This window comes from Bacteroidales bacterium (assembly GCA_013141385.1).
Lineage (GTDB): Bacteria > Bacteroidota > Bacteroidia > Bacteroidales > Tenuifilaceae > UBA8529.
This window is the reverse complement of record JABFRB010000020.1, coordinates 1-57671: the sequence shown is the minus strand read 5'-3', so window position 1 is coordinate 57671 and position 57671 is coordinate 1. Positions and strand designations below refer to the sequence as shown.

The 57671-nt window shown below is 34.5% G+C and carries 46 protein-coding genes (1 of these 46 running past the window's edge); 21 read left to right on the top strand and 25 right to left on the bottom strand.

Translation table 11 applies throughout. From position 1 onward, the window contains the following. From HOO91_12690 to HOO91_12680, 3 genes are all read right to left on the bottom strand, one after another. Positions 1-473: the 5' portion of a hypothetical protein gene (locus tag HOO91_12690; GenBank protein ID NOU18406.1), read on the bottom strand. It extends 325 nt beyond the left edge of the window; the window shows 473 of its 798 coding nt (coding positions 1-473); it begins with the start codon at positions 471-473; its stop codon lies off the left edge, out of view. Continuing rightward, on the bottom strand, positions 443-1072 hold the full coding sequence (locus HOO91_12685; GenBank protein NOU18405.1) for a hypothetical protein: 630 nt from the start codon (positions 1070-1072) through the stop codon (positions 443-445). Before HOO91_12685 ends, HOO91_12690 begins: the two co-directional genes overlap by 31 nt. Before the next feature lie 78 nt (positions 1073-1150). Then, the gene (locus HOO91_12680; protein NOU18404.1) at positions 1151-1741 is read right to left on the bottom strand and encodes a hypothetical protein; all 591 of its coding nucleotides are present in this window, start codon (positions 1739-1741) and stop codon (positions 1151-1153) included. Positions 1742-2339: 598 nt separating this feature from the next. On the opposite strand from HOO91_12680, the gene HOO91_12675 reads away from it, so the two are divergent. After that, the gene (locus HOO91_12675; GenBank protein ID NOU18403.1) at positions 2340-2816 is read left to right on the top strand and encodes a hypothetical protein; all 477 of its coding nucleotides are present in this window, start codon (positions 2340-2342) and stop codon (positions 2814-2816) included. A 413-nt stretch (positions 2817-3229) separates the two neighbouring features. On the opposite strand, the gene HOO91_12670 is transcribed toward HOO91_12675, so the two are convergent. After that, positions 3230-3859, bottom strand: coding sequence for a hypothetical protein (locus HOO91_12670; protein NOU18402.1), 630 nt, complete (start codon positions 3857-3859; stop codon positions 3230-3232). A gap of 489 nt (positions 3860-4348) precedes the next feature. Between HOO91_12670 and HOO91_12665 the strand changes: the two genes are divergently transcribed. From HOO91_12665 to speA, 6 genes are all read left to right on the top strand, one after another. Continuing rightward, on the top strand, positions 4349-4591 hold the full coding sequence (locus HOO91_12665) for a hypothetical protein (GenBank protein NOU18401.1): 243 nt from the start codon (positions 4349-4351) through the stop codon (positions 4589-4591). Positions 4592-4770: 179 nt separating this feature from the next. Next, entirely contained in the window at positions 4771-5991 is a 1221-nt protein-coding gene (locus HOO91_12660) for a hypothetical protein (protein NOU18400.1), read from the top strand. A 266-nt stretch (positions 5992-6257) separates the two neighbouring features. After that, on the top strand, positions 6258-6701 hold the full coding sequence (locus tag HOO91_12655; protein ID NOU18399.1) for a YhcH/YjgK/YiaL family protein: 444 nt from the start codon (positions 6258-6260) through the stop codon (positions 6699-6701). 205 nt (positions 6702-6906) lie between these two features. Next, complete coding sequence (locus HOO91_12650) at positions 6907-7347, top strand: hypothetical protein (protein NOU18398.1); 441 nt, start codon at positions 6907-6909, stop codon at positions 7345-7347. A 34-nt stretch (positions 7348-7381) separates the two neighbouring features. Continuing rightward, the gene (locus HOO91_12645) at positions 7382-8176 is read left to right on the top strand and encodes a DNA/RNA non-specific endonuclease (protein ID NOU18397.1); all 795 of its coding nucleotides are present in this window, start codon (positions 7382-7384) and stop codon (positions 8174-8176) included. A gap of 239 nt (positions 8177-8415) precedes the next feature. Continuing rightward, a complete protein-coding gene (speA, locus tag HOO91_12640) occupies positions 8416-10308 on the top strand; it encodes a biosynthetic arginine decarboxylase (protein NOU18396.1) in 1893 nt (630 codons plus the stop codon). 25 nt (positions 10309-10333) lie between these two features. Here speA and bla read toward each other — a convergent pair whose 3' ends face one another. Further along, positions 10334-11248, bottom strand: a complete 915-nt coding sequence (gene bla, locus HOO91_12635; GenBank protein ID NOU18395.1) for a class A beta-lactamase, subclass A2 — start codon at positions 11246-11248, stop codon at positions 10334-10336. Positions 11249-11788: 540 nt separating this feature from the next. Here bla and HOO91_12630 point away from each other — a divergent pair. From HOO91_12630 to ppk2, 9 genes are all read left to right on the top strand, one after another. Continuing rightward, complete coding sequence (locus tag HOO91_12630; protein NOU18394.1) at positions 11789-12685, top strand: cysteine synthase; 897 nt, start codon at positions 11789-11791, stop codon at positions 12683-12685. A 443-nt stretch (positions 12686-13128) separates the two neighbouring features. Further along, a complete protein-coding gene (locus tag HOO91_12625) occupies positions 13129-13914 on the top strand; it encodes an ATP-binding cassette domain-containing protein (protein NOU18393.1) in 786 nt (261 codons plus the stop codon). Positions 13915-13925: 11 nt separating this feature from the next. After that, positions 13926-14627 carry an AAA family ATPase gene (locus HOO91_12620; protein NOU18392.1) on the top strand — a complete coding sequence of 234 codons (702 nt, stop codon included), beginning with the start codon at positions 13926-13928 and terminating at the stop codon, positions 14625-14627. A gap of 5 nt (positions 14628-14632) precedes the next feature. Then, positions 14633-15793: a cysteine desulfurase gene (locus HOO91_12615; GenBank protein ID NOU18391.1), complete on the top strand. Its 1161-nt coding sequence runs from the start codon at positions 14633-14635 to the stop codon at positions 15791-15793. A 38-nt stretch (positions 15794-15831) separates the two neighbouring features. Next, complete coding sequence (locus tag HOO91_12610; protein ID NOU18390.1) at positions 15832-16491, top strand: Fe-S cluster protein; 660 nt, start codon at positions 15832-15834, stop codon at positions 16489-16491. A gap of 95 nt (positions 16492-16586) precedes the next feature. Next, positions 16587-17258 (top strand): response regulator transcription factor, encoded by a 672-nt coding sequence (locus tag HOO91_12605; GenBank protein ID NOU18389.1) that lies wholly within the window; start codon positions 16587-16589, stop codon positions 17256-17258. A gap of 102 nt (positions 17259-17360) precedes the next feature. Next, entirely contained in the window at positions 17361-18299 is a 939-nt protein-coding gene (gene cysK, locus HOO91_12600) for a cysteine synthase A (GenBank protein NOU18388.1), read from the top strand. Between the two features lie 460 nt (positions 18300-18759). Next, positions 18760-19662: an EamA family transporter gene (locus HOO91_12595; GenBank protein NOU18387.1), complete on the top strand. Its 903-nt coding sequence runs from the start codon at positions 18760-18762 to the stop codon at positions 19660-19662. Between the two features lie 312 nt (positions 19663-19974). After that, the gene (gene ppk2, locus HOO91_12590) at positions 19975-20844 is read left to right on the top strand and encodes a polyphosphate kinase 2 (protein NOU18386.1); all 870 of its coding nucleotides are present in this window, start codon (positions 19975-19977) and stop codon (positions 20842-20844) included. A gap of 36 nt (positions 20845-20880) precedes the next feature. Here the strand turns inward: ppk2 and HOO91_12585 are convergent, their stop codons facing one another. From HOO91_12585 to HOO91_12565, 5 genes are all read right to left on the bottom strand, one after another. Further along, positions 20881-23208, bottom strand: a complete 2328-nt coding sequence (locus HOO91_12585; protein ID NOU18385.1) for a polysaccharide biosynthesis tyrosine autokinase — start codon at positions 23206-23208, stop codon at positions 20881-20883. A 9-nt stretch (positions 23209-23217) separates the two neighbouring features. Next, positions 23218-23982: a hypothetical protein gene (locus HOO91_12580; protein ID NOU18384.1), complete on the bottom strand. Its 765-nt coding sequence runs from the start codon at positions 23980-23982 to the stop codon at positions 23218-23220. A 15-nt stretch (positions 23983-23997) separates the two neighbouring features. Next, positions 23998-25779, bottom strand: coding sequence for an SPOR domain-containing protein (locus tag HOO91_12575; GenBank protein NOU18383.1), 1782 nt, complete (start codon positions 25777-25779; stop codon positions 23998-24000). Between the two features lie 156 nt (positions 25780-25935). Beyond that, positions 25936-26346 (bottom strand): acyl-CoA thioesterase, encoded by a 411-nt coding sequence (locus HOO91_12570; protein NOU18382.1) that lies wholly within the window; start codon positions 26344-26346, stop codon positions 25936-25938. A gap of 311 nt (positions 26347-26657) precedes the next feature. After that, on the bottom strand, positions 26658-28955 hold the full coding sequence (locus HOO91_12565; GenBank protein ID NOU18381.1) for a M20/M25/M40 family metallo-hydrolase: 2298 nt from the start codon (positions 28953-28955) through the stop codon (positions 26658-26660). Positions 28956-29495: 540 nt separating this feature from the next. On the opposite strand from HOO91_12565, the gene HOO91_12560 reads away from it, so the two are divergent. Beyond that, entirely contained in the window at positions 29496-30833 is a 1338-nt protein-coding gene (locus tag HOO91_12560; GenBank protein NOU18380.1) for an aspartate kinase, read from the top strand. After that, positions 30827-32026: a diaminopimelate decarboxylase gene (gene lysA, locus HOO91_12555; protein NOU18379.1), complete on the top strand. Its 1200-nt coding sequence runs from the start codon at positions 30827-30829 to the stop codon at positions 32024-32026. Before HOO91_12560 ends, lysA begins: the two co-directional genes overlap by 7 nt. 365 nt (positions 32027-32391) lie before the next feature. Here lysA and HOO91_12550 read toward each other — a convergent pair whose 3' ends face one another. The 5 genes from HOO91_12550 to nth form a co-directional block, all read right to left on the bottom strand. Then, the gene (locus HOO91_12550) at positions 32392-35193 is read right to left on the bottom strand and encodes a S9 family peptidase (GenBank protein ID NOU18378.1); all 2802 of its coding nucleotides are present in this window, start codon (positions 35191-35193) and stop codon (positions 32392-32394) included. Between the two features lie 556 nt (positions 35194-35749). Further along, entirely contained in the window at positions 35750-36214 is a 465-nt protein-coding gene (locus HOO91_12545; protein NOU18377.1) for a hypothetical protein, read from the bottom strand. A 162-nt stretch (positions 36215-36376) separates the two neighbouring features. Next, complete coding sequence (locus tag HOO91_12540; protein NOU18376.1) at positions 36377-36868, bottom strand: hypothetical protein; 492 nt, start codon at positions 36866-36868, stop codon at positions 36377-36379. 536 nt (positions 36869-37404) lie between these two features. Then, entirely contained in the window at positions 37405-38169 is a 765-nt protein-coding gene (locus HOO91_12535) for a DNA metabolism protein (GenBank protein NOU18375.1), read from the bottom strand. Positions 38170-38948: 779 nt separating this feature from the next. Then, positions 38949-39623, bottom strand: coding sequence for an endonuclease III (gene nth / locus HOO91_12530; GenBank protein ID NOU18374.1), 675 nt, complete (start codon positions 39621-39623; stop codon positions 38949-38951). Positions 39624-39999: 376 nt separating this feature from the next. Between nth and HOO91_12525 the strand changes: the two genes are divergently transcribed. Next, entirely contained in the window at positions 40000-41877 is a 1878-nt protein-coding gene (locus HOO91_12525) for an ABC-F family ATP-binding cassette domain-containing protein (GenBank protein ID NOU18373.1), read from the top strand. 204 nt (positions 41878-42081) lie between these two features. Here the strand turns inward: HOO91_12525 and tilS are convergent, their stop codons facing one another. The 8 genes from tilS to HOO91_12485 form a co-directional block, all read right to left on the bottom strand. Next, positions 42082-43404 carry a tRNA lysidine(34) synthetase TilS gene (tilS, locus tag HOO91_12520; GenBank protein ID NOU18372.1) on the bottom strand — a complete coding sequence of 441 codons (1323 nt, stop codon included), beginning with the start codon at positions 43402-43404 and terminating at the stop codon, positions 42082-42084. Next, entirely contained in the window at positions 43394-44719 is a 1326-nt protein-coding gene (pabB, locus tag HOO91_12515) for an aminodeoxychorismate synthase component I (GenBank protein ID NOU18371.1), read from the bottom strand. Before pabB ends, tilS begins: the two co-directional genes overlap by 11 nt. Positions 44720-44817: 98 nt before the next feature. Continuing rightward, the gene (locus tag HOO91_12510) at positions 44818-45450 is read right to left on the bottom strand and encodes a peroxiredoxin (protein NOU18370.1); all 633 of its coding nucleotides are present in this window, start codon (positions 45448-45450) and stop codon (positions 44818-44820) included. Positions 45451-45537: 87 nt separating this feature from the next. Further along, the gene (locus HOO91_12505; protein NOU18369.1) at positions 45538-47484 is read right to left on the bottom strand and encodes a hypothetical protein; all 1947 of its coding nucleotides are present in this window, start codon (positions 47482-47484) and stop codon (positions 45538-45540) included. Positions 47485-47516: 32 nt separating this feature from the next. Continuing rightward, positions 47517-48095, bottom strand: a complete 579-nt coding sequence (locus HOO91_12500) for a hypothetical protein (protein NOU18368.1) — start codon at positions 48093-48095, stop codon at positions 47517-47519. A 147-nt stretch (positions 48096-48242) separates the two neighbouring features. Beyond that, on the bottom strand, positions 48243-49877 hold the full coding sequence (locus HOO91_12495; protein NOU18367.1) for a Zn-dependent hydrolase: 1635 nt from the start codon (positions 49875-49877) through the stop codon (positions 48243-48245). 48 nt (positions 49878-49925) lie between these two features. Next, complete coding sequence (locus tag HOO91_12490; GenBank protein ID NOU18366.1) at positions 49926-50621, bottom strand: hypothetical protein; 696 nt, start codon at positions 50619-50621, stop codon at positions 49926-49928. 70 nt (positions 50622-50691) lie between these two features. Next, entirely contained in the window at positions 50692-52167 is a 1476-nt protein-coding gene (locus tag HOO91_12485; protein ID NOU18365.1) for a proline--tRNA ligase, read from the bottom strand. 97 nt (positions 52168-52264) lie between these two features. On the opposite strand from HOO91_12485, the gene HOO91_12480 reads away from it, so the two are divergent. Further along, positions 52265-53776: a hypothetical protein gene (locus HOO91_12480; GenBank protein ID NOU18364.1), complete on the top strand. Its 1512-nt coding sequence runs from the start codon at positions 52265-52267 to the stop codon at positions 53774-53776. Between the two features lie 119 nt (positions 53777-53895). Next, a complete protein-coding gene (locus HOO91_12475; GenBank protein ID NOU18363.1) occupies positions 53896-55428 on the top strand; it encodes a hypothetical protein in 1533 nt (510 codons plus the stop codon). Positions 55429-55444: 16 nt separating this feature from the next. Here HOO91_12475 and HOO91_12470 read toward each other — a convergent pair whose 3' ends face one another. Both HOO91_12470 and lepB read right to left on the bottom strand, forming a co-directional pair. Beyond that, positions 55445-56119 (bottom strand): hypothetical protein, encoded by a 675-nt coding sequence (locus HOO91_12470; GenBank protein NOU18362.1) that lies wholly within the window; start codon positions 56117-56119, stop codon positions 55445-55447. Between the two features lie 77 nt (positions 56120-56196). Then, positions 56197-57534 carry a signal peptidase I gene (gene lepB, locus HOO91_12465; GenBank protein ID NOU18361.1) on the bottom strand — a complete coding sequence of 446 codons (1338 nt, stop codon included), beginning with the start codon at positions 57532-57534 and terminating at the stop codon, positions 56197-56199. Between the last annotated feature and the right edge of the window lie 137 nt (positions 57535-57671).

Below are 57671 nucleotides of genomic sequence, written 5' to 3'. Positions count from 1 at the left end.
ACAAGCTCTGTGGTAAATTCTTCAGTTCGGTTAATGGTCTCAAGCTCCTGCTTTATTGAATCGGATAGGTATTGCTGCGAAAGGTGGATAGAATTTAAAGATTTTGATAGCTGACGTAAATCGTTGATAGCCTTTGAGACGAGCTCTTTTGTTCCCTCAATCTTATTTTGAGTTTTCGCATCGCACATCTCAACCTTAACCGTATTCAGGTTAAGCTTAACCAACGATAGTATCTGTCCTATATTATCGTGTATTTCCTGCGAAATCCTATTAAGGGTTTGCTCCTCGTTCTCGATTTGTACTTTAACAATTTCCTCCTGGTATTGAATGCTTAATTTACTAATCTCCTGAGAGTGCTTTCTCAATCGATTCTGATATCGCACAATAGCAACAATAATGATGATCACAAGGAAAACCATTAGGAACGTACTGGCAATAAAGGCTAAGAGTATTTCTTTATCCTGTGTGAACATACAAAAGCTATAGAGTATAATATATAAATTATGCAATTTAATACTATTTGATAAGGTTTGATTTTATCCAAAAGCTCTGGTTTTGTATCCAATAAAAAATTAAACACCCCTGTAAAAGTAAAAACTCCACATTGGTAAACTAAAATTGCCACACATATCCAAAATACAGGCAGTGATAGAATACTAACATCCTCCTTTACTTCGATAGTAAAAATAGCCATAGTTGCCCAGGTTACAAGGAGCAAACATTCAATAATTGTTTGAAAATTTGGGTATTTACTTATTATCACAACCTTTAACGAAAACATTAAGCTAAATATAATAAATAAAGGAATTGAGTAGAGCACTATCTTTTTAACCAGAATATTGCGGAGAGTAAGGTAAAAATAGTACGCCAAAAGCGAGTACTCAATGGGTAGGTAGATATGGTATAAAAAAAAGTAGTTTATCTTAAAGTGGTTTAATACCGATGCCCCAATATCCGACAGCAAAGCAGCCGAAAGCAGGAACGGGAAAAGGTATAAAGCCTTGTCCTTTTTGTAGCTAAAGATGCTTAGGACAAGGCTTATGAAAAGGATGGTTAAGTAGATGTTTCGCATTTTATTCGCATTTTAAATAGAAATTCAGAAGAATAGGGTTTGGGGCTATTCTTCTGAAAGGTAGAGATTTTATTGGGATTATTTTTTCTTATTAAAGAACTCCTGTATAATTTGTGCCAATTCTTCATAATATTCGCTAATTCTAATTTTATCTCTATTTAAAAAGAATCCTAATTTTATTGGAGGAACCATTTCAAAAATTTGCCCAGTTTCACTTTCACTTTCAGTCATGAAAGTAACTGGTTTATTTGGTCTAAGGCGTTTCACTATATATTCTTTTTCTGTAGTAGCGATGTCAAATTTTTTATTAACACCTATTGCAACCAAAGAGACACCGGCATCTATATTCCCAATATCAGAGGGTGGAATGTAATCATCTGATTTCTTTTTAGCATAGTAAAATCGAATTCCTTCACATTCACTTTGCGATAAAATAGATAGCAATGCTTTTCTACCAAATGTGAACGCTACTTCTTTTTCATTGTCTCTTCCTTCTTCTAAATCATCCCAGTAATTCTGAATCATTTTCTTTGCAACACTTTCAGTAATTGGGACTCCGAAGGAACAGACAATTGAATTATCAATTTCTTCTTCATAGTTTAATACGTCTTGCTTAATCCTGTTGTCTGCGGCAAGTCTAAAACCATGCTTTGTAGAATTCTTTTTCATAGTTGTGTCTTTTTATTACTAACTTGAGATTAACTGTAACCCAAATTTACTCCAATCAATCACAATGTCAATACAATAAAAAACGACTCCAAAACATTCGCTTACTTAATAGGCTGTATAAAAACTAATTACTTTAATTTTACATCATAATTTCAGGTGATTTTACTTTTTGTAGATGGGTGAAAACACGGTACAATTCGAGGGGTAAATACAGACATAAATTAGTGTTTTTCATCTGCCTATTTTTATTGTTTCAAAAGGTGCGGATGGAACATCCATAGGGCAGTCATTCATGTTTGTGCTAAGGCTATTATAGTGGATATTTCATTTTGATATGGGTTTTGTTTTCGAGAAAAATTGTGTTAAGTTTAATGCAAAATAATTTTTTAAAACTATAATCGAAATGGTCAAAATAATCTGAATACATGAATCAATACTTTTGAATTAATATCCATTAAACGCTGGCAGAACCTTTGAGCCCTGCTAGGTTAACCCCCGTTTGAACTGGAAGCGTTAATAACTAAATTGTCAAGTCTACAATATTGAATAATAACATACCAAATTGGTATTAATTATAAACTCAAAAACAAAAACATCTATGGAAAACAAAATTTCGATTACAATTAGTAAAGAAGCCATTGAAGCCATTAACGCTGCAATTGCCACAATTGAGCAGCAATTACCAAACCTAATTAACCTTACGGTTGAAGATCGTAAATCGCTCCCCAAGATGGGCGATAAAACTTTGGCGTTTGTGAGCAAAGCGCTGGAGTACTCAAAGCAAAACCCCAAGGTAGTTCCCCCGTTCCTTGATGTAGCCGAATTCGAGAAGGATGTTCAGGCCGTTACCAACATCAATAAGGTATTAATCCCCCTACAGCAGCTAGTGGAAAAATTAGACGATAGTACCGTGTTAGCCGGTAGTGAGGCGTATTCCTCTGCCCTTATCTTTTATAACGCCGTTAAGAGTGCAGCTAAGACTGGCGTACCCGGGATGAAAGGGGTTTATGACGATTTGCAATTACGGTTTGCTGTTAAGGCTAAGACAAATAACGTTGTGCCAGAGACTAAGTAGCCTATACTGCTCTTTGAGGGGCTTTTCATAGCTTTTTGGTCGGATAACTTTCCTCTAAGCTAAGAATTTGATACTCCAAGATAGGAAATCCTCACTTCAGGGTAGGATATCCTACCTCAAAACAAGGAATTCCTCACTCTGAACAAGGAATTCCTTGCTAAAAGGGAGGAAATCCTAATCGCAAACAGGAAATTCCTATAAAAAAGTGAGGAATTCCTTGTTTGAAGTGAAGAAATCCTCACTTTAAACAAGGATGGCTCTGTTTGAGGGGAGGAAGTCCAAGCCTTGAACATATAATACACTGATTTTTTTGAGCTTTGGCAAGGTGTATTTGGAGAATAACAATAGGCTGATGCAATTTCTCAGTGTATTATACAACTATGCAGAAATATGAAAAGTAACTTAGGATAAAGTTATTTATTTCTTAAACAGTCCTTCACGAATTCTTCATTATGTTTTATGAAATACTCCACCATCTCACCTACGATCTTTTCACCAAGTAATTCAATAAGATCTTTTACATTGTCCCTTATAGGCGGAACCATTTCCATAATAATACCATTTTGAACTGGCTCGACACCAATATCTTCAGGAAAACCATTAATATTTCCACTTCCATTTAAACCTGCGCCAAGGCGTCCTGTCAAGTTGGTCATTATATCGGATTCATCAATTTTGCTTCCTACAGCAACTAATGTTATTCCTGGTTTGATGCTCGCACTCAATTCCTGATCAAAATCCTCTACCCTCCTTCTAGCAAAATAAAAAGATACACCAGTACAGTCTTTCTGATGAAAAATGCTTAATAAATCCTTAATAGCAAAAATTACACCTATATTATCAGCATTGGGACTACTTGGTGTCTTCCGAAAATTATTTATCAAGACCTGAGCAACCGATTCTGTTATGGGTGAAGCATAACCCGAATGTACTATCTCAATATCATGATTATAATGAATTTCCTTTTGAAAAATTCTTTTGTCTGTACCATCAGACTTCAAGACATAACCCAATGGTTTTGTTTTCATAAGTTTTGTTTTCATACCATTCCATATTTAGATTAGTGAATTGGTTAACTGTAACCCAAATTTACTTCAATCCATCACAATGTCAATACATTAAAAAAGGTTACTAAAACACTCATTCACATAATAGGCTGTATAAAAACTAATTAATCAAGTTTCATCTCACATTTTCAGGTGATTTCCCTTTTACAGGTGGGTGAAATCACGGTACAATTCAAGGGGTAAATACAGATACAAATCCATGTTTTTCACGTTGATATGCGCTGGGTTTTGGGGGAACTTTGTAATGTTTAATTGAATCGATAATTATAAACCTTAAACTTTAATAAATGAAAACAGGAAGTAGATTACTAATATGGCTGTCACTATTAGTAGATAAGTAATTGAGTTTCTATTCTCAGATGCAACTGAGAGGCAAAACAATGCAACAATTATGTACAAAACCACTAATTCTGTGCTAGCAAGAAAAAAACTTAAGTATTAACGGATCATTAATATTAAAAAACCATGAAATCAAAATTCTTAAAACTTGATGCTAAGGATATAGTAAAAGCTATCATTCTAACATTCATCACAGCATTACTAACAGGTATTTACCAACTACTGCAAACAGATACACCACCAACATGGGATCTCCTTAAACCAGTTTTGATGACAAGTATCGCTGCTGTAATTGGGTATCTGCTAAAGAATGTTTTTACAAATTCTAATGATAAATTTCTGCAAAGGGAGCCAGGCACAACAACTTAAACACGTCCGTTAGCGACCGTTAATGATAATTAACCATTATCTCAGTACGAACGAAAAAAATTCTTGAAATGTTTTTCCTAGATTTTAGGGCAAAGGATTAGAGTAGACAGTGGTTAAAGATTCATCCAAATCTATTCAATTTTATTGATCATCAATAACCTAAATTACAAATCTCTATTATGAAAAAGAAAATTTATTTGCTGATAATATTTTTGAATACCATAGTAACCTATTATGGTTTATCACAAAATATTAACTTTGATGTTCAAAGTAATGATGTAACTTGTAAAGAAGCGAAGAATGGCTCAATAATTATTATACCTAAATTTAAAAGACTAGAATTTGCTCTAAACAATAATGCTTTTTCCACAAATACAAGTTATATCAACCTATCCGAGGGGGAATATAATTTATATTCAAAAGATTCCTTAGGAATTATAAATAAAACGACTATTACAATTAAAGTTAAGTCAAAACTTGATTTTACAACATCTTTTAAAGATATAACATGTAGTAGTTATCAAAATGGTGAAATTAATGTACAGGTTGTAAACGGAGATCCCCCACTTTTGTTTGGGTTAAAAGATCAAACAAATAATTTTATTGAAAATTTTTCCTCCTCTAATAATTTCAATAAATTAAAGGAAGGAGCATATACAGTTGTCGTTAAAGATGCGCTAAATTGCACATTGGAAAAAAATATAACGATTAAATCATCCCCAAAAATCAACCTTAATGCAATTTCAACACCAGTTACAATGCTTGGAGCAAATGATGGTAAAATTGTGATGAATGTGATTGGAGGTATATCTCCCTACGTATTTAGTATTAATCAGAAGGACTTTACAAATAATTCAACCTTTACAAATCTTTCTGATGGTAATTATATTTTAAGTGTTAAAGATGGCAATGGTTGTATTGAAAATATTAGCGTTTATATTAGTACAAATGGAGATTTCTCTAGAATCGTAATTAAAGATGATCGTGACAAATTCATTAGTTTAATAATGAAAGAAATTGAAAATAATAATAAGAGATTAAAAAATATTAAGCACTATTATAATGGGACTTGGATTGGAGGTTTGGTCTGTGGGGCTGGAGGTACTATTATTAGTTTAGTTGTACCAATATCAACAGCCGCAGTAATTACTCAAATAACTAGTACTTTATCAGGCACGACTTCAACAATAGTCGGTAATCTTAAGTTTAAAGAAGAAATAAAATGTAGAAAAAAACTAAAACAATATTTAAACCCAATACCTGATATATTTAATACAAATTGGTCAGACATTCAATTACCTCAGGAGGGAAAAACATGGACAGAGAAACAATATTTTAAATATAAAAATGAGAAGGATACTATTTTAATGAGAATTCAAAACTATGGGTGTGATAATTGATTTCGATCGCCCCCAGCTAAGCATCTATTCCCAATTAATCTTTGGTGAGCCGAAGTCAACCATATCCAAATTGAGTGTAACCTGTGACAATAATTGGACAAAGACATAGCCTAATGCATAAAAAGGGCAAGGTGCAAAGTATCGCCATTGGTTATATCTATAAATTTTAATTATAAATCAAAAGAGTGGTAGACCAAAGCTGGCTCTACCACTCTTTCCTATTTTAATCATTCCATTATTACAATTTTCTATCTTTGCCACAAAAAATGGTAACTGCATCTTTAAACGACTTTCACTTATATCTAGGACTTCATCCTCTTTTTGAAAAGGTTGAAAAGGCTTTAAAAACCAATGCCTTTGATAAACCGGGCGAAAGAATTTATATTGATGGCGAAAAGCTATTTGCCATTCCTGCGCTTGATAGCGCACGCACAAAGGAGAATGCACTCCTTGAGGCGCATAACCGCTATATCGATATTCAGGTTTGCCTAGAAGGCAATGAAACTATGGGATGGAACAACCGTGCCGATTGTAAAAGCCCTAAAGGGCTATTTGATACCGAGAAGGATATCATTTTTTACAATGATAATCCCCTCTCCTATTTCAATGTTCCAGCAGGACACTTTGCAATCTTTTTCCCTAACGATTGCCATGCACCGCTTATTGGGGAAGTAATGATTAGGAAGGTTGTATTTAAGATTGAGGTGTAGGGTTAGCCAACGAAAGATATTTCACACAAAGCCGCAAAGAAGATAAGTTGAATTAAGAACATCACCAAAATTAGCGGAAGTAGCATGGTTCGACTATACCTAGCTTAACCTAATATTTATTCGCAAAGAGAAAATTTTCTAGTTTTTCTCTCTTGGCGTACCTTGCGACTTTGCGTGAACCCAACAAGTACAAAGAGATAAATATATGAGCGAAAAAAATTACGATCCACGAATGCACACTGCCGAGCATATTTTGAATCAAACCATGGTGAGAATGTTTGCTTGTGGAAGATCTTTCAATAGCCATATTGAGCGTAAAAAATCAAAATGCGATTATCGGATTGGAAGGAGTTTAACGGATGCTGAAATCAAAGAGATTGAAACACAGGTAAACAGCATTATTAATAGTAAGTTAGATGTTACTGAGGGTTTTGTAACCAAATTGGAGGCAGCAAACTTTCTCGATTTATCGAAATTACCCGTCGATGCACCCGATAGTATTCGTGTAATACGAATTGGAGATTATGATGCTTGCGCATGTATTGGCCCTCACGTTAAAAACACTTCCGAGATTGGTGTTTTCTCTATTCTTTCATCTGATTATAATGAGGGAATTGTTAGGTTAAGGTTTAAATTAGCAGAGTAGTGGTTGATATAAATTTTTGAAACTGTTAAATAATATGGGCAAAAAAATATTGATATTCCTTCTAATTATTGCGGTTATTGGTGCTACCGTTTACTTTCTGACAAACCGTAAATCGAAACCGAAAATGGATAGCAATAAAATAATGGTTCAAGCAAATCTTAAACAAAGTGAAAAATATCAGGTAGTTAAGCATAAATATTACACACTTGCCTATAGCCAAGCAAACGATCAACCTGCATGGGTTTGCTATAGCCTTAAAAAGGAGAATGTTGGAGGCAAGGAGCCTCGTACAAACAAGTTTACCGCCGATCCTTTGATATCAACAAAAACCGATTTCAATATTGATTATAAAGGATCTCATTACGATAAAGGTCACATGGTTCCTGCAGCCGATATGAGTTGGTCGAGCGTAGCAATGAAGGAAACATTCTATTTTAGTAATGTCTGTCCACAGTTTCCATCGTTTAACCGCGGAACATGGAAGAAACTTGAGGAGAAAGTTCGTGGATGGGCTGTAGAATTCGATTCTGTTAAAATATACTCAGGCCCAGTTTTTAATGATAACATAGGTAAAATTGGCCCCGATAGCGTTACAATCCCAGGTCATTTCTATAAAGTTATAGTTGAATACCACAATTCTTCGTATGAGGGGATTGGCTTTATATTTCCGAATAAAAAGGTTGATGATCCATTATATCAATTTGCCGTACCGATTGATAGCGTTGAAAACTATACCAATCTCGATTTTTATCAATATCTCCCTGAAAGCATACAAAAAAAAGTTGAATCAAATGTTAATTTATCTATTTGGGGATTCAGTAAGAAATAGCCTCATACAAATTTGCCTAATCTCAAAACACATACATTTTTAAAATCACAATACAGTTGAATTTTGTGAGATTTGCTGGCATTTTTCTGAATCATCGAAACAAATAATCCTCCAAAACAAAAATAAATTAAAATCAGGGCATAATGAGCTGATGATTATAGCTTAATATTTCTCAACATTAAATATATTCGCATAATTTTTCAAAAAGAAAATCATTAACCCTTAACACAAGTGCAATCATGAGAAAATGGAAAATTGATGACTCCGCAGAACTTTATAATATTCATGGTTGGGGTGTTGATTACTTTTCTATTAATGACAAAGGAAACGTTACAGTAACTCCGCAAAAAAATGGATGTTCCGTTGATTTAAAGGAGCTCCTTGATGAGTTAATGCTTTCCGATGTTTCTGCACCAATGTTAATTCGATTTCCAGATATTCTCGATGATAGAATTATTTCCGTTTCGAGCTGTTTCAAATCAGCTGCTGAGGAGTACGACTATAAAGCGCAAAACTTTATCATATACCCAATTAAGGTAAACCAAATGCGCCCTGTGGTTGAAGAGATTGTGAGCCATGGGAAAAAATTCAATATTGGCCTTGAGGCAGGATCAAAACCAGAGTTGCATGCTGTAATTGCAATCAACACGGATCCTGAATCGTTAATTATTTGCAATGGTTATAAGGATGAGGACTATATTGAACTAGCACTACTCGCCCAGAAAATGGGTAAACGCATTTTCCTTGTTGTTGAAAAATTAAATGAGCTAAAGCTCATTAATACAATATCAAAACGGTTAAAAATTAAACCCAATATTGGAATTAGGGTAAAACTTGCCAGTTCTGGTAGCGGTAAATGGGAAGATTCCGGTGGTGATGTTAGTAAGTTCGGTTTAACATCAAGTGAGCTGCTGGAAGCTCTTGATTACATCGATAAAAATAAAATGCATGATTGTTTGCGTCTTATACATTTCCATATCGGTAGTCAAGTAACCAAAATTAGGCGTATTAAGATTGCACTTCGCGAAGCCTCACACTTTTACGTTCAACTTTGGAAAATGGGATTTAAGGTTGAATTCGTTGATATTGGTGGAGGTTTAGGTGTTGATTATGATGGAACAAAATCATCGAATAGCGAGAGTAGCATTAACTACTCCATTCAGGAGTATGTGAACGACTCAATTAGTACGTTTGTTGATGCCAGCAATAAAAATGGCATCCCACATCCAAATATTATTACTGAATCTGGTCGTTCATTAACAGCTCATCATTCAGTGCTCATTTTCGAAGTGCTTGAAACTTCTACTTTACCTGAGTGGGATAATGAAGAAACAGTTAACGATCAAGATCACGAATTGGTTAAGGAGTTATATATGCTTTGGGATACTCTGAACCAACCTCGATTGCTCGAAACATGGCACGATGCGCAGCAAATTCGTGAGGAAGCACTCGACAGATTTAGCCTAGGACTTATAGACCTAAAAACGAGGGCTCAAATCGAACGTCTATTTTGGTCGATTGCACGTGAGGTTTTTCAGATATCAAATCAAACAAAGCATGTGCCTGATGATTTACGCCAGCTATCAAAAATGCTTTCCGATAAATATTTCTGTAATTTTTCACTTTTCCAATCGTTACCCGATTCTTGGGCAATAGATCAAATATTCCCAATAATGCCTATTCATCGACTTGATGAACAGCCCACCCGTTCGGCAACAATTCAAGATATTACCTGCGATTCGGATGGGAAAATCGATAATTTTATTACAACTCGTAACTCTGCATACAACCTACCAGTTCATTCATTAAGGGGTAAAGAACCATACTATATGGGTGTTTTCCTTGTTGGTGCTTACCAGGAGATTTTAGGTGACTTGCATAATCTTTTCGGCGACACTAATGCTGTTCACGTCTCAGTTGATGAGAATGGTTATAAGATCGATCAAATTATCGATGGCGAAACGGTTGCTGAAGTATTGGATTATGTACAGTATAATTCCAAGAAAATGGTTCGTACCGTTGAAACTTGGGTAACCAGCTCTGTTAAAGCAGGAATAATAACCTTAGAAGAGGGCAAAGAATTCCTTTCGAACTATAGATCTGGGTTGTATGGGTATACTTACCTAGAGTAATGATTGTGTAAGAAATCTATGTTTTTTATTTCTTGGTATTTTTGGAGTAATAATCATACGTTGCTTTAGAAATCCTTGCAATAACATTCTCGCTAACCTCATCATCGACTTTTGCATTTGTAATAAAAACTGCAATTGCAATACTCTGTCCATTTGGAAGTTTTATAATACCAACATCGTTCACAGCGGCTGAAATACCGCTTTTGCTTTTCCCAGAACTACCCGTTTTATGGGCAACGATGGTTTCAGATGGAAGCAGCCCTTTTATTCTTTTAGGCCCTGTGGTAGTTTCTACCATCAACTTCCATAAATAATTTGTATTTGACTTCGAAAGAATCTTCTTTTTATAGAAAAGTTCAAGAATCTCAACTAATGCAGAGGGTTTCGCCCAGTTTTTAAACTGAACCGTTGAATCTTTATGCATCTCCTCTTCCGTGCCAACAATTGCAATACTAGTAACCCCCAGGCTATGGATGTATTTCTCAACGGCTTTTGGACTACCCTGTAAACGGAATAGTATATCACAGCCATTATTATCACTTTGCGAAACAGTATAGCTAATCAATTCGCTTAAGGGGATATCAACATTTCCATTTGGATATTTATCCCTTAAAGGGCTCCAAGTATTTGGAAGTAAGTCATTCTTTGAAATCCGAATAACTTGATTCAACAATAACTCCTCTTTAGCCATCCAATCTAGAATAGATATTGCAAGAGGAAACTTGTATACGCTCTGCATAGGATAATGTAAATTGTTATTGAAACTTAGCGTATCCTTTGTATCCAAATTCTTAATTGCAACTCCAACAGTGCCATTTGCAGAATTAATTATCCCCTGAATCTCTGTTCTAAGCAATTCATTTTGAGCATGAATATTAATGCTGATAAAGACTAATACTCCAAATAGAAGTATTGTCCTGATTGAAAAGTTGGTTTTCATTATAGATGGAATTTGTACAAAAATAAACTATTTAAGTTGATACTAATTATTAGGTTCACTTACAATTTAAGGGTAGGAAGGTAAAAATTGATATTCATACAACTTGCTGTTGTGGTTAAAGTTAGGTTTAAATGAACAATGGTTCGGTAATTTTTTTGGTGGATTCTTGCAACTTAGTGATTTAGTGGCCTTTAATATTTTTTTAGCCACCAAAACTCAAAAGCACCAAATTATACCAAATCAATAACTTAAAAATATCGGTTAAAAATTTACCGAACTATTGAATGAAATATCTACCAGCTAAATAAATATCTAAATATGGATGCTGAATTAATTATTTATATAGATAAAATAGACTTTCCCACTCAATTATAAGTATAGTTATTATGAAGAAAATCAATATTCATCAATGGTTTTATTCTATAAAGAGTATTGCATTATTCAAAATTGTATACACATTATTGAAAATTAAATGTTGTTTAATATGATTATTCAACTTTAAAAACAATATTTGGAGATTCATTTAAAAATAGCATTATGATTTACGATAATATTCTACAAACAATCGGCAATACACCCCTTGTAAGAATAAACAAGTTAAATTCGAATAAAAATATTACTATTTGCGCTAAAATTGAGGGATCCAATCCTTCAGGAAGTATAAAAGATAGAATTGCTTTAAAAATGATTGAACAAGCTGAGGCAGAAGGTTCTTTGGTTAAAGGAAAAACAATTATTGAACCAACCTCTGGAAATACTGGTATCGGATTGGCTATGATTGGGATAATGAAAGGCTATAAGGTTGAGATTGTTATGAGTAAAGCCGTATCTGCTGAAAGAGTAAAAATGATTAAAGCTTTTGGAGCAAAAGTCACATTAACTGATGCGAAATTAGGAACCGACGGAGCAATATTTAAAGCACGTGAATTAGTAAAGGCTAACCCTACTAAATATTTTATGCCCGATCAGTTTTCAAACATGTACAATAGAACTGCCCATTACAAAACCACTGGCGAAGAAATTTGGAAACAAACAAATGGTAAAATTACCCATTTTGTATCTGCGTTGGGAACATCTGGCACAATTATGGGAGTTGGATTAGCTCTTAAAGAACATAATCCCAAGATTAAAATTGTTTGTGCGCATCCAGTTAAAGGTCACTATATACAAGGGTTGAAAAATATGGAAGAGGCTATAGTTCCATCAATATATGACCCTTCAAAAATCGACGAAACAATTATGGTTGAAACAGAAAAGGCTTATGCAATGGCACGGCAAATAGTTAAAAAGGAGGGAATATTTGTTGGCATGAGTAGTGGAGCAGCAATGTATGCAGCATTGGAGGTAGTAAAAAACATTAAATCAGGAACAATCGTGATGATTTTCCCAGATAGTGGAGTAAAATATTTAAGCACAAAATTATTTGGTGAGAAATAGCAGGAAAATGAAATGGTATACTTCCAAAATTGACTTTTGAGATATTTTTCAATAGAAATAGATTCACATCTAATGCAATTGATACGCCTCCTGTAATTGCAACTTCATTGATAACTACAATTTTATTAACATAATTTTTGTTGATCAATTGCATTTACAGGTCATGATATCAAAATTTTCTTTAGTAATATTGATCCTATTATATAGTAACCCAAAACCATTATGGTTTTCAAAAAATAATCATATCCACTCGCTTTTTATATTAATGATTTAAGTTAAAAAGGTGAATGTAAAAAGCCATAATCCTTTAATTTTTAATACTGTTTCCTACAAAAATAAATACCTGATTGTAAATTCTTTAATACTCAAGCCTTAAATCTTAGTGCTTAATGTACACTAATATGGTGAACATAGTGGATATATTTGTCAAAAATATTTAAACTATGGAAATCAAAAAGATAACAATCATTGGTGGTTATGGGAAAGATGGTTCAAAAGAAAAAGTCGATCAGTTTGACTTGATGTCTGGAGATATTATTAGTATTGTTGGCCCGACTGGATGTGGCAAAACAACTTTAATTAATGATATTGAACTATTTGCCAACAACAACACCCCATCGGGTAGAAGAATTTTAATAAATGGTGAATCCATACCTGAAGATTTCACCTTCGATCCATCAAAGCATCCAATTGCACTAATCTCTCAACACACAAACTTCCTAAGCGATTTACCGGTAGGAGAGTTTCTTACAATTCATGCAAAAATAAGGGGAGCAAAAGATGTAGATCATGTTGTTGAAGACACCATTGAATTTGCTAATCAGCTAACAGGCGAAGCAATTATTAAGAATACTGCTATGACCGAACTTTCCGGGGGACAAACCCGTTCGCTTTTAATTGCTGATGCTGTAGTAATCGGGAATTCACCAATCATTTTGCTGGATGAGATTGAAAACGCTGGTATCAATAAAACTAAAGCACTTGAACTCCTTAAGAAATACGATAAACTTTTTGTTTTCGTTACCCACGATCCCACAATTGCTCTTCTCTCCGACTGCCGTATAATAATGAAAAACGGTGCAATGCAGAAAATAGTTGCATCAAACCCTGAAGAGCGCAATGCGGCTGAAGTATTAAAAAAAATGGACGATGTTTTCCTTCATTTCCGTGGTTTAATTCGCGCAGGAGAGGAAATTAGAAATGAGCACCTTGATTATATAACCAACTAACTATTAAAAAGATGAAATTAATAATATTTGCAGGTCCACCGACCTGTGGGAAGACTACTGTAATAAAACAGGTAATAAAGAGGATGATAGCAAAAAAACTAAAATCCTCTTTTATTAAGATTGATGTTTTATACGCTGACGAGGATGAAACTATTAATAAAGAATTTGGGATACCCACACGTAAAATCTATTCAGGAGAACTTTGTCCCGATCATTGTAATGTTGTGGTTTTGGATGAAGCTGTAGAATGGGCTGAGAAAACTGGCTCCGACTATCTATTTGTTGAAACAGCTGGATTATGTCTGCGATGTTCTCCCTATGTTGAGAAGTCTCTCGGCATTGTTGTCCTTGAAGCTACAAGCGGGATGAATCTTCCGCGGAAAATAGGACCAATGTTAACATTAGCAGATATAAGCGTTATTACTAAAATAGATCTTGTTTCACAGGCAGAGCGAGAAGTTTTCCGCTATAGAGTACTTGAATCAGCAAAAGGCGTCACTGTTGTTGAAAGCAATGCACTTTACGGAATTGGAATAGATCCTATTGTTAGACAAATAATTAAAGCCAGCGATGTTGAGTTTCCAATGTTTCTTAGAGGAAATCCGCCTGTTGGAACCTGTACAATTTGCGTAGGCAAAAAGGAGATTGGTGCAAAAAACCATTTCGGGGTGCTACGAACTATGGATCATGAACTTTTCTACGTTGGAGAGTAGTAAGTATGGAACGAATATATTTCGATAATGCCGCAACCACTCCTTTAGATCCTATTGTCCTAAATGAGATGAAACCATACCTTACTAATAGTTTTGGTAATGCATCTAGTTTACATCGTTTTGGAACTGAATCAAAAGTTGTTCTTGAAAAATGTAGAAAGCAAATAGCAAACTATTTAAATGCCAGTGACGATGAGTTCGTATTCACTTCCAGTGGAACAGAATCGAATAATATGGCCATAAAGGGTATTGCGTTCGCCAATAGGGGAAAAGGGAATCATATTATCACATCAGCAATAGAGCACGATTGTGTGCTAAACGCCTGCAAATGGCTGGAGACACAGGGGTTTTACATTACCTACCTCTCAGTGGATAGTAATGGTGTGATTGATATCGAGCAGCTGAGAAAATTTATTAACCCTAAAACCATTTTGGTTTCGGTAATGCATGGGAATAACGAGATCGGAACCTTGCAAAACCTTGAGCAGATAGGAATGATATGCAGGGAAAAAGGAGTATACTTTCATTCGGATGCTTGTCAGAGTTTTGGGAAGGTACCTATTGATGTACAGCGGATGAATCTCGATTTGCTTACAATTAACTCCCATAAGATATATGGCCCCAAAGGGGTTGGCGGGCTATTCATCAGAAAAGGAGTTAAGATAACCCCGTGGTTGCATGGTGGTGGACAGGAATTTGGCATTCGTTCATCAACTGAGAATATCGCAGGAATAGTTGGGTTTACAAAAGCAGTTGAGTTATGTATGACCAACTTTAGTAAGGAAATAGAGGCACTTACTCGACAACGTGATAAACTTATGGATGCGATCTTATCGAATGTTGAGAATGCTTACCTAAATGGTCATCCAACCCAACGTATCCCCAATAATATAAACATCTGCATTAGAGGACTCGAAGGGGAGGCAATCCGCCTGCTTCTAACTCTTGACGAATTGGGTATTGCCGTTTCTGCCGGATCTGCTTGCTCATCAAATGACAAATCGAATAATGCTTCGCATGTATTACGTGCAATTGGACTTAACCCTTTTGAAGCAAGAGGATCAATTAGGATTAGCCTTGGACGATTTAATACCGATGAAGAAATAGACTACTTTATTAATGCTTTTGAACAGTCAATATTGAAACTAAACCCAATTTTTTCTTAAAAAACAAAATGGAAACGATAACAAAACTTGATCAAATAATGGAATTGCTCCCAAAACTTGACTGCGGAGCTTGTGGTTATAAAACCTGCGAGGATTTTGCAAAAATTGTAGAATCCGATGAAAGCGAGTTAAAAAGATGTATTCACGCATCGAAAAAGAGTAACGATGAAAAAAAAGCCCATGCATCATGCCTTGGCTGTGCAAATGAAGGGATGGGTGAGAAAATGGGATGGAAGGATACGCTTAAGCGTGATTATGATTTTATCCTTGATCTGTTCGAAGGTGAACCTGGACCAAGGGAGACAATCCTTCCATATAACCCCTCACTTGTAAAGGAGTTAGGTGTTAAAAAAGGCGATGTAATGATTGGTCGTCCAATGGGAATGTCTTGTGGTTGCCCAATCACTCATTGCGGTATTGTAAGTGACACTGATGCAAGGAATGGTGTAATAAATTGGTTTGTAACAGGCCCTTTAAGACCAAGAAGTGAAGGTTTTATAGATATTGGCTACTATGTAGCACAAGCCTACGAGGGCATAATACGCGAATCAAAGGAAGAAATTAAGTTAGGCACTCGTTACTGGTTCCTTCCCCGTCGTTGTATGTTACAATGGAGGCATAGCGGTTTGGTAAATGCAGTTACAAAACTTAAAGACGGTAGCTATAAAGTTAGAATTGAGGGATTATTTATTGGTTGATATTAAGTATTTAATAGTATTTTCAAAATCCGATAGCAAAACAATTAGCATCGGGTTTTGTTTTTATCTACTAAACCGATTTTATTACTATAGGCATGGCTCAGAGTATAAAAAATAGTGTTGTAATTGCCGATTCGCAGTTCCTTGTAACAGAGTCACTCAGAATATTACTTCAAAATAGCGAACGTTTTACCTTCATCGGTTTAGTCTACAACTTGAATGACTTAAGCGAGTTGATTAGTAAAGAAATTATCAACTTACTCATCACGGATTTTAATTTATTTGATTTTGGGGGATTTGAAACAATTGGTAGCCTAATGAAAGAAAACCCCAATATAACTGTACTTATCCTTACAAATCATGTTAATAGGAATGATTTACAGGAGTTAACCAAAATAGGTATAAAAGATATAATCCTAAAAACATCGAGCAAAGAGGAACTATTTATGGCAATTGATGCCACGATGAATAGAAAAAAATACTATTCTGATGAAATTCTTAACATCCTACTAAAAGATAGCATTGTTAAATCCCAATCTAAAGTGGAATTCCAGCAACATTTAACCCCTTCCGAGATAGAGATTATCAGAATGATAGCAGATGGTTTAACCACCAAGGAAATTGCAAATAAAAAAATGATTAGCTTTCATACTGTAACTTCCCATAGAAAAAATATTTTCCGCAAAGTAGAAATCAATAATACCTCAGAGCTGATAATGTATGCTATCAAAGCTGGGTTGATTGATAACATTGATTATTACATATAGTATCCCGCATTTATGGTATAAAAAATACCATATCTATGGGATGTTTTATTCTATCGCATTCGCTCATCTTTGTGTTACTAATAAATTAACTATTCGAAAATTATGACACGTATAGCAAAACATTTAACCGATCTTATTGGTAATACCCCTTTACTGGAGCTGACCAACTACAATAAGATAAATAGTACTCTAGCAACCATTTATGCTAAACTGGAATACTTTAACCCAGCCAGTAGCGTTAAGGATCGTATTGGCTTTGCAATGATTGATAAAGCAGAGAAAGATGGATTAATTAATAAGGATACAACAATTATTGAACCTACAAGCGGCAATACTGGAATTGCTCTTGCTTTTGTTGCTGCATCAAAAGGTTATAAACTAATACTAACAATGCCAGAAACTTTCAGTATTGAACGAAGAAATCTTCTTAAGGCATTAGGTGCTGAACTGGTTCTTACCCCTGGCCCTGATGGAATGGGTGGAGCGATAAAAAAAGCTGAGGAACTTAAATCAATCACTCCAAATTCGTTTCTTCCTCAACAGTTTAAAAATCCTGCAAACCCCGAAATACATCGCAGAACTACTGCTGAGGAAATTTGGCGTGATACCGAGGGACATGTTGATATATTTATTAGCGGGATTGGCACTGGAGGCACAATTACAGGGGTTGGAGAAGTTCTAAAAAAACGTAATCCAAGCATCAAGGTAATTGCTGTAGAACCTTTTGACTCTCCAGTACTATCAGGTGGACAGAAAGGACCTCATAAGATACAGGGTATTGGGGCAGGATTTGTTCCTGAAATTCTGAACCGTTCAATAATTGATGAAATTATTTTGGTGAAGAATGAAGAGGCCTTTGATACTAGTCGCACTCTTGCCAGAAGTGAAGGTCTGTTGGTTGGGATATCATCTGGTGCTGCCACACAAGCTGCACTTCAGGTGGCCAAGCGTCCCGAAAACAAAGGGAAAAATATTGTAGTTATTCTACCCGATTCAGGCGAAAGGTATCTCTCAACAACTCTATACCAAGCAGAGAGTTAACAATTTGATATTACACAACTTGCTTGAAACGAGAAAATGAAGTTGAGTTACAACTTCATTTTCTCGTTTCATAATTATTACAACAGTTAAAAGACCTCTTAAATCCGAATCATACATTGAAGACCAGATGGAATGGATTCAGTAACTTGCAATCCATTTTTCTCTTTTCATACTTAAACTCAATTTGGGCATACTTTTCTGAAAACAAAGTTCAATCGTAAAAATTATATATCATCATATAGTCAGTACATACTGGAATTTTACAAGTACTACTTGATGAATTCTCAATACATATCCACCATAACCATAAACTGATTGTAATTGATAATAATCTACAACTAATTTCCTCAGACCGTTTTTGGATAACACTATAATTCAGTATAATATAATTCCTAGTAACCAGTGAACATCAAATCTCAAATCTATTTTCTTACATTTGCAGCCTTATCAATTAAGGAATATGTTTAGTTTATCGAAAAAACGTTGGCAATGGGTAGCAATGCTACTTTTAGCATTTATTTGGGGATGTTCATTTATACTTATGAAGAAGGGGTTGGTTGCTTTTACTCATGTTCAAGTTGCTGCTATTCGAATATTTTTTAGTTTTTTAGTATTATTCCCTTTTGCAATAAAAAGTTTTAAAAAATTAACTAAACAAAATGCTATTTTTTTAGCAATATGTGGGCTAATTGGAAATCTTATCCCTGCTTTTCTATTCACATTTGCCCAAACAAACATATCGAGTTCGCTTGCAGGGATACTAAATAGCCTATCACCATTTTTCACATTGATTGTTGGGGTTTTAATTTTTAAAAATCGCCCTGGATTTCTTCAGTATTTAGGAATATTTATGGGCTTGATAGGTGCTGTAATGCTTGTTTCGAATGGTAACCTCAGCTCATTTAGTGGCATTAATATCTACGCATTACTAATTGTGTTGGCAACCTTTTTGTACGGTATGAATAGTAATATAATAAAATTCAAGTTGGTTGGACTAAGTGGAGTGGAGATAACCTCACTAGCCTTTATGTTTATTGGCCCATTTGCAGGCATTATTCTATTCTCAACTAATCTTGGTGCTTCTTATTACTCTCCACATTTTTTGAGCAGTCTATTTGCCATTTTAGCTTTAGCAATATTTGGTTCGGTTCTATCCCTATTTGTTTACAATACTTTAATACACCATACCACAGCCATTTTTGCCACATCAGTAACTTATATTATTCCAGTTTTTGCTTTGATGTGGGGGATTCTCGATGGTGAATCGTTAAACTTTTTGCAGGTAATTAGTATGCTTGTTATACTTACAGGAGTTTATCTGGTTAACACCAAATTGGGTAAAGTGAAAATCATTAAAGAATAGAAATTTGGTGTTTGATATTATCTGTTATTCTACCAATACCTGTAGCACCCAAGGCATTATATATAGAAGAACAATCTGAGCATTTTCTTGTTTCAAGGTATAAGAATGTTCTACTTTTTGTCATTCACAATAAAAATATAGTTATTCCAAAATATATCTGTATCAAAACCTTATTTGGAAATAAAAACTTGTAAAGAGAGTTTTTATTCGAATGATTTTTAATATATTTATTCGAGTTATTTAAATGTTTTTCAAATAAATATCATTAATTAAATCCTATAATCATCAATTACTAACCTAAATTGAGTAGCCATGTCGAAACATAAAAAGCATCATCATAAAGATAATGATGAGGAAGGTAACCAAAAGGAACAAGGACATTATGAAGTAGTTGAATCGAAAAAGGAGAAACTGGATAAGAATTTCTATGAAAATGAACTCGAAATATTTGATATTGAACTGGTGAAACTTCAGGAATGGATTAAATTCAAGAAGTTAAAGGTTGTCCTAATCTTCGAAGGACGTGATGCAGCTGGAAAGGGAGGTGTAATTAAGACCATTACAGAAAGTTTAAATCCACGCTTCTGTCGAGTTGTAGCACTAGGCGTTCCTACCGAGAAAGAAAAATCACAATGGTACTTTCAACGTTACGTGCCACATCTACCTGCTGCTGGTGAAATGGTACTATTCGACCGTAGCTGGTATAACCGTGCAGGTGTGGAAAAAGTTATGGGTTACTGTACCGAGGAAGAGTATTTGGAGTTTTTACGCTCCTGCCCCGAGTTTGAAAGGATGCTTGTTAGATCAAATATCATACTTATTAAGTACTGGTTCTCGGTAAGCGACCATGAACAGGAGAAACGTTTCCATGATAGAATAGAAGACCCAACTAAACGTTGGAAACTTAGCCCAATGGACGTAGAATCTCGCAATAAATGGGTGGATTATTCAAAAGCCAAGGATGAAATGTTCGCACATTGCGATATAAAGCAAGCCCCGTGGTATGTTGTACATGCAGATGATAAAAAACGAGCAAGGTTAAATTGTATTAGTCATCTTCTTAGCCTTATCCCTTACGAAGATTTAACCCCAGAACCAATTAAATTACCACCACGGAAGGAAGATCATTCGTATGTAAGACCCCCAATAACCGATCAAAACTTTGTGCCAGAAGTATACTAGTATAAAATTAAACGCCCTATAAAAGGGCGTTTAATTTCAACTATCTAATTTCTTTTTCTTTTTAGAAGATCCGTAATGGTATCCATAGTCATACTTATACCCATAATAGCCATAACCAAAGTACTTTGAACTTATATCATTAGCCACAATAGCAACCTTTTTAAACTGCTTCTGTGCAATGGAAGATAATATCTTCTCAACCCCATTTATTCTACTATGATTCAACCTTACAACAAAAAGTAATAGATCCGATTGCTGAGCAAGTATAAAACTATCAGCAACAATTCCTATTGGAGGGGAGTCAATTACAACTATTTCATACTTCTCTTTTAACAAACCTAAAAGTTTTTGCATTCTTTGAGAATCTAAAAGTTCTGTAGCATTAGGAGGAACTAATCCAGAGGATATAAACCATAAATTTTCAACATCGGAATTTTGGATTAATATTTCGAAATCGCTATTATTACTTAAATATGCGCTCAAACCAACTACCGACTCGGTATTAAAGAAAAATTCCTTCTCGGGCTTCCGTAAATCGCAATTAACTAAAATTGTTTTATGTCCCGCAAGGGCAAAACTTGCTGCAATATTTCGTGAAACGAAACTTTTTCCTTCTCCTGAGAAGGTTGATGTAACTAAAACAATCTTTGATTCACCGCCACCAATTAAAAATTTAATATTTGTTCTTAATAAACGATATGAGTCAGCAAATACTGATATATGCTCCTGATTGACAATAAAAGGAGTATTTAAATCTGAATGAATTAGTTCGCCAATTACAGGATATCCTAGTTTATCAAGTTGGCTTGATTCTTCAAACCTATCAATCAACTGTGAACGGAGATAAATAAAAAGAAAAGGTAAAACTATACTCATGAAAATTGCCATCATATAGTTTAACCTTCTATTCGGGGAAACAATGCTTGCTCTATTCACAGATGCAGCATCTAGCACTTCATTCTCAGGGAAATTTGATGCAGAGGCAATCTGCAACTCTGATCTCTTGGTTAATAGGAAAGTATAAATTTCATCGTTTAACTTAAATTTTCTTTGGAATGACAATAACTCCTTCTCTTTCTCCGGAATTTTAGATACCTCGGACTGATATTTAATAATCCTCTCATCAAGGTTTTTAATAGATATTTTTGTGGAATAAATTAATCCGTTTATCGTTTCAAGAATTGCCTTTTTACGTTCTTCAATCCGGTAATCAATAGCCCCAAGCATAGGGTTATCTTTTTTCGAATTTACAGTAATCTCTGCCTTTTCGGAATAGAATTGCATCAGGTCTAATACCAATTTATTCAACACCTCGTCAGCAATCCCCATCGATGAGGGAACAACTAGTTTATTTAGCTCTAAATTTTGTGTTATTGAACTCTTTAAATAATCGTAATAGTTTAAGAATATCGAGAATTGTGCTTTATCTTTCTCGAGTCCATCAAGAAGTTCATAAGCTTTTTGAGTTTGAAAATCTAGATTTGTTGCCCCTTTAACTCTTCTAAATTCCTCCAACCTTTCCTCCGAATATCTTAACGAATCAGTTACATTTTGAAGTTGACTCTCAATAAATCTTATAGTATTTAAAGCAATATGATTTTTACGTTTAACCCCACGATTTAGAAACGATTGGGAAAGGGCATCTAAAAAATCAGCCGCTCTTTTAGGGGATTGATCTCTAAATTTAACCGTAATAGTAGATGAATATTTTTCCTCAACAAGATCAAGAGTATTAAAACCACCTATAAGGTTTTCCTTTCGGTTAAGTTTGAATTGATATTGCCTATCTAGTATTTGATTTGTATTTGGAACTATTTTAAAACGAAAAAATGGTGACTCAAAAAAATTACCAAGTTCAACAGTATCTACTACTTTTTCATCATTTTCTAAATTTATATAACTTAGAATAACATGTGATATATCCTTTGAAACAATAAAAATAGTCGCACTATTATTTTGATAGTGTGTTGAGTCAATAATAAGACGATATGGTGGAGGGTATACCAATTTGGTTTTGAATCCATCTTTATACCACCAACTAGCCTCTAAAGGAAGTTTTTGCAAGGCCTCAGCAGTTAATGAATAACACCCTAATACTTGCATCTCCTTCCTAACCTTGTAAGTATTAGGAGAAAATGCTTGGCTAACCATCATTTGAGGATCCATAAAAGTTGAACCCTCATCGTTAATCAAGATTTTTGCTTCAACTTGGTAAATTGGGGTAGAATAATTATTAAATATTAAGGCTGCAACAACAAAAATTATAATTGATGAAACAAACCAATACCAATTCTTAAATAGTACTCCTAAAACCTGTTTAAAATCAATCGAACTTTCCTCAATATCAACTTCCCCACGATTCATAATACTATTTTATTTCATAAAAATATTCCAAGCCAGTAAAACCAATGAAAGGGTTGAAATCAAAAGGTAAGGTGATGAGCCAATGTTTGTTTTTGCTTTTACAGGTTCAATGTAAACAATATCATTAGGCATCAAATAGTAATACTCCGATTCAAGAATTTTTTGATTGGTCAAATCTAGCACCTGCACCTGAGATCCTGTATCAGTCTGTCTAACAAGAGTTACCCTCATAAGATTACTAAACTCTTTTGGACCACCCGCTAATCCTAATGCTTGAAAAAGGTTAACCTGCTCCTTCTCAATTGTATATGAACCGGGGCTATTAACCTCACCTAAAACTGATACCTGAAAATTAACAAGTTTTACGGCAACTGTACACTCTTTAAAGTACTCATTAAGTGCTTTCTGTATCAGGTTTTTTGATTCTTCAATAGTTAACCCCTCAACAAGTAGTTTGTTGATAAAGGAAACATGAATATAACCATTCTCGTCAATAGTATAACTATTTAAGAATAAATATGTTGGATTCATGAGATTAGGAAAATCGCTTTGAAAAAACTTTGAGGTTTTTTCATCAACACTATAAACTTTGATATAAAGATTATCGCCTTTATGCAATTTATATGAAGATTTTCCTGGGTTATTAAATGATGCTGTATTCTCCGAAATACCCTGGAGCATCAATATCTTTTTACGGGATGCACATCCCGATATCAGTGCTGGCAATAGAATAATTATCGCCAATTTCAGAAAAAGTGTGTTTAAGTTTTTCATTGTATAATTGTTTTTCTATGGATTTACACGTAAGCCATTCTTATAGGTTGCAATAAAAGCATCCTTAACGCCTATCTTTTCAGCAACCTGTTTTGCATATGCAAAATCGGTAAAAGCTGAAATGAAATATTTGTACCAACCATCCTCAAATTTCATAGTCAAAGGATATTCAACCTTAATTACACTTTTAATAATATTTAAAGGTAACGGTTTGCGGGAAGCAGCAATCTGAATAACATATAATGCTCTTTCCTTTTGGTTAAGTTTCATTAATTCTAAAGTTTCCTTGCCAGGCCATTGAATTCTTTTTCCATTTTGGTATGGCATAACAAAAGCATTCTTTATTTTACTTGAATCACGCGCCAATTTTGCTTCATCATAGTAAAAAAAGTCACCGATTGAATACCTAAACCATCCATCCTCTTGAGAAACATTCACTGGATTAATACCGCTATAAATTTTAGAAACTATTTCTGTTGATAATGGTTCTTTTGACGCAGCAACTTGTACACGGTATACTATTGAGTATGTTGAGCTACTTCCAGTTGCAGTAATTGGTTGTTTTATACTAAAAATAGCAACTCTACCCTTGGAATTGTAACCTGAAACAAATCCTCTTACCATACAAGGCTTTAATAGATACTTATTTGCAGAATCAATTGATGCAAAATGCCCAACAAGATATTTATACCAACCGCTTTCATTTTTTTCTTCTATATCAAAACGTCCACAATTAAAATCATTTTTAAGCCTCTCTACAACTAACTGATTTCTGCTAGCGGCAATTTGAATGGTAAAATATTCAACCCCTAGGGCTTTTATCTTCGATTGAGTTGTTAGGTTTTTTATTTCGTATTGAGTATTAGGGCTAATTCCAAGTTTTTTTCCTTCTCCCTTAATAGTAAAAGTTTTATTCGATTGCTGATTATTAAGATTTTTTCCAGCAAATCTTGAATCTTTACTATCCGTGAAACTATTATTACCAGAAATTGATTGATCTTTAGAGGAATTCAATATATCTTTTTGATTTCCAAGTATATTATTTGCTAATGTACCTTGAGTTTCAAGAGTCAATTTAGGAGAATCAGTGCTAGTAGTATCCTTTTTAGCACCAAATCGATAATCTTTCCAAGAATTAGCATAAGATCTTTTCGAAAAAGTTTTCCGTTCAGAAGGTTTGTATACCCATTGATCATATGTCACTGGGTAATTTGATTCGTTCCAAACTTTCCGAAATCTTTCAATCATATCGATATTGATAACTATATCACTGGAGAAATCCGTCGGTTGGTTTAATCGTCCTGAACTCTCCCTCACACATCCAAATAGCACTTGAATTCCAAATTTCTGTAAAAGAATTACTTGATGAGATTTTTCAACGATTATTAGCGCTCTTATTATCGATTTAAATTCTGGATTTATTAAGTTTATTGTATCGGTTAACTCTTTAAAAGCACGGGATGCTTCCTCAAAATATTTTTTAGAATTATCGCGTGATATGCTATCGGATTGCTGCCATACCTCCTGTAATTTATTTTTAACAGAAACTTCAATTCTAAATATACTAACCAATTTCTCTATTTTAACCTGATTTGACAAACTATTATTGGTAGCATCATTATATAATACAACACCCTCTTTATAGGCTTGATCAATCGTATTTATTACATTTTTATTTTTTTCAGGAGTGCAATTACTTAATTCAGAAAGATGTAATTCACTTACCTGAGAAGAAGCAGAAAATGCACAAATAATATAAAAAATAGAAATATAAAATCTTTTCGTTTGTCCCACCATTAAAAAAATTTTAGCATAATAACTATAATTTACAAATATAAACTAATTCTCAAAGATGATATTAATCATCCCTGTTTTTTTTAACTGAATTTGACTTATTTTTAAGCATTAAAATATTTTCTGTCAATTCCTTTTAAACAATTTTCTTTAATTAATTTATTTGCCAAGTTCATTAAATCCTGGAATATCAATAGTTTTTATTGGTCTTCCACTTTTAAGACCAACACCTATAACCCTTGCATGAACTACAAGTTTATTTTCTGGCAATTTATAAATATCCTGTTCAAAAATCATCCTTAGGTTTCCTTCCCTGCAAGTATTTAATTTAACTACAAATTTATCATCACTTGAGAGAGAGAATTTATAGTCAATTTCTATTCTTGAAACAACTAAATCAATCCCTTTAGTATGTAAATCGGCAAAATCTATCTTTTTGGCAAGTAAAAACTGGTGGCGTGCATGCTCAAGATAGTTTAAATAAACAGCATTATTTACAATCCCCTGCAAATCACACTCATAATCTCGAACTGTAAACTCAAGTTCATATTCACAAGTAACATTACTCATTATCAATATTTTATTTTCATAAACTAGTTTCTACCTTTCAAAGGAAAATTTTAAATTTTAACAAAAGTGTAAACCATTTCTAAATTTAGGAATAATTTGAATTAAACTTTCGTACATATTCCATTTAGGGTGATTAAACACCTAAAGGATATGGCTCATAACAATTTCCTCACTAATATTTATTGACGCAAATGTAATTATTCATGTTTAAAAAACGAATATCTCCAAAAACGCTTAAAAACTCCTATAAAATTGCTATAATTTTTTGAAATAAAAGAAAATAGTAGAAGCATTATTAAACAATTGTAGATCTATATTCTCCATGTTCGTTTGATTAGAATGACATTACTAATAAAACCTTTATCGGGGATAATAGAATTGGGCATTGGTTTATAGCCTTCGAACAGGGGTAATCCTAACTTACTTTCAATTATATTAATTTCAATTTTATTGGAAAGGTTACAATTCAAGGTCAATTCCAATTCCTTCTCACTTAACCCAAAATAGTAAAAAGAATAGGAATTGGTTGAAGTATCAGCATAGAACTTTTTTGCAGTAATGATTTTACCATTAATGTTAAGTAGTGATAGTTTAACTACCTTACTAATATTTATATGGCAAATCTGAGCCTTTCTTGCTGAATTTATTATTAGATTAACTTTTCTATTGCCATCTTTTATAGAATCATAAATTACAGATAATTCTGGTAATGGTTGTGAATATACTTTAGCCTCACATTGAAGATATTTGCTACTTGAAAGTGGGAAAATATCTGGTAAAGTCTTAAATTCATTTTTGAAAAAAAATTGTGACTTCCATTCGTCAATAAATGACTCTAAAGAAAACCAGTAAGCCTCGTTTTTATCGCTATTTAAGAAATATGAAACATTGCTTTGCAATGGCTGCCACTTCGAATATGCAGAATTTAAATGCCCTAAAATAAAGTTTCCAATAAGAAAAAGAGTGATAAAAACGGGTAATATCCATCTTTTAATTTCTGACGAAATTTTTATTGGTATAACCAAATAACTAATCAAAATAGAAAGTAACGCAACACCTCCATATATTGTATCCAAACCAAATGTTATATAAATCATTTTAGTTAATGGAACTATCAAAGTAATAACTGGTATAAGGGTTATAAAATGAATTAAAAGAAATCTATGCTTTTTACTCTGCAATGAAAAATTAAATATATAGCAAATCAATAAACCACTTAGAATCAGAATCATTGGAACAATTGCTAAATATGCTCCTGTTGGAACAAAGCTAATTAAAGCAAACATCAACAAATAGTTCACTACCAACGAACCAACAAGCAAGTTTTCCTCATTTAGTTTTCTAAATAGTAGAATATATGCTGCCGCAAAAATTGCTATCGCTAAACAAGAAAAAGCAATAAAGTAATAACTTACATTATAAAAATTTGATGAGTAAAAATTTGAGTAGTGTGGGTATAGATTCTTAATTAGATTTAAAAACAACCAAGAAAATATTATAACAATAGCAAATGCAATTATAAATGATAATACGCTTAACAATATCTTAGCTATTGATATTCTGTTCTTTCGAATTCCAATTGATACTAAACAAATTAATAAAAGTGATATTATAATTACAAAAAAGAGATTATACCCTATTGGATAAATTATAAGTGAATGTCCAATCCAATTGAAATAGATTACATCCTCGGATTTTGTGCTTGATAAATTTAGGTTTCCAAAATGTTTTGCAATCCCCATTATATAACTTCCCTGATGCTGAAGACTTTTAAGGCTAAGATTTTCAGGGCTATCCGTCATACTATGATAGTTTACAAAATCATCAACATAACCAATATTAAATCCCGAAACGCCTGCATCTTTAAATGGTGTAAAATCAGAACCATTAGGTAGTAAATTGTAAATCTCATAAGCTATTGAATGGGCAATTGGGTAAGGTACCGATTTTGCATACTCCCTCATTATCCATCCATTATGTGGACTTACCTCATAAGTAATACTAGGGCCTTTTGAGCCTCTGGCTTCAATATTCAAGAGTATCCCTATGCTATCCTTAAGTAGATTTTCATTAATAAAAGCCCTCGCACCGAAAAGATCAGCCTCTTCTCCATCTGTAAATAGGAATACAATATCATTCTTAAATGTTCCTACCTGTTTTAACGCCCTTGCTGATTCAAGCATTGAAGCAACAGCTGAACCATCGTCTGCAGCACCAAGTGTATGGGGTTGCGAATCGTAATGACCAACTATAAGAACACACTTATTTCCCTCCGTCCCCTTGTGAACTCCTATAATATTATGGATATACCCTGCACTTAAACCCCTTTTGTAGTAAACAGATGTTGTTGTTTGAACAGCCACTCGCAGTCCGCGATTTTTCAATTCGTTTATTATATAGCCTTTTACCCTTTCATGTTCCTCTGTTCCAATTGAGTGGGGTTTTTGGGCAATATTTTTTACATGTTCAAATGCTCTAAGTGCTGAAAACTCCTTGTTGGACGTACTAGTGGGCAAAGGATCTGGTGACTTAAGAAGTAATAATGGAATAAATACGACAATTAAAATTCCAACTATAAATAGAGCATTTTGAGTATTAGTATTTTTCATTCTTTTAATTCTTAGAATTGGTCGAGAAATATAAGTAAAAAACAAAAAAATATATCAATCCTAAAATAAAAAGAATAAACTAAATCTATCCTTCTTTGTTAATATGCTGATATGATCAGATTACAAATCAAAAATTAATAGTAGATGGAAAAACTCATTTTTGACATCTACAAGTTTATGGTAAACGATTGCCCTTAGAGTTGATTTGAAAACTTTTTATATCCCTGATTCGAAAGGGTATACTGATTATACTTTTTTTAAATAATTTTTATTTTACGATGCTCTAATCAAAAATATTCTTAATATTGCACCGATTAAACAATCGTTTATGAACAATCGTTTGGCTATTTGCACAATAAAACAGGACTTTATGCTTAAGCAAAGCATGATGATAAAAACCATGTCTATTTGCAAAAAGTATGCGTATACTGTGCAGGCCAAAAAAAAGGATTGATGTGAAGAATTTTTAACATTAATATAAAAGTTAAGGCCTGCAGAATTCTGCAGGCCTTTTTTGTTTAACTCTTAACCTTTAATAAAATGAAAGTTTTAAAGTTTGGTGGTACTTCTGTTGGAAATGCGAGGCGAATCAGAAATCTTGCTCAGATTATCCCAACGAACGAACCAATTGTTGTTGTTCTATCGGCTATGTCAGGGACAACCAATTCCTTAATCGAAATTGTTGATGAAGCAACTAAAGGAAAAACTGAAAAGGCAATTGAACTACTAAAAAATCTTGAAGAGAAGTATTATATAACAAGTAGTGAACTTTTTCATACAGGAATGTACATAAAACGTGGGGAAGAGTTTATCAGAGATATGTTTTACAATGCATCAAAAAAAATAGCAAAAGAGTTTAGCGTTAAAAATTACAACGAGGTTGTTGCTTTGGGGGAGCTCCTTTCAACTGGGCTTTTTCAAATGTATCTCACCGAAATGGGAAAAAATTCTGCATTCATCCCTGCTTTAAGTTTTATGAGGGTTGATGTAAAACATGAGCCCGATTTCTTTTACATCAATGAGAACTTACAACGCCTTCTTGGGGCTTATATTGAAACAAAGATTTTTATCACCCAAGGGTTCATTTGCATTAATGCTTTAGGTGAAGTTGATAACCTTGGTCGTGGGGGTAGCGATTATACCGCAGCCATCATTGGCAATGTTCTCAACGCTAAGGAAGTTCAAATTTGGACAGATATTGATGGAATTCACAATAACGATCCACGATTTGTTGATGAAACAACCCCACTCCGCGAATTATCATTTGAAGAGGCGGCAGAGTTGGCCTACTTTGGAGCAAAGATTTTACACCCAGCTACTATTTATCCATGTAGCAACAAAGGTATTCCTGTGATTTTAAAGAATACCCTTGAGCCTAACGATGCAGGTACGGTTATAAGTAAGGCATACAATCCATCTGGAGTAAAGGCTGTTGCTGCAAAAGATGATATTACTGCTATAAAAATTCGTTCATCACGAATGCTGATGGCTCATGGGTTTCTTAAAAAGGTGTTTGAAGTTTTTGATGAATTCAGTACCTCTGTTGATATGATTACAACATCTGAGGTTGCCGTTTCTCTTACTATTGACAGTAAAAAGAATCTAGCCCAGATTTTGAATAAACTAAAGGAGTTTTCAACTGTTGAAGTAGATGAAAACCAGACTATCATTTGCATTGTTGGTGACTTTGTAGCGGAAAAGACAGGTTCTGCAGCAGCCGTTTTCAGTACTTTGAAAGATATTCCTGTTAGAATGATTTCGTACGGTGGCAGTAGCCATAATATCTCTATCCTAGTAAGTAGCAATCACAAAATAAACGCATTAAGGGCGATAAATAGGGTTGTAAATCAAAAATTATTAACTACAACAGAATGTTAAACCACAAGAAAATTGAGGCACTGGAACAATTTCCAACCCCTTTTTATTTCTATGATATTAATTTACTAAGAGATACTCTTAAGGAATTAAAAGAACAATCGAATAGTTTAGGTTTTACGGTTCACTATGCCATTAAGGCTAATGCAAATCATAGAATATTAAGTGAGATTGCCTCGCTTGGTTTTGGAGCGGATTGTGTAAGCGGGAATGAGGTTAAACTGGCTATTGAGTGTGGCTTTAATCCTCAAAAAATTGTTTTTGCTGGAGTTGGTAAAACAAACACGGAGATAGAGTTTTCGTTGGATAAAAATATCTTTTGCTTTCATTGCGAATCGGTTCAAGAGCTTGAGGTTATAAACCAGCTTGCAAAACAACGTTCCGTCATTGCAAAAGTTGCGTTAAGGCTTAACCCTGATGTTAAAGCGAATACACATGCCCACATCACTACAGGATTAACTGAAAATAAGTTTGGCCTTTCGACTGAGGAGGTATATGAAGTCAAAAGAATTTTGCCTGATCTTGAGAATATTTCGCTGATTGGACTTCATTTTCACATTGGCTCACAGATTACTAATCTCGAAGTCTTTAAAGAACTATCGTTAAAGGCTAATCAGCTAGAGGCAGAACTTTTCCCTGATAGTAAGTTTTCATACATTAATCTTGGAGGTGGGCTAGGAATCGATTATACAAATCCCCAAAGCAATACCATTCCTGATTTTAAGGGCTATTTATCAACCTTTAAAGATAATCTCAATAATATTCCAGAGAGGAATGTCCATTTTGAACTAGGAAGATCCGTTGTTGGGCAATGCGGTAGCCTTGTTACAAAAGTCACCTTTATTAAAGGTACATCAACACATCAATTTGCTATAGTTGATGCTGGTATGAATGATTTAATTAGACCTGCTCTTTACGATGCGAGTCATAAGATAATCAACCTCACATCAAAAGGTGAAATATCTAAATATGATGTTGTAGGCCCTGTGTGCGAATCGGCTGATTGCTTTGCAAAGAGTATCGAGTTACCTCAGGTTCAACGGGGAGATTTGCTTGCAATTCTATCGAGCGGTGCGTATGGTGAGGTGATGAGTTCAAGGTATAATATGAGGGAGATTACAGGTGTGGTTTATTCGGATGAAATAAATACAGAGAAACAAACCATAAAACGAAGTTCTAATACTCATTTTATCTAACATAAGTATAACATGCCGATCCTAAGCATAGTGTTAGATTATTGCTTTGTCATGCTGAACGAAGTGAAATCCGAAGGATTCGCTGAAAGCAACCATCTGTTTTAACGACCATTAGATCCTTCGCTTCGCTCAGGATGACAAAGGTTTCATATTACAACTCATCATCATTAAGGAAAAGGATTGAAATTTCCAGAACATACTGTTTCTTGTCATGCTGAACGGAGTGAAGTATCTATTTTATAAACTTATAGATCCTTCGCTTCGCTCAGGGTGACACCTTACATGGAACTGACATTATTTAGTAAAAACTAAGAAAGTTCTAATCTGGCAATTAGATCTATCTCCGTTTTATGTATTTTATCAGATTAATACCCCAATGTCTTTCCCTTCTTTATTGCTGGAATACCCTGTTTCAACCATTCGGGCTGAGGTGCATCTTTTAGATAATAATCGAAAAACTGTTTCATTCTAATTGTCCAATCAATTCTATTGGCGCGACGCACAAGGTTATGAGGTTCATCATTATAATTGACCATCCATACTGGTTTTCCAAGTCTACGCAATGCAAGGAAGTATTCAATTCCCTGATACCAAGGAACTGCACCATCGGCATCATCATGGCGGATAAGTAGGGGTGTATTTACCCTTGGAGCGTAGAAAAGGGGTGAGTTCTCAATGTAGTTTAAGGGCTTCTCCCAAAGCGTCCCTCCTATCCTACTTTGCTCATGCTCATACTGGAACATACGAGCCATTCCAGATTCCCATCGAATGCCACCATAAGCACTTGTCATATTTGATACTGGCGCACCAGCCGAAGCCGCCTTAAACAAATCGGTCTGAGTTACTAGGTAAGCAATTTGGTATCCTCCCCAGCTCTGACCTTGAACGCCAATCCTATCCTTATCCACAAAGCCTCTATTAACCATTGCCATGGTGCCGCTTATAATTGCATCATAAGCACTACGTCCCGGAGATCCTATCCTATATTTTATATCTGGCATAAATACTAAGTACCCATCGCTAGCATAAAGCGTTGGGCAAATAACCGAACGACCCGGTTTTGGTTCGTAGTGAACGTTTAAATTTTCCGATTCCGTCTCGTAGAAATAAACCATCATTGGGTATTTCTTACTAGGATCAAAATTATCGGGCTTATAAAGTAACCCTTCCACGCTATCGCGATTAAAATCAACCCATTTTACTAGTTCAATTGATCCCCATTGGTACTTGCTCATCTGAGGATTTGCTATTGAGAGCTGTTTTGAATCGGAGAAGGCTACATCGCTTGTCCACAAGTCCCTATACTCCTTATATGATTCTTTTTGCCAAATTAGCCTATCCGAGTTACGAGATTTTTTTAGGTTAGAGTATCTATAATCACCGCTAATCAATCTATTAATACTACCTGTGCCACCGAAGTTTATACTGTAATAACCGCTCTGCTTGTTGATCTGATTGAACATAGATATCAGCTCATCAGCATTTGCTTTAATATATAAAGATTCGGAATCAGTTTTTTTATAACGTAAAACCATCTTTGATGCACGACCTTTCCAACCTGTAAGGTTAATTGGCTTGTTCTTCCCCGTTGGATCTAATCCCCAAAGATCGAACTCATCGTAAACTACAAAAAACTTATCGCCTTCTACCCACCCAGCAAATCCGTAAGGTTTAGGTATACTTGGGGTATCATTATCTTCCTCAAAAAAGTTTACATTCGTACCTGCCGTTAGGCAAATTGAACGATTCTCCTTAACGATGTACATATACCATGCATTATCCGATGGTTGATAGTATGCCAAATAGTTTCCCGATGGTGAAAGCGATACCCTAAAAGGATTTCCCTTTAGCGCGAGTTTCTTCGCTCCTGTTTTTAAATCAATTAGATAATAATCGGAATTGATTGGTGATTCATAGGTCATCGCATACCTGTAAGGCAAATCTGTTGAACCAATTGCAAGTGGAGCATCAATTTTTGTTTCGAGTCGTACTTCGGGAATCTGCTTATCGGCAAGTTGATAGAGTTTTTTATCCTTTAAGTTGAAATAGGCAAGATATGAACGCTTCAACTCATCTTTAAGATTAAATTTTTGCTGGGTTTGAAGTAGCGTATCGGTCCAACTCCATAAATCCATAACAACCTTCTCGTCATCGGTTATTGTATCTTTGGGCTCAACTAGCTGCTTAGGTAAAGTTGATAGTATCAAGCGATTTCCTGATCGAGAAAAGTAAGGTGCTATATGCTGACTAACTACCCAACCAAGAGGCATACCAGGGGTTTGAGTCGAAATAAGCATCTCTGCTTTTCTATCCTTCGAAGGCCAATAGAATAGATCGTAATTCTTAACCTTTCCTGTATCAGCAGAAAATTGGAAAGCAAGTTGTGTGCCTGCTTCGTCAATAGCAAGGTTTTTGATATCCCCTTTTTGCTCAAATATCTTAAATGATTCATTTTTGATTTCATCAAATATCTGAACGCTAACTATGCTCAACGTATCATCCGTTTTAGTATTAAATGCAATCAAAGAACCATTTCTTGATATTGAATAATCAAGGACTCCGCTAAATTCTTTACTAATATCTTTTAAAGGGTTGAGGAGTGTTAATAATCCTGGCCTTTCCTCTTCGCTAATTTTGCGGTTTTTTTTCTTAGTTTCCGATCTCTCTATTTCAGAAGAATCAGCAGGTTGCTTATCATTCTTTTTCATCTCGGTTAATATACCAATCCAATTCCCACCTATTTCTCCAATCTTATAAGATTTTAGTTTAGGAAAAGAATATGTCTTTTTACTCTCGAACACATATACTTTAAGGGAATCTTTGGGCATATTTTCCTTTTTCTTTTTAGCCAGCTTTGCTTTTCGAACAACAGCCTTCTCAGGTTTAACCCGATAAGCAATAAAATCATTCAATGGAGAAAGAGTGGCTTTATTCCCTCTTGAAAAACTAATCCTAAAATCGCTTTGAGAATCCACTAGCCATAGATTACCGTTACCATCCTGTGGGTTGATTTCATAAGAAACCCATCTCCCATTTGCAGAAATTAAGGGATTCATCAAATCGTTCCAGTTATCATAAACATCATGTGACAATGGAATCTTATTGGTTTGGGCGTAGCTTGTAATCCAGGTAATTGCTACAAGAAAAGTGATAAGAATGTTCTTCATTTAGCTAAGGTTTACTCAATGTGTAAAAGATCAATTGAAAAACTTTAGACTTTCCTTATTAGATAGGGTTTAAAGTTAGTGTTTTGGTTTTAAACTGACTCACCCCTACCCCTCTCTTCCGGTTTAGGCCGGTAAAGAGGGGTGTGGAAGAAAGGAACGGCATGGGAATGGGGATGCTATGTTTTATGGATGATTGAGAGGACATTCCTCAGTTTAACGGGAAAAGGGCTGAAGCCCTAACTTTGCTTGCTGCTTTTGATCCCCGTCCTGAAGGACGGGGCAATGAATAAACAATGTTTGCTTTTTATATATCCGATTTGACTGAGGTTAGAACTCTTTATTTTTAATCCCAAAGGGATTGAAGGTGAATAGCCCCGTATGCAATGCGGGGTGTGGTATGAGAGAAAAAACAACCACGAAGTGGTTGAATATTATTGGTATAATGAATTCTGCAAAGGTGGTTTTTTTGTTGTTTTGAATTGGTGCGGTCAGGAGACCGCTGTTTTGTTAGGACGAAGATACGCTTCGCTAATCTTCGCCCAGCTGGGGAGACAACTTAACCCAATAAGGTTCCTATGGTTATACCAGCTCCTAAAATGCCTCCAAGCAACCACCAATATTGTTTAAACAACTCTATACGCTTTAGTTTTATCTCAAGATTGCGAATGGTTGATTCTTGTTCTCTTATTGTTTTAGTGTAATTTAATTTGTCCTTTTCTAAATCCAAAACATCTGCTTCTAGTTGACTTTTTTGTTTATTAAAGTCCTCTTCTTCAAGTATGTGTTTGTAATATGCTGAATATGTCTTGTGCTTGTCTAAAATTGAAAGTTTTTCCTCTCGCAGATACGATACATTATCCTCGTTGCGAATCCAACCGTCAGATTCAAGAATACCTATTATCCTCTTTTTCTCTTTATATTCTAAATCTGTCTTAATATGATTCAAGAAACAATAATTTGGATATGAGTTATGCAGTTCTTTAATGCTGTCGTCAGCGAATTTTAATTGATTGTCTGTCATGGTTGTACTATCTTTTTAACCTTATTTTTAGCGTTTTGCGTATTTTTTGTGTTTGGGAGATTGAAACGTTTCTTTACCCCTCGTTAATGCGAAAACTAAAGTACGAAAAACTTTGGTATCCATATCCCTGCCCAAATGGAATTTAGCGTGTGTTATGTGCAGTTATTTTTTTAATAATTTCAGAGAATCCTCTTCTTTATGCTCTTTTTCAAATTGTTTAATCTCTTCATATATTGCCTGTAATGTAGTATTATTCTCTTGTAAAATCCTCATTTCAGTAGTTTGTTTACTTTCTCCATCGACTTTTCCAGATTTAGTAATATTTAAACTTTGATATCCAATATAGATTGTAATAAAAGCAAGAATTATAGTCAAAAAAGATAAAATGCTATTAATCCGTCCAGAAATTTTGTTATCTCTTTTTAATAAAGTTATTTCCTCTTTTAGGTTTCCAATTTCAATCAAAAGATTTTTTTGTGTTCTATTACTTACTTCATTTTGTCCCAATTCCGCCATTTCTTTCCAATATTGTGGATTAGCAGCATAACTACTTGATCGACCAACTACAGTAGCCTGTATTGTACATTCTCTAATTAATTTTAATAATTCCTCATCAGATAGTTCTGTGGGATATTCTTTTGGTATTTCAGGCATAATATTTCTAAGTTTTAGTTAATCAATTATATATGCATTACTAAATTAATTTATTAAATGAGTTCAAAATACACTAAATATTTTGACGGTCGCATAATTTATATGTCCAGTCTTTCCAGATCTATACATTCAAATTTGGGTGTATAGGTCTGGTTTTTGTCATCCTTATACAAATATAGTTTTATTTAAAAATTATCATTGGGTTATATCGCTATAGAATTATAGAACATTCCTATGCCATATTCTGTAATTCATGCTGATATAATTTTAAAAATTCTGCGCTAGTGGATACGTATTTATGCAGCGGGTGTTGTTATAGCTTATTTATTTCTTCTATTGTTAAACCAGTATTTTTTGATATAATTTCTATTGGAATACCATCTTTTTTAAATCTTTTTGCAATCTCAATCGCCTTTTCCCACAGCATCACAGCAAAACAGCCCCACTGCTAAACAACCCCCATAACCCAACAACCTAACCTCTCTCAACTGTCAACTCTTAGGGACTTCTGTCTTCTGTCTTCTAGTTCACTCCCATTACAACTTCTTTTCAGTAAGATATTTCCAAAACCGTTTGGGCATAAAGTTCTGCTGGCATTTTAGGTTAGTTCGTTCCCTTATGGCAATCTGCTTGAAGTAGGTTTTCCACATTTCTTGCCATTTATCCTCATTGGGATGGGTGGCCTCTTTATTTAGCTGACCTGATACAATACTAAATGCTGGATTATCAATTGTAATTTGCTCTAGTTTAATAGTGTCGAAGAAAAAACCATAATCTCTTCTAGTGTCATAAATTAGCCAGGGTTGATCGGCAAATCTTAATCGGAAATGACCTGTAATTAAAGGAAGTACATCGTATTTAGGTGATATTGGTGCAAACCATGTACCATCGGCAGCTTGCTCAAATCGGATAAACATCACCGTATGTTGTGCCTCACGAAGAACCTTTTTCTCCAACTGGCTAACCCTTAAGACACAATCGAGGGCAAAATTGGTAGCAATATTCGCTTTTGCGGTAAAGAGTTCCCGAGTGTAGTTGGCAATTGTTATTTCAACCAAATCATCCATTGATAGAAAAGCATGGAAGAGCTGCTCGCAGGTTAACGTACCTCCTACCCTCTTGATGCCCTCCCAAACCCTTGTGGCGTTAACCTCGTTGGTTTCGACAGAGATTGTTTCTCCAAATAGGATACCCGATTGACCCGGTCGAATAATTGCATCAGGCCAAATCTTTTGGTTATATGCTTGAAAAATTATGCTAAGCAAACCGGGGAAAGTACCATCGTAAGAGAACTGAGACATTTAATTTGAAGATTTGAAGATTTGAAAATGAGATAATTTGAAAATGAGATAATAAGACAATGAGGCAATGAGACAATGGGGCAATGGGATAATACCCTTCGCTTGTCACTTTCAACTTTCCACTTTTCTCTTTCCACTACCTCTTAAACTTAATCGCAAATTGCGATAATTCGTTATTGGGTTATTTGGTTAATAGGTTATTGGGCTTGCCACTTGTCACTTACCTCTTTTCTCTTTTCTCTTTCCACTACCTCTTAAACTTAATCGCAAATTGCGATAATTCGTTATTGGGTTATTTGGCTAATAGGTTATTGGGCTTTTCACTTGCCGCTTCCCTCTTTTCACTTTCCTCTTGCCACTTGCCACTTACCACTTGCCGCTTTCCACTTTTCGCTTTCCACTTGCCACCTGTCACTTTCCACTTGTCACTTTCAACTTTCCACTTTCCACTTTTCTCTTTCCACCACCTCTTAAACTTAATCGCAAATTGCGATAATTCGTTATTGGGTTATTTGGTTATTAGTTTATTGGGCTTGCCACTTGCCACTTGCCACTTTTCTCTTTCCACTACCTCTTAAACTTAATCGCAAATTGCGATAATTCGTTATTGGATTATTTGGTTATTAGTTTATTGGGCTTGCCACTTGCCACTTGCCACTTGCCACTTTTCTCTTTCCACTACCTCTTAAACTTAATCGCAAATTGCGATAATTCGTTATTGGATTATTTGGTTAATAGGTTATTGGGCTTTCCTCTTTCCTCTTTCCTCTTTCCACTTGTCACTTGCCACTTCCCTCTTTTCTCTTTTCTCTTTTCTCTTTCATCTTACTATACTCCTTACAAAACTCCTTCACGCCGCACTCAGGGCATTTCGGTTTTCGTGCAATACATACATAACGACCATGCAGAATCAGCCAATGGTGGGCAATGGGGATTAGCTCTTCAGGAATATGTGCGACCAGCTGCAACTCCGTTTCAAGGGGTGTCTTTGCATTGTGGCTTAAACCTAACCTTTTAGCAACCCGGAATACATGCGTATCAACAGCAAGTGCTGGTTTATTAAATGCTACTGATGCCACTACGTTGGCGGTTTTTCGACCAACACCAGGGAGTTTCTGCAAGTCGTTAATATCTGAGGGAATAACACCATTAAATTCATCGACTAACATTTTAGCCATTCCCGAAAGGTGATTCGCTTTATTATTAGGGTATGAACACGATCTGATAAGCTGAAATATATCCTCAACCTTAGCCTCAGCTAAGTGCTTTGGCGATGGGTATTTTTCAAAAAAGGGAGGGGTAATAATATTCACCCTTTTATCGGTACATTGGGCTGAAAGGATTGTTGCAACAATCAGCTCATAGGGGGAGGCATGATCTAACTCCGTTTCGGCAACTGGCATTGCAACTTTAAAGTAGTCAATTATTAGTTTAAATCGCTCTTTGCGGGTCATGTTATTAATTGTTTTGATTCTTTAAAGATACATCAAAAGGGTAAACAAGTTTAGGCAATCAATGTTTTTAGCGACATCATATCTGGATCTAATAAAAATCAAACAAATAACATAAGTTACTAGTTATAATTAAAGTATAAAATTTAAGAACAAGGATTAACGAATATCGATTTCAGAAATTGTGCGAGGTTGAGTATCATAATCCTAAATATCAATATCTTGTGAATTTATATTTCATAAATCTAAAATCGTTAATCTATATTCGTTAATCAATTCCTTAAAAAATTACTATAAAGAGTAACTTGAGTTAGATAATAATAGCCTGATAAATGTATCAGCACCTCCGAATTTAACTATTTTTGCCAAAATTTTTACAATGATACCCTACCTGCAAGTTGAAGATTTAACAAAATCATTTGGTGACCTAGTCCTATTCGAAGGTATTAAATTTACTATTGGACAGGATCAAAGAGTAGGGATTATTGCCCGAAACGGTGCAGGTAAAACTACACTTCTTAGGATTTGTGCTGGTCAGGATACGGCAGATTCGGGTAATATCATTTTCAGGAACGATTTACATATCGGATACCTTGAGCAAGAACCTACACTGATTGAAACTGCATCGGTATTAGAGAATATCTTTTCATCAAATGATAGGGTTGCAAATGCAATAAGGACATACGAAAAAGCTTTGCTAGGTAACGATAAGGTAGTTTTACAGCACTCTATGGAGGAGATGGATAGGTTAAATGCTTGGGATCATGAGGTAAAGGCACGCCAAATACTATCCAAACTTAAACTTGAAGATATTAACAAACCCGTTTCGCAGCTTTCTGGAGGTCAACGCAAACGTGTTGCTCTGGCATCAACATTAATAAATAAACCTGATATTCTAATTCTTGATGAGCCTACAAACCACCTAGATCTTGACATGGTAGAATGGCTGGAGGATTATCTTCTTAAGAACCGATTTACGATATTAATGGTTACCCACGATCGTTTTTTCCTCGATAGGGTTTGTACCGATATAATTGAGTTTGATCAAAAGCAGCTATACTGGTACAAGGGGAACTATAAATATTTCCTTGAAAAAAGGCAGGAGCGGATATCTTACCAGAATGCTGAGGTTGAAAAAGCAACCAACCTTCTTAGAAAAGAATCTGAATGGATGGGTCGTATGCCTCAAGCACGAGGCACGAAAGCAAAATATAGAATTGATGCATTCTACCAACTACAGGATAAGGCCAGCCAACGACGGAACGATTCTGAGGTAGAAATAAATGTTAAATCATCGAGACTTGGCAATAAGGTTCTTGAGATTAAATCGATATCAAAACGATTTGATGAAACAATAATTCTCAAAGATTTCTCCTACACCTTCAATCGTTCTGAAAAACTTGGTATCATTGGTCGCAATGGTACAGGGAAATCGACCTTCCTTAATATAATAACAGGAAGCATCCCTCCCGACTCAGGTACTGTAGATCCCGGCGAAACTGTTGTTTTTGGTTACTACAGGCAGGATGGAATGAAAATCAGAGATGATCAAAAAGTAATTGATGTTGCCCGCGAGATTGCAGAGGTGGTTACGCTTGGTGATGGTAAAACACTTACAGCATCCCAATTTCTAAACCTGTTCCTCTTTTCGCCCGAAACACAGTACTCTTTTGTGCAAAAGCTAAGCGGTGGGGAAAAAAGGCGGCTCTATCTGCTCACAATACTGATGCGCAACCCTAATTTTCTTATTCTTGATGAGCCAACAAATGATCTCGATATTCTAACCCTTAATGTTCTAGAAGAATACCTTCAAAACTTCAGTGGAGTTGTAATTGTTGTTTCGCACGATAGGCACTTCATGGACAAAGTGGTTAATGGGCTACTGGTTTTTGATGGCGATGGTGAGGTAAGTGGATTCCCCGGAAGCTATTCAGATTATCGTGAATGGGCAAAGGAAAATGAGGAAAATCAAGCCAAAGAAGTTAAACTCAAAACCCAGCCAAAACCTGAAAGAGTTAAACCAGAACAAGAGAAGGTTAGAAAACTTACCTTTAACGAAAAAAGAGAACTTGATACCATAACAAAGGAGATTGAAGAACTTGAGAAGGAAAAAAGTTCTCTTGAATTGGAGATAAGCAGCGGTTCATTGCCACATGATGACCTTCTTAGAAAATCATCCAGATATAGCGAATTACTTAAACTTATTGATAAGAAAAGTGAACGTTGGTTTGAACTAACAGAGATAATGGAAGGTTAGAAACCATTATATTACTTTTTAGACCAAGATATATTGAGCCTTTTATTTGAATTAACGTCATCTCGATGTAAGATGTCATCCTGAGCGGAGCGAAGGATCTAATTATCTAAAGACTAGATGCTTCCCTTCGTTCAGCATGACAAGTACCAAACGAATACTATATTTAGGATCAATATCTTATGCTTACATCGAGTTCACGTTGAATCAGGTTATCGTAGCACACCAAATCTTATCCGTACTGGGTAATACTTTAAATCGTTCATCCAAGCGTTTCCCTAATATCCAAGCGATTTTATCATCTGATAGTAAAACATAAATTTGCTCTTTTTCAACCAATGAAACCTTCTGGTCAATTAAAAAATCGCTTACCTTTTTAAATTTATCCATGCCCAAAGGCATAAATTTATCACCGGGTTGCCATGGCCGAAGCGTTAAGGGAAACTTAAGTCTTTCAAAATCTAAAACTGCGATACTACTTTCACGAGGAATTTTGAAGGATTCTGAGTTGTCTACTATTCTAAAATTCAATTTTATTGGAAAATCGATTGAAGAACAATCGCTATCGATTTTGACAATTGAAATATCTGATTCTTTTCTTTCTGAGAGTATGAAGAACTCCCTATCACGTAATAATTGATATGTTGATGAATAAAAAATCTTCCCGGGTTGACTGTTGATTGACTCGTTGATTTGCTCAATAGTATCGGGAGTGAATCCGAATTCACTTAATTCTTCTAGAAGAAATAGTTTAGAATAAGGTTCATTCTTTAGCCCATGAATAGATATGAGTATCTTCTCGCCTTCATTCTTTACTAATCTTTGCTTTAATTGGTTAAGGTAGCTATCAACCAGACTCCACGCTTCCTGTACATGTAATGCTGTTGATGCAATTGAAGCCTTTGCTGAGGGATTTAACTTCTCAAGTTCTGGGATCACATTATGCCTAATTCTATTACGAGCATACTTAACAGATGCATTACTTGAATCCTCACGAAATCGAATACCATTCAATGTGGCATATCGCACTATTTCATCTCTTCCAGCAAATAGTAAAGGTCGAATAATCGTACCCTGCTTGGCCTTTATCCCACCTAAACCTTTAATACCTGTACCACGTGTAAGGTTTATAATTACTGTTTCAGCAACATCATCACGATTATGGGCTATGGCAATTAGATTATATCCGTAATCCTTACAAATACTATTGAACCATTCATATCTAAGGTTTCTTGCAGCGACTTGAATTGAAAGTTTGTTCTTTGCGGCATACAATTCAGTCTCAAACTTTACCCGATGAAGTTTAATCCCATTTATTTCGCATTCATAAACTACTAGCTGTTCATCACCATCCGATTCCTCACCCCTTAAAGAAAAATTACAATGTGCAACAGAAACGTCAAATCCAGATTTGTGAAAAAGGTTAAGCATCACCATAGAGTCAATTCCGCCACTTACTCCAAGTAATATTCTATCTTTTTCGGATACAAGATTATTTTTGCGAATAAAATCAACAAATCTACTCTGCATCTACAATTGTTGCTTTTAGAGTTGAAAGAATTGCTTTTGCCTTTAACATACACTCTTGATATTCCATTTCGGAATCGGAGTGGATGGTAATTGCACCTCCTACAGTAAACGAAAGGTATTTTGTGTCTTTATTATATAGCAAACTACGAATCACAACATTAAGGTCAAAATCATGATCGGGCGAGATATAACCAATGGAGCCAGAGTACAATCCTCTTTTTGTTTTCTCAAAATGTTCAATTAATTGCATAGCTCTGATCTTTGGAGCACCTGTCATTGAACCCATTGGGAAAGTTGCTTTAATCACATCTATAAAATCATGCTCCTTTTTGATTTTGCATGAAATCGTTGAGACCATTTGATAAAGTTGTCGAAATGGGTAAACGCCACATAACTCATCAACGTTTACTGTACCTATTTCAGCAACCTTTGAAAGATCATTGCGAACAAGGTCAACAATCATAATATTCTCAGCACGTTCCTTAGGATCATTCTGCAACTTAATTTTAATACTCTCATCCTCGTCAGGGTCAATACTTCGGGCAATTGTTCCCTTAATAGGTTGGCTTATTATTTTATCCCCCGATTTTCTTAAAAAACGCTCTGGAGTAGCAGAAATAACATACCTATTATTGGCTTTTAAGAATGATGCAAAAGGGGTAGGTGAAAATCGGTTTAATGCAATAAAAGTCTCAGCAGGATCAATTTCAGAATTTTCGTTATAAAATTCTTGGCATAAATTCATCTCATAAATATCCCCTCGTTGAATATGCTCTTTTACCTTTTCAACAGTTTTTATGTACTCCGATTTAGAAAATCGACTCTTAAAAATATTTACACTACTAATAAAATCGGGAGTTTCATCTGCATTATCGAGTTTTGAAACCAGTTTTTCAATTTCTTCAACAGAATCATATTCAGGAAAGAATTTTACAACTAAACTATCCTCATTGTCTAACATTACTATTCTTGGCTGAAAAAAGAAAATTTCACTAAACCCAAGTCCATCAAAATTTTCGGAAACAAGCTCTTCTAATTCGTTCTTAATATCGTATCCAATATAACCAAAAAGCCAATCTTTATTATCGTATAGCGATTTTAAAGTATTAAGTTTATCGTTAGATGGTTCGCAACTTGAAATAGAGGATAAGCCAGCTAAAAAATCGTAACTACTGCGTACTGTATTCTTACCACTTAACTGAAAGTAACTATTACTCCTAAGAATTATTCCATTATCCAATTGTTGTATATACCGAGTTAGATTATCGGCAAATCTCTCGGGATAATTAAGGTGATATGTAAGGGTCTTCCTCATAATTACAAATATAATATTTTGAGGACATATTCACCATTTTTATAAAAGAAAAGCCGTAGTATTATACCACGGCTTTTATCAACCTCGGTAACAAGTTATCACTTTGATGAAAGATATTTGGAAACACCATCCTGTGTAGGCTTCATAGCCTTATCTCCTTTTTTCCAATTTGCAGGGCAAACCTCTCCATTCTGTTCAAAGAATTGTAATGCATCAACCATCCTTAATGCCTCATCAATGCTTCTTCCTAGTGGCATATCATTTACCAACTGATGTCGAACGACACCGTGTTTATCGATTAAAAACAACCCCCTGAAAGATTGGGGTATTCCATTAAAGGAAACCTCACCATTTTCACCATACTCATAGTCCCCAGCTAAAACATCATAATTTTCAGAGATTGTTTTAGATAAATCGGAAACAAGAGGGTACGTCACTCCCTTTATCCCACCTTCAGCCAACGGGGTCTGTAACCACTTCCAATGCGAAAATTCGGAATCAACAGAACATGCAACAACAGCAGTATTCCTTTTTGCAAACTCATCTAATTGCTCCTGAAATGCTAATAATTCAGTGGGGCAAACAAAGGTGAAATCGGCAGGATAGAAAAAGAAAATTACATATTTTTTGTTTAGATACTGATCTAACGAAAAATTATTAACGATTTCACTCCCGTTAACAACTGCACTTGAACTAAAGTTTGGTGCTTTTTTACCAACTAATACAGCCATATTTTTTAAATTTTAGTTATATAATAATAGGTAAACGCACTTCTCTTTTTTTTGTTCACATGCAATTTAAAGAGATTAATAAATAATCTACTCAAAGGGAACTATGCGGGGTTCATTTGCTCTGAAATTCTGAAATCTTGTTTTCTGCTGCCCATTTATTAACCAATAAGAAACATCAGGGTCAGTCGGGAGTTTAGGGTAATAACCGAATCGAATCAATATCGTGTTTAATACTAAATTTTCATTTCTAATTCGCATTCCGAGTCCAAATCCAGTATACGACTGGTTTTCAAACAAATAATCATTAGCAGATCCAATAAAACCAATATCACAAAAAGCAAAGTATGTAAAGCGAAATCCAAAAACATATAGAGGGCTAAACGCAACTGTTTCGAGATTTAGAACAAGTCTTGACGTCCCACTCATCTCACGGCTATATAGTCCTCTGATGCCATAATTCTCATTCAAAAATATTCTCTCCCCTTCCCCATTAAAGCGACTTAATCCCCTAGTGTAATCTACACTAATGAATTGTCTAAGTTTAATATTTCTGATCTTAATAAGGTTAGAAAAATATATAGCCCGAAGGTTCGTTGTTATTTGCTGTGTTTTCTTAGTTGACGTTAAAAATCCTCCAGCTCTTACAGAAGAGAAAAGGTAGCCCCATGGACCAACTTCTGCTGCAGAAAATTCATGACCAAAATAGTATCTATCTTGAAATTCTCCTTTTTCGTACCCTGCTGTAAATTGGATTTTAAATCCAGCAGGAATATCCTCAGTTGCTCCAAAAGAATAGATTAAGTTTGCTTTATGCAAAGCCTGCTGTGCAAGGCTTAATCCAACTAGGTAATACTTCTTATTTTGAAATGGATAATTTGTGTTTATTAAGACATCCGGTCGCTTGCTATAGTAAGTACTTAAATACCTATAAGCAATAACAAAGTTGTGTGGGGCTTTTAACAAATCTTTTCTACTTACATGAAATGATCTTGCAAACCAATAATCGTAGCCACTATAATTAATGGAACTAGTTGAATCAATATTTAAATAACTATAAGGCTCGATACTTTTTATTATACTAGCTCCTCCTCCATAAAGTGCTTTTGAGGCGTAAAAATCTCTATTAAGTGATATTGAATATGTTTTAAAACCTTGCCCTTCGCGAAACCAAATATTACTTTGAATAAACGAACCACCAATGTTTGACAAACTCAATTCCCCTTTATGACCCCATCTATTCGGATTTTTCGTATCATAAAATACATACCCGCTTAACCCTAAACCTAATCCGCCTAAATTTTTATCATAAATTTGAATTTGGCTTGAGTGTGTATTGTTCAATCTTGCATCTACACCAATAGACCATGCATCCTTTGTTATTACTTTAATATTTACCTTTGAAGAATCGTCAATAGTTTCAATTAGTATGTTTACATCTTCTATATAACTAAGATCACGTATTAACTGTTCGGTTTCAGCAAAATCAACGGGATTTAGTAACTCACCTTCTTTAAAAAGTAGCTGATTTTTAATAATAAAATTAGCTGTATTAATATGCAAATTATTAACTTTATTCTCGATCCAGGTAATAGGTTTAATCGTTGAATCGAAGACAGATTGTCCAAAAGTTTCAAGTTTAATTAGCTCAATTTTATTAATTTGTTTTCCAGCAAATGATGCAAACTTCTCAGTTGCTTCAGTCCTGTTTGTTACTTCATTAGCGTCTTCAGTACTTTGCTTTCGAAAAAACAAGCTATATAATTTTCGTGTAGCATAATTTTTTTGTGAATTATTTTCAATTCTAGTATAAATATTAATAGTTGAATCTTTCTTTATAATTGGAAATGCTAATGGTAATTTTTCATCAATTGTATCATGTTTTAGTAATACTTTTAAACACATTGGCTTAATATACTTGCAATTACGAGTAGAATCATTTACAGCAATCAAGTTATTAAACTGAAAAAAAACCATCCTCATAAAAATAAAGATGGCTATTACTTTAATTGAAAATGAAATATTAAGATTACTCATTTTTGATTTTAACCACATTGATAAATAACGGGTTAAACAACATCTTTAGTGAATTTTTTGGAATTTATTTCAACTTTTAAGATAAAGAAGTAGTTATCGTCATCAAGTTGTAAAAATTGATAATTCAGAGTTTCTCCTGTTTTACGGGCTATATCAATAAGACCTAAGCCAGCTCCACCTTTATTAGATAAACTACCCTCCTTAATTTGTCTTTTATACATCTCTTTTAATTCCTGAGGCGAAGCGTTATTAACAGATATTAATGCACTTTCCAAATGATCTTTATGATTTTTAGCCACTTTGTTCGATGTGATTACATAATAGGTATCATGTTTCTTGCCTATAATAAAAAGGCCATTACCAATGTTCCTCTCTTTAATCTCATCAGAATGCTTATTCATATTCTGCAAAGTTTCAACCATTACATGGTAGACTTTCCTTTGAACAGATCTTTCCTCGCTATTTTTCTCCATATCAGACTCAGCCATTGATGTAAACATTTTAGTAATTTCATGGCTAAATTCGCCTAAGTAAACCAATGAAAATCCATTTTCAATCATTTCATCGTAGATATTGGAAATAGATTTTATAAAATTAAATGTTAGGTTCATTGACGTATGTTTTTGAGAGTTAAATTATTATCTTGAATCCGGTTAAAGGTAAATAATGCTTAAAAAGTTTCCAAATAATTCCATTAAATACACAAATTCTTAAATCAAGAATATGTTTGAAAAAAAGGCGGAATCTTTACAACCCATTTATAACCCGAGTAACTTTTTACCTTGATTAAAAGTAATGTCTTTAGGTATATTGGCATTTGAAACTCTATTAAGATCTGATTGCAACTCTTCTCTAACAAAACCCTTTGCTTCTAAAAGTTTAACAACATTTGCATAATCGCCATTACCTTGGAGTTTCAGAATATCGTTTGCTAATTCATTCATAGCATTTGTCATTTTATCGAAATCCACCATATAAGTTCCATCCTTGGGATTACGGACAAATGCACCTTTATCTTGAAAGTAGTAAAAACAAACCATATTTGCCGTTCCATGTGCAGACGCTGCTCCAAATCTTACAGATCTAAATATTCCAGCCATAAAAGTTACATAGTTATCCATTAAATCTTTATTGGTTAACTCACTCATTTCGGTAAGTTTTTTTATCATGAACAGGCCAAGTATATCAGCTTTCCCCTCCTCAATAGCACTAAATTTTTCCTTAAGGGCTTCACGAACGGTTTCTTTTCCGTTAACAAGATTTTTAACTCCAAGACCATGAGCAACCTCATGAAACATAACATTTTCAAAAAATGCATCGAATTTTATATGTTTACGTTGTGAAGGATCTATTAGTAAATTGCCAATTGGTAAAAGAATTTTATCAAATTTATACTTCATGGCATTCTTTAATTGTAACTTACGACTACCTTTTTCTAGTTGAACTTGAGCATCGTTTGGCAAGTTAATCGCAATAGTTTTACTACCTGCATTGCAATCCCCAGCATAGAATACAACATCATATACACCTAAATCAGAATCTGAGCCAGGAACTTCTTTTTTATATAGAGGTTCAACAGGTAAACTTTCCTGAAGTTTTGGGAGTAACTTTGCAAAACGAGCAAGTTTTTGACTCCATTCAATGTCCTTAATCAGAATAAAAGACTCATAGGCTGCTTTATAGTTATATAATGCGTCTTCATAATTTTCTATTGGACCTACAACAAAGTCAATATTATTAGTTTTCATATCCATCCAGGCCAAGTCACTTTGAAGATAATCATCTGATAGTAAAGCGTCAGCCCTTAAACTCAAATATTTTTTCAACCCCTCATCTTCTGCCAACTCTGAAGCTTGCTTAATTAAATTTGCAGCACTCTCAATTTTATCTTTGTATTCTATATGATATGGAATTGACTCTAATTTACCTTCAGTATTTCTTGTAATTATCGAATAAAGACTTGTTTTGTCTTTATTATCAAAAGATTCAAACTCCTCCTTTGTCATATCGGGAGGATAAAATTTTGCACCTAGAGGTTTAACACCTACTCCATCAATAAATGGTTGGTTATTATTAAGTCTATCCCAAGGACCATAGTTAATCATAGCAAAATCTCGCAAAAAAGGATCACTAATATTGCTTAGTAGCTGTTCCTTACTACCATAGGTTTGCAACCAATAGAGTTCATCCATTATTTGGGCAGCATCAAAAAGTAAGGGAAGTATTTGCTTTTCTTTTTCTGAAAGGTGGTTGATACTGGTTGTAAGATCAACTTTTACAAACTCTTCTACTTTCTTTTGCATGTTTGAATTATCAATTGATTTCGGTTTTCTTCCACACGAGGCTATTAGTAGACTCATGAATAATATTGAAAATAAAACTTTGTTTTTCATACATTTGACTTTAAATAATTTGATATTGACTGAAATATTTCTCTTTATCTATTCAAGAACATCATCAGAGTTAAACTTAAAACCCAGACGTTTACCGGTTTGTAACTTTGAATTCTCAATCTTAGTATTCATCTGATTTACAGAAACTATTTTTATTACATCATAAGGAGGCACCAAAAGATCAAATTCTAAAGTATAAAGTATTGAAGATTGTATAATATTAATCAATGAATTTTTTTCAATGGTTGCCGTGCCAAAATTATTGTAAAGAAAACCCATCTGACGTTTTCCTTCAACAAAGTAGTGATAATCTTTATTTATAAATATTCTACCTATTAAATAGCCCAGATCATCCAATCTATTATACTTAAATGAATCTCGCAGAAAGTTATAAATGTTAATAGTTCCACAATAAGAAGCATTAGCATTATCCTTTACATATGAGAGTTTCCAAATATTATGATCACGATCAAATTGAAAAACGTTTGAGTGCATGCTAAAAATGAGGATGTCTCCTGCAATTCTAATTTCAGCCTCAAACTTCCCACGGTCATGATACTCAAGTTTAACTCGTTTATCAACCCCCTTAAAAGCTGAATTATAATCGTTCGACATTTCATGAAGAACCTCCTTAATCATGTTGAAAGTGGCAAATGTATTGTCATACACAATTTGCTTCATTCCTGATTTTTCGGAAAGATTTTGTAATATAAGCTTGCGGGTTTCAGCTTGTTTTTGTTCCATTTTATTTTGAGAATTGATAAAACAAATATCCTTTTTTACAAATATACAATTGAGCAATTGATAAAACAATTTAATAAGCCCTAGCAAAAACAACCCTTTGATTCGAAGGTTTACCAGTTAACATACATTTACCAGCCTCTTTTAGTCCATCAATAGGAATACATCTGATAGTCGCCTTTGTCTCCTCTTTAATAATTTCTTCCGTTTCACGGGTTCCATCCCAATGTGCAAGAACAAAACCACCCTTTTCATCAAGGAGTTTCTTGAACTCTTCATATGTATCTACCTTCGTTGTATTATCAGTTCTAAAACTGACAGCTTTATTGAAAAGATTTTCCTGAATGTCAACAAGTAACTTTTCAACAAAATCAACCACATTATCTTGGGATACAAATTGTTTCTCCAAGGTATCGCGACGCGCTATCTCAACAGTGCCTTTTTCTAAATCTTTAGGGCCAATTGCAATTCTAACCGGAAAGCCTTTCAATTCATATTCAGCAAATTTAAATCCGGGTTTAAGATTGTCACGATTATCATATAATGTTGTGATGCCCTTTAATTCCAATGATTTTTTTAGCTGATTAACTTTTTCAGTAACTCTAGATAGTTCCTCTTCTGTTTTATAAATTGGGATAAAAACAACTTGAGTTGGTGCAAGTTTTGGAGGTAATACTAGTCCATTATCATCGGAATGAGCCATAATCAAAGCCCCCATTAAACGGGTCGATACACCCCATGAGGTTGCCCAAACATAATCAAGGACTCCCTCTTTACTTGAAAACTTCACGTCAAATGCTTTAGCAAAATTTTGTCCTAAAAAGTGAGACGTTCCTGCTTGTAAAGCCTTACCATCCTGCATTAATGCTTCAATGCAATAGGTATCTACAGCTCCAGCAAATCGCTCTGCCTCAGATTTGGTGCCAATAATTACTGGCATTGACATCCACTCCTGTGCAAACTTTGCATAAATATTAACCATTTGCTTTGTTTCAGCAACAGCTTCTTCCATAGTTGCATGAGCTGTATGTCCCTCTTGCCAAAGAAACTCTGCTGTTCGAAGAAATAACCTTGTGCGCATTTCCCACCGAACAACATTTGCCCATTGGTTAATGAGAATTGGTAAATCGCGATACGATTGAATCCAAGTACGATAAGTATTCCAAATTATAGTCTCTGATGTTGGTCTTATAATTAACTCTTCTTCAAGTTTTGCATCTTCGTCAACAACTACTCCTTTTCCGTTAACATCATTTTTTAGTCTATAATGAGTAACTATGGCACACTCTTTGGCAAATCCTTCAACATGGCTTGCTTCTTTACTAAAGAATGATTTTGGGATAAGTAACGGAAAATAAGCATTTTGATGTCCTGTTTCCTTAAACATCCTATCCAGTTGAGCTTGTATTTTCTCCCATATAGCATAACCGTATGGTTTAATTACCATGCATCCTCTTACAGCCGAATGATCAGCTAAGCCAGCCTTTATAACGATATCGTTATACCATTGCGAATAATTCTCTTTTCTACTTGTAATTTCTTTAGCCATTGTCCTTATTTGGTATGATATTTGTCCTAATTGCATGAATTCAATTGCTGTAAAAATAGCGAAATAAAACAATATCTTAATAACAAGGAGGTGTGTTATGAAAACCAAAATTCAAATTTTCAGCATTGCTCTAATAGGGTTTATAATAACCTCGTGCTCATCGAGCATGTACATGAGCAGATCAACGACAACATCCGCTGATGATATTTACTATACACCGAATAAAACAACAACATTAGTGACCAGTGAAACAGTTCAAACTACCAATCCTAATGATTTAAGTTTACAGAGTACTTCCAAGTTCTCACGATTAGAAAGCAAATACGCAAATGTAAATAGTTCAGATACAATCCGAACCGATACATTGGCTACAAAAATTGAGGATGAAAACCCATACAGAAGAATATTATCAGATTCTTATCAGGATTCTTACGAGCGTAGGCTAAGGGGAATGGAAGACCCTAGGTATGGTAGCGAAAACTTTACATCACGCTATTCCGACGATTATTTTTATGCAAGTGCCTATGATCCATCATTATACAATACAGTTATTATGGGTAATCAAATCTGGGTAGAACCTTGGTACATCTCAGCGCTGTTTGGTTGGCCGAACTACCATAGAGGATTAAGATTCGGTTTTGGCTGGTCATACAATTACTGGAATGATTGGAGTCCTTGGTATTCAGATTATTATAACCCTTGGTACTATAATTCTTGGTGTTATAATTACTATAACCCTTATTATTATAATTATAACAATTGGTATACAGGTGATTCATACTATTGGAATAATCAATATTATGCAAATCACAATGAGCATTATGGCAGACGCACTGGTGGTTCTACAACAAATACATCACCAAATATTCGTTCAGGGGGATCATACGAAAATCGGATTGTTTCAGACCGCAGAAGAAATGGAACAACAACTGAATCAATAGTTAATCGGGATGTAAGAAACAATACTAATATTCGATCAAGAAATACCAATCAAAGCACTAATGTTTATGGAAATGGGCAAAGAAACAACACCCAAGAAGTAACTCGTAGAAACAATAGAGTTGGAGATTATAATACAGCTCGTTTAAGAAACGATGGTACTTATAGAAATAACGAAAGAACAGAGATAACACGAAGAAACAATGGACTTGGCAACCAAGAAAACAATAATCAACGAATTAGAAATACTAATGGCACTTTAAATAGAACTGAATCAACACGAAGAAACAATGACTTTGGCAATCAAGGAAATTACCAAAGACCAAGATCCTCAAATAATGATTATATAAGACCAAACTCTAGGAATCAGAGTACGAATGAAGGCATAAATAATAGAGGTGTAAATAGTCGAAATTCATCTACCACAAGGGAAGGGGGTAGGAATACTACACCGACATATAATAGCCCAAATAGGGTAAGTACATCTACTCCCTCAGGTACAAGAGAAAGGATTAGCACAGGAAACTCTGGTTCAGTGCGGGAATCAACATATTCTAGACCTTCCTCCAGCGGCGGAAGTAATGCTTCATCTGGATCATCATCAAGCAACTCATCATCAGGTGCTTCATCAAACTCTTCTTCATCTGGTGGTGGTGAAAGAAGAAGATAGAAACATTGAAACAATTACCCTGTACTACTGAATATAAAATTATTCGGTAGTACAAATTAGGGTAAAACTCCAAACATTAAATTCCTATTAAATAATAAGAACTATAATACCTGCGCCTTATGAAAACCAAAATCTCTATAATAATCCTTGTTTTGTTAAACTTTTATTCAATTGCTCAATCTCCTTCTGACGCGTTAAGATTTTCCCAAGCCTTTAATGGGGGTACTGCACGCTTTACAAGTATGGGTGGTGCTTTTGGTGCTCTTGGGGGGGATTTTGGTTCAATTAGTTACAACCCAGCGGGGTTGGGAGTTTACCGAACATCTGAATTCACGTTAACGCCTTCTTTTAAAAGCAGGAATATAAACTCCTCCTTTAACGGAAGTAGTGGTGAAGATACTAGAAATCGGACATACTTTGATAACCTAGGCTTTGTTCTCTCCTTTAAACCTAGCGGAGATTCTCAGTCCGGTTTAGTCAATCTGAATCTAGCTTTTGGTTATAATCGTACCAACGATTACTTTACAAATGCTTTTGCAACTGGTAATAATACCTCAAATTCTATAATGAATTATTTTGCAAACCTGCCCCAAGATATAGACGGATCTTATTTAACAATACCTAGTAATCCAAATGACAACTATGACCCATATCAAGAATTAGGCTCATATTACTGGCCTGCTATTCTTGCTTGGAACACGTTTCTATTTGACCCAGCATCAGGAGGCGGATATATAAGATCTCTAAATGATGGGGATGGAGTTCTCCAGAAAAACTTGTATGAAACTTCTGGTTCAACGGGAGATTATGTGTTTTCATTAGGTCTAAATTTTTCAAATAGATTATTTTTGGGAGCAACACTATGCGCCCAAAATTTAGATTATTCAAACTCTACTACTTATTTTGAGGATGCATTTTCAAGTAATGATACACTAAATATTGGGGATAGATTTAATGCCCTTGATTATTATCAAAACTTAGAGACAAAAGGCAGTGGCTATAATTTGAAAATTGGGGGCATATATAAACCTATTGATGGTTTGCGTTTAGGACTTGCTTTTCATACACCAACCTATTATAATCTTCAAGACACATACTCTTATTCTATTAAGTCCTACATGAGGTCAGGTACTTATCAAGAATCTTCACCCATAGGCAGATATGATTATCATTTAGAAACACCATTTAAAACAATTGCAAGTATTGCTTATGTCTTTAAGGATTTAGGGCTACTAAGTTTAGATTACGAATACGTTAACTATTCCACAATGCGTTTCAGTAATGGTGGAGATGGATTAAGTTTTAGTGCTGAAAATAATTTAATTAAGGACACATATAAAAGTGTAAGTAATATAAGAGTTGGTGGTGAATTACGGGTAAAGGAATTTTTCCTTAGAGGAGGTTATGCTTTTTACCCAAGTCCATATAAAAAGGGTGGATTAAATGATAATGCAAATCGAACAATATTATCAGGAGGAGTTGGTTACCGTTCAGGAAACTTCTTTGTTGACGCGGCATACTTATACTCAATACAAAAAGAAAACTATATTTTCTATGATTTACGTAACACCGATGGATCTCTTGCTATAAATCCTGTTTCAACTAAAATGACAGAAGGAAAACTACTTGTTACCTTAGGTTTTAAATTCTAGAAATTTAAATAAAAACCTACCCTGCCTTTTCAATAGGCAAGGTAGGTTTTTTTATTGATGAATCTTTGATAATCTTTAAACCGTTTAGACCTTCATTGAATAACAAATCAATAATACTAAGATTGGGAAGGAAACTAAACCTATCATTGAATACTTGAAAATATTTTATTGCTTTAAATTCATTATCAATAATCTGGAATTGAGGCTTGGGATGAATTGAATTCCTAAAATCATCCACGTCTTTAGAATACTCTTTAATAAACTCATTAGTATTCGTTATTCTTTTACTAACTCCTAAAAATTCCATTACCTCCAAAATAATCTTAGTATTTAAATCAATTAAAAATTTCTCTTTTTTATTGAAATGAGGGTTTATTAAATCAGCCACAAAATCGTAATATACTGAAGTTCTATATGCGGATTCAATTGCCTTCCAATGATTTTTTTGCCAATTCATTGAGTAATCAATCTCAATATCCTTAGTTAATGTATTATTCCCATTAACCTTAATAACAGGAATGGTTAAGGATAGAAGACCATTACAACTTAAAATTTCACAACGATTTCGATAGCTTTGCTTCGAATAGGATTCATGCACTTCAATTAACACTTCAGGATACGACACCAATTTAGAGAAGTATTGAATTGGAGGCAAATATGCTGTTGCTAGGATTACTGCATTATTGCTCACCTATGTATAATTTGCAATAAAACCTCAAAGGCTTTACCATTGAGGTTTTATAATATTTCTAATTAAATGTAATATTTCTAATGTATTGCTCTAAACATCCTCTCCCATCGGATTTTACTAGGGAAACTCTTTTCTTTATCCAATGAAAGCCAAACGAATACTGCCTTACCAACAATATGATCTTCAGGAACAAATCCCCAATAACGACCATCCGCTGAATTATGTCTATTATCACCCATCATAAAGTAATAATCCATTTTAAAGGTGTAACTTGTTTCTTTTTTGCCGTTAATATAAATGGCTCCATCTTTAACTAACAAATCGTTATTTTCATAAACATCAATAATCCTTTGATAAAGCGGCAAATTATCCAAATTTAATTGTACTGTAACACCCTTCTTAGGCACACAAATTGGTCCAAAATTATCCTCAGTCCATGGAAATTTCGGATTATGAGGAAAGATAGCCTTTGCCATCATTGCCGGGTTAGTATTTTCGTCTTTCACAACGCTTATAACATTATTAAAACCTCTAATTTCCTCAGCAGCTTCATCCGTTAACGGAAGTCTATAGACGCCACCTGCGGCATTATAATTTTGATCGGCTTTTGAAATATGTAGTTCTTCAAAATGTATTGAATTTATTGGTGTTCCATTAGTCTTTACAAAATAGGTGTATTGAACCTTACCAATAGTTTCTTGCTTCTTCCCGTTAACATACAGCTGATCATGTTTAACTAATATCGAATCGCCAGAGATCCCAACACAACGCTTAATATAATTTTCTTTTTTATCAACTGGGCGAGAGATTACATCAAAGTTTTTCCAAATATAATCACGACCATACTCCCTAACCATACTATAATAACTTGCATCCTGATATTGTAGGATAACCGTATCTCCTTCTGGAAAGTTAAAAACAACAACATCATTCCGTTTTATTTTCTGCATTCCTGCAAGTCTTTTGTAAGGCCACTTAACCCATTCAACGAATGATTTTGTCTCTTTGCAGAATGGTAAAGTATGATGAACAAACGGGAATGAAATTGGCGTGTTTGGTAATTTTGGTCCATAGCTGACTTTGCTTACAAATAGATAATCGCCAATCAGCAATGATTTTTCCATTGAAGACGTAGGAATAGTATATGCCTCAATAAAAAACATCCTAATAAGCGTTGCTGCAACTACGGCAAATATAATGGCATCAATCCATTCAACAACAGCACTTTTTTTCTTACCATCGCGCTTTTTCCAAAAAGTCCAATTAACTTTACGGGTAACATATAAATCATAAATAATTACTAATCCGGGGAGTAACCAATAGCTACCAAGCCATATAATCCATAGTAAGTATAGGAATGATACAGCACAAAACTTAAAATACTTGTTAGCAAGAAAATCCTTTATCTTTTTAATCATAGCATTAATTTTTATTGAGGTGTTTATTTAAGCACTAATTTTAACATTCTGATATGTAATGGGATCACCTTCAACCATTCGAACAATAAGTTTATGAAAAATGGTTTGCTTATGTATCGATCTGTTGATCCTAA

Coding starts and splice junctions, on each gene's coding strand:
- HOO91_12685 (NOU18405.1), bottom strand. CDS start 1,072: ATGCGAAACATCTACTTAACCATCCTTTTCATAAGCCTTGTCCTAAGC.
- HOO91_12680 (NOU18404.1), bottom strand. CDS start 1,741: ATGAAAAAGAATTCTACAAAGCATGGTTTTAGACTTGCCGCAGACAAC.
- HOO91_12675 (NOU18403.1), top strand. CDS start 2,340: ATGGAAAACAAAATTTCGATTACAATTAGTAAAGAAGCCATTGAAGCC.
- HOO91_12670 (NOU18402.1), bottom strand. CDS start 3,859: ATGAAAACAAAACTTATGAAAACAAAACCATTGGGTTATGTCTTGAAG.
- HOO91_12665 (NOU18401.1), top strand. CDS start 4,349: ATGAAATCAAAATTCTTAAAACTTGATGCTAAGGATATAGTAAAAGCT.
- HOO91_12660 (NOU18400.1), top strand. CDS start 4,771: ATGAAAAAGAAAATTTATTTGCTGATAATATTTTTGAATACCATAGTA.
- HOO91_12655 (NOU18399.1), top strand. CDS start 6,258: ATGGTAACTGCATCTTTAAACGACTTTCACTTATATCTAGGACTTCAT.
- HOO91_12650 (NOU18398.1), top strand. CDS start 6,907: ATGAGCGAAAAAAATTACGATCCACGAATGCACACTGCCGAGCATATT.
- HOO91_12645 (NOU18397.1), top strand. CDS start 7,382: ATGGGCAAAAAAATATTGATATTCCTTCTAATTATTGCGGTTATTGGT.
- speA (NOU18396.1), top strand. CDS start 8,416: ATGAGAAAATGGAAAATTGATGACTCCGCAGAACTTTATAATATTCAT.
- bla (NOU18395.1), bottom strand. CDS start 11,248: ATGAAAACCAACTTTTCAATCAGGACAATACTTCTATTTGGAGTATTA.
- HOO91_12625 (NOU18393.1), top strand. CDS start 13,129: ATGGAAATCAAAAAGATAACAATCATTGGTGGTTATGGGAAAGATGGT.
- HOO91_12620 (NOU18392.1), top strand. CDS start 13,926: ATGAAATTAATAATATTTGCAGGTCCACCGACCTGTGGGAAGACTACT.
- HOO91_12615 (NOU18391.1), top strand. CDS start 14,633: ATGGAACGAATATATTTCGATAATGCCGCAACCACTCCTTTAGATCCT.
- HOO91_12610 (NOU18390.1), top strand. CDS start 15,832: ATGGAATTGCTCCCAAAACTTGACTGCGGAGCTTGTGGTTATAAAACC.
- HOO91_12605 (NOU18389.1), top strand. CDS start 16,587: ATGGCTCAGAGTATAAAAAATAGTGTTGTAATTGCCGATTCGCAGTTC.
- cysK (NOU18388.1), top strand. CDS start 17,361: ATGACACGTATAGCAAAACATTTAACCGATCTTATTGGTAATACCCCT.
- HOO91_12595 (NOU18387.1), top strand. CDS start 18,760: ATGTTTAGTTTATCGAAAAAACGTTGGCAATGGGTAGCAATGCTACTT.
- ppk2 (NOU18386.1), top strand. CDS start 19,975: ATGTCGAAACATAAAAAGCATCATCATAAAGATAATGATGAGGAAGGT.
- HOO91_12585 (NOU18385.1), bottom strand. CDS start 23,208: ATGAATCGTGGGGAAGTTGATATTGAGGAAAGTTCGATTGATTTTAAA.
- HOO91_12580 (NOU18384.1), bottom strand. CDS start 23,982: ATGAAAAACTTAAACACACTTTTTCTGAAATTGGCGATAATTATTCTA.
- HOO91_12575 (NOU18383.1), bottom strand. CDS start 25,779: ATGGTGGGACAAACGAAAAGATTTTATATTTCTATTTTTTATATTATT.
- HOO91_12570 (NOU18382.1), bottom strand. CDS start 26,346: ATGAGTAATGTTACTTGTGAATATGAACTTGAGTTTACAGTTCGAGAT.
- HOO91_12565 (NOU18381.1), bottom strand. CDS start 28,955: ATGAAAAATACTAATACTCAAAATGCTCTATTTATAGTTGGAATTTTA.
- HOO91_12560 (NOU18380.1), top strand. CDS start 29,496: ATGAAAGTTTTAAAGTTTGGTGGTACTTCTGTTGGAAATGCGAGGCGA.
- lysA (NOU18379.1), top strand. CDS start 30,827: ATGTTAAACCACAAGAAAATTGAGGCACTGGAACAATTTCCAACCCCT.
- HOO91_12550 (NOU18378.1), bottom strand. CDS start 35,193: ATGAAGAACATTCTTATCACTTTTCTTGTAGCAATTACCTGGATTACA.
- HOO91_12545 (NOU18377.1), bottom strand. CDS start 36,214: ATGACAGACAATCAATTAAAATTCGCTGACGACAGCATTAAAGAACTG.
- HOO91_12540 (NOU18376.1), bottom strand. CDS start 36,868: ATGCCTGAAATACCAAAAGAATATCCCACAGAACTATCTGATGAGGAA.
- HOO91_12535 (NOU18375.1), bottom strand. CDS start 38,169: ATGTCTCAGTTCTCTTACGATGGTACTTTCCCCGGTTTGCTTAGCATA.
- nth (NOU18374.1), bottom strand. CDS start 39,623: ATGACCCGCAAAGAGCGATTTAAACTAATAATTGACTACTTTAAAGTT.
- HOO91_12525 (NOU18373.1), top strand. CDS start 40,000: ATGATACCCTACCTGCAAGTTGAAGATTTAACAAAATCATTTGGTGAC.
- tilS (NOU18372.1), bottom strand. CDS start 43,404: ATGCAGAGTAGATTTGTTGATTTTATTCGCAAAAATAATCTTGTATCC.
- pabB (NOU18371.1), bottom strand. CDS start 44,719: ATGAGGAAGACCCTTACATATCACCTTAATTATCCCGAGAGATTTGCC.
- HOO91_12510 (NOU18370.1), bottom strand. CDS start 45,450: ATGGCTGTATTAGTTGGTAAAAAAGCACCAAACTTTAGTTCAAGTGCA.
- HOO91_12505 (NOU18369.1), bottom strand. CDS start 47,484: ATGAGTAATCTTAATATTTCATTTTCAATTAAAGTAATAGCCATCTTT.
- HOO91_12500 (NOU18368.1), bottom strand. CDS start 48,095: ATGAACCTAACATTTAATTTTATAAAATCTATTTCCAATATCTACGAT.
- HOO91_12495 (NOU18367.1), bottom strand. CDS start 49,877: ATGAAAAACAAAGTTTTATTTTCAATATTATTCATGAGTCTACTAATA.
- HOO91_12490 (NOU18366.1), bottom strand. CDS start 50,621: ATGGAACAAAAACAAGCTGAAACCCGCAAGCTTATATTACAAAATCTT.
- HOO91_12485 (NOU18365.1), bottom strand. CDS start 52,167: ATGGCTAAAGAAATTACAAGTAGAAAAGAGAATTATTCGCAATGGTAT.
- HOO91_12480 (NOU18364.1), top strand. CDS start 52,265: ATGAAAACCAAAATTCAAATTTTCAGCATTGCTCTAATAGGGTTTATA.
- HOO91_12475 (NOU18363.1), top strand. CDS start 53,896: ATGAAAACCAAAATCTCTATAATAATCCTTGTTTTGTTAAACTTTTAT.